49 protein-coding genes (2 of these 49 cut by a window edge) are annotated in these 57,671 nt (G+C 43.3%); 26 read left to right on the top strand and 23 right to left on the bottom strand.

What is annotated here, in order from left to right:
- From secD to uvrA, 4 genes are all read right to left on the bottom strand, one after another.
- Window positions 1-1,024, bottom strand: partial view of a protein translocase subunit SecD gene (gene secD / locus ACT3IB_RS06890; RefSeq protein ID WP_491538269.1) — the 5' portion only. 794 nt of this gene lie to the left of the window's left edge; only the first 1,024 of its 1,818 coding nucleotides appear in the window; it begins with the start codon at window positions 1,022-1,024; its stop codon lies off the left edge, out of view.
- Between the two features lie 80 nt (window positions 1,025-1,104).
- Window positions 1,105-1,653, bottom strand: a complete 549-nt coding sequence (locus tag ACT3IB_RS06885) for a hypothetical protein (protein ID WP_491538268.1) — start codon at window positions 1,651-1,653, stop codon at window positions 1,105-1,107.
- Between the two features lie 104 nt (window positions 1,654-1,757).
- The gene (locus ACT3IB_RS06880) at window positions 1,758-1,961 is read right to left on the bottom strand and encodes a hypothetical protein (protein ID WP_491538267.1); all 204 of its coding nucleotides are present in this window, start codon (window positions 1,959-1,961) and stop codon (window positions 1,758-1,760) included.
- A gap of 106 nt (window positions 1,962-2,067) precedes the next feature.
- A complete protein-coding gene (gene uvrA, locus ACT3IB_RS06875) occupies window positions 2,068-4,926 on the bottom strand; it encodes an excinuclease ABC subunit UvrA (RefSeq protein WP_491538266.1) in 2,859 nt (952 codons plus the stop codon).
- A gap of 138 nt (window positions 4,927-5,064) precedes the next feature.
- On the opposite strand from uvrA, the gene ACT3IB_RS06870 reads away from it, so the two are divergent.
- The 6 genes from ACT3IB_RS06870 to ACT3IB_RS06845 all read left to right on the top strand — a co-directional run bounded on the left by ACT3IB_RS06870 (window position 5,065) and on the right by ACT3IB_RS06845 (window position 11,910).
- Complete coding sequence (locus tag ACT3IB_RS06870) at window positions 5,065-5,718, top strand: hypothetical protein (protein WP_491538265.1); 654 nt, start codon at window positions 5,065-5,067, stop codon at window positions 5,716-5,718.
- 87 nt (window positions 5,719-5,805) lie between these two features.
- Window positions 5,806-6,855, top strand: coding sequence for a WG repeat-containing protein (locus tag ACT3IB_RS06865; protein ID WP_491538264.1), 1,050 nt, complete (start codon window positions 5,806-5,808; stop codon window positions 6,853-6,855).
- A 124-nt stretch (window positions 6,856-6,979) separates the two neighbouring features.
- Window positions 6,980-8,365, top strand: coding sequence for a 3-deoxy-7-phosphoheptulonate synthase class II (locus ACT3IB_RS06860; RefSeq protein ID WP_491538263.1), 1,386 nt, complete (start codon window positions 6,980-6,982; stop codon window positions 8,363-8,365).
- Between the two features lie 290 nt (window positions 8,366-8,655).
- The gene (locus ACT3IB_RS06855; RefSeq protein ID WP_491538262.1) at window positions 8,656-9,045 is read left to right on the top strand and encodes an Hsp20/alpha crystallin family protein; all 390 of its coding nucleotides are present in this window, start codon (window positions 8,656-8,658) and stop codon (window positions 9,043-9,045) included.
- Between the two features lie 158 nt (window positions 9,046-9,203).
- A complete protein-coding gene (locus ACT3IB_RS06850; RefSeq protein WP_491538261.1) occupies window positions 9,204-10,709 on the top strand; it encodes a Do family serine endopeptidase in 1,506 nt (501 codons plus the stop codon).
- Window positions 10,710-10,887: 178 nt separating this feature from the next.
- Window positions 10,888-11,910: a DnaJ C-terminal domain-containing protein gene (locus ACT3IB_RS06845; RefSeq protein ID WP_491538260.1), complete on the top strand. Its 1,023-nt coding sequence runs from the start codon at window positions 10,888-10,890 to the stop codon at window positions 11,908-11,910.
- A 55-nt stretch (window positions 11,911-11,965) separates the two neighbouring features.
- Here ACT3IB_RS06845 and ACT3IB_RS06840 read toward each other — a convergent pair whose 3' ends face one another.
- Window positions 11,966-12,346: a DUF2784 domain-containing protein gene (locus tag ACT3IB_RS06840; RefSeq protein WP_491538259.1), complete on the bottom strand. Its 381-nt coding sequence runs from the start codon at window positions 12,344-12,346 to the stop codon at window positions 11,966-11,968.
- 99 nt (window positions 12,347-12,445) lie between these two features.
- Between ACT3IB_RS06840 and ACT3IB_RS06835 the strand changes: the two genes are divergently transcribed.
- Window positions 12,446-13,225, top strand: a complete 780-nt coding sequence (locus ACT3IB_RS06835; protein WP_491538258.1) for a S1/P1 nuclease — start codon at window positions 12,446-12,448, stop codon at window positions 13,223-13,225.
- A gap of 75 nt (window positions 13,226-13,300) precedes the next feature.
- Here the strand turns inward: ACT3IB_RS06835 and ACT3IB_RS06830 are convergent, their stop codons facing one another.
- Window positions 13,301-13,837: a macro domain-containing protein gene (locus ACT3IB_RS06830; RefSeq protein WP_491538257.1), complete on the bottom strand. Its 537-nt coding sequence runs from the start codon at window positions 13,835-13,837 to the stop codon at window positions 13,301-13,303.
- 289 nt (window positions 13,838-14,126) lie between these two features.
- Here ACT3IB_RS06830 and clpB point away from each other — a divergent pair, with 289 nt between their 5' ends.
- The gene (clpB, locus tag ACT3IB_RS06825) at window positions 14,127-16,760 is read left to right on the top strand and encodes an ATP-dependent chaperone ClpB (RefSeq protein ID WP_491538256.1); all 2,634 of its coding nucleotides are present in this window, start codon (window positions 14,127-14,129) and stop codon (window positions 16,758-16,760) included.
- Between the two features lie 66 nt (window positions 16,761-16,826).
- On the opposite strand, the gene ACT3IB_RS06820 is transcribed toward clpB, so the two are convergent.
- The 3 genes from ACT3IB_RS06820 to ACT3IB_RS06810 form a co-directional block, all read right to left on the bottom strand.
- Window positions 16,827-17,927, bottom strand: coding sequence for an aminopeptidase (locus ACT3IB_RS06820; protein ID WP_491538255.1), 1,101 nt, complete (start codon window positions 17,925-17,927; stop codon window positions 16,827-16,829).
- Between the two features lie 115 nt (window positions 17,928-18,042).
- The gene (locus ACT3IB_RS06815; RefSeq protein WP_491538254.1) at window positions 18,043-22,506 is read right to left on the bottom strand and encodes a translocation/assembly module TamB domain-containing protein; all 4,464 of its coding nucleotides are present in this window, start codon (window positions 22,504-22,506) and stop codon (window positions 18,043-18,045) included.
- Window positions 22,506-24,431, bottom strand: coding sequence for a BamA/OMP85 family outer membrane protein (locus tag ACT3IB_RS06810; protein WP_491538253.1), 1,926 nt, complete (start codon window positions 24,429-24,431; stop codon window positions 22,506-22,508). The genes ACT3IB_RS06815 and ACT3IB_RS06810 overlap by 1 nt, the downstream gene beginning before the upstream one ends.
- Before the next feature lie 120 nt (window positions 24,432-24,551).
- On the opposite strand from ACT3IB_RS06810, the gene ACT3IB_RS06805 reads away from it, so the two are divergent.
- The 5 genes from ACT3IB_RS06805 (at window position 24,552) to crcB (ending at window position 28,662) form a co-directional block, all read left to right on the top strand.
- On the top strand, window positions 24,552-25,886 hold the full coding sequence (locus tag ACT3IB_RS06805) for a M14 family metallopeptidase (RefSeq protein WP_491538252.1): 1,335 nt from the start codon (window positions 24,552-24,554) through the stop codon (window positions 25,884-25,886).
- 403 nt (window positions 25,887-26,289) lie between these two features.
- Entirely contained in the window at window positions 26,290-27,204 is a 915-nt protein-coding gene (locus ACT3IB_RS06800; RefSeq protein ID WP_491538251.1) for a cation diffusion facilitator family transporter, read from the top strand.
- 18 nt (window positions 27,205-27,222) lie between these two features.
- A complete protein-coding gene (locus ACT3IB_RS06795) occupies window positions 27,223-27,810 on the top strand; it encodes an SCO family protein (RefSeq protein WP_491538250.1) in 588 nt (195 codons plus the stop codon).
- The gene (locus ACT3IB_RS06790; RefSeq protein WP_491538249.1) at window positions 27,807-28,289 is read left to right on the top strand and encodes a copper chaperone PCu(A)C; all 483 of its coding nucleotides are present in this window, start codon (window positions 27,807-27,809) and stop codon (window positions 28,287-28,289) included. Before ACT3IB_RS06795 ends, ACT3IB_RS06790 begins: the two co-directional genes overlap by 4 nt.
- A gap of 4 nt (window positions 28,290-28,293) precedes the next feature.
- Entirely contained in the window at window positions 28,294-28,662 is a 369-nt protein-coding gene (gene crcB, locus ACT3IB_RS06785; protein WP_491538248.1) for a fluoride efflux transporter CrcB, read from the top strand.
- Between the two features lie 71 nt (window positions 28,663-28,733).
- Here the strand turns inward: crcB and pafA are convergent, their stop codons facing one another.
- Window positions 28,734-30,383, bottom strand: coding sequence for an alkaline phosphatase PafA (pafA, locus tag ACT3IB_RS06780; protein ID WP_491538247.1), 1,650 nt, complete (start codon window positions 30,381-30,383; stop codon window positions 28,734-28,736).
- A 204-nt stretch (window positions 30,384-30,587) separates the two neighbouring features.
- On the opposite strand from pafA, the gene ACT3IB_RS06775 reads away from it, so the two are divergent.
- The 4 genes from ACT3IB_RS06775 (at window position 30,588) to ACT3IB_RS06760 (ending at window position 32,543) form a co-directional block, all read left to right on the top strand.
- Complete coding sequence (locus ACT3IB_RS06775; protein WP_491538246.1) at window positions 30,588-30,974, top strand: hypothetical protein; 387 nt, start codon at window positions 30,588-30,590, stop codon at window positions 30,972-30,974.
- Between the two features lie 95 nt (window positions 30,975-31,069).
- Window positions 31,070-31,312 carry a hypothetical protein gene (locus tag ACT3IB_RS06770; protein WP_491538245.1) on the top strand — a complete coding sequence of 81 codons (243 nt, stop codon included), beginning with the start codon at window positions 31,070-31,072 and terminating at the stop codon, window positions 31,310-31,312.
- 13 nt (window positions 31,313-31,325) lie between these two features.
- A complete protein-coding gene (locus tag ACT3IB_RS06765; protein ID WP_491538244.1) occupies window positions 31,326-31,898 on the top strand; it encodes a TlpA disulfide reductase family protein in 573 nt (190 codons plus the stop codon).
- A gap of 24 nt (window positions 31,899-31,922) precedes the next feature.
- Window positions 31,923-32,543: a TlpA family protein disulfide reductase gene (locus ACT3IB_RS06760; protein WP_491538243.1), complete on the top strand. Its 621-nt coding sequence runs from the start codon at window positions 31,923-31,925 to the stop codon at window positions 32,541-32,543.
- 10 nt (window positions 32,544-32,553) lie between these two features.
- Here ACT3IB_RS06760 and ACT3IB_RS06755 read toward each other — a convergent pair whose 3' ends face one another.
- Window positions 32,554-33,012, bottom strand: coding sequence for a methyltransferase family protein (locus ACT3IB_RS06755; protein WP_491538242.1), 459 nt, complete (start codon window positions 33,010-33,012; stop codon window positions 32,554-32,556).
- Between the two features lie 117 nt (window positions 33,013-33,129).
- On the opposite strand from ACT3IB_RS06755, the gene ACT3IB_RS06750 reads away from it, so the two are divergent.
- Complete coding sequence (locus tag ACT3IB_RS06750) at window positions 33,130-33,741, top strand: class I SAM-dependent methyltransferase (RefSeq protein ID WP_491538241.1); 612 nt, start codon at window positions 33,130-33,132, stop codon at window positions 33,739-33,741.
- Window positions 33,742-33,790: 49 nt separating this feature from the next.
- On the opposite strand, the gene ACT3IB_RS06745 is transcribed toward ACT3IB_RS06750, so the two are convergent.
- The 9 genes from ACT3IB_RS06745 to ACT3IB_RS06705 form a co-directional block, all read right to left on the bottom strand.
- The gene (locus tag ACT3IB_RS06745; RefSeq protein ID WP_491538240.1) at window positions 33,791-34,189 is read right to left on the bottom strand and encodes a rhodanese-like domain-containing protein; all 399 of its coding nucleotides are present in this window, start codon (window positions 34,187-34,189) and stop codon (window positions 33,791-33,793) included.
- 23 nt (window positions 34,190-34,212) lie between these two features.
- Window positions 34,213-34,599, bottom strand: a complete 387-nt coding sequence (locus ACT3IB_RS06740) for a rhodanese-like domain-containing protein (RefSeq protein WP_491538239.1) — start codon at window positions 34,597-34,599, stop codon at window positions 34,213-34,215.
- Window positions 34,600-34,615: 16 nt separating this feature from the next.
- Entirely contained in the window at window positions 34,616-35,374 is a 759-nt protein-coding gene (locus tag ACT3IB_RS06735) for a sulfite exporter TauE/SafE family protein (protein ID WP_491538238.1), read from the bottom strand.
- 176 nt (window positions 35,375-35,550) lie between these two features.
- Complete coding sequence (locus ACT3IB_RS06730; protein WP_491538237.1) at window positions 35,551-35,808, bottom strand: YgaP family membrane protein; 258 nt, start codon at window positions 35,806-35,808, stop codon at window positions 35,551-35,553.
- Between the two features lie 37 nt (window positions 35,809-35,845).
- The gene (locus ACT3IB_RS06725; protein ID WP_491538236.1) at window positions 35,846-36,157 is read right to left on the bottom strand and encodes a hypothetical protein; all 312 of its coding nucleotides are present in this window, start codon (window positions 36,155-36,157) and stop codon (window positions 35,846-35,848) included.
- 77 nt (window positions 36,158-36,234) lie between these two features.
- Window positions 36,235-39,459, bottom strand: a complete 3,225-nt coding sequence (locus tag ACT3IB_RS06720; RefSeq protein WP_491538235.1) for an efflux RND transporter permease subunit — start codon at window positions 39,457-39,459, stop codon at window positions 36,235-36,237.
- 25 nt (window positions 39,460-39,484) lie between these two features.
- A complete protein-coding gene (locus ACT3IB_RS06715; protein WP_491538234.1) occupies window positions 39,485-40,579 on the bottom strand; it encodes an efflux RND transporter periplasmic adaptor subunit in 1,095 nt (364 codons plus the stop codon).
- A 38-nt stretch (window positions 40,580-40,617) separates the two neighbouring features.
- Entirely contained in the window at window positions 40,618-41,988 is a 1,371-nt protein-coding gene (locus ACT3IB_RS06710; protein ID WP_491538233.1) for a TolC family protein, read from the bottom strand.
- Window positions 41,989-42,044: 56 nt separating this feature from the next.
- Entirely contained in the window at window positions 42,045-42,443 is a 399-nt protein-coding gene (locus ACT3IB_RS06705; protein WP_491538232.1) for a DUF302 domain-containing protein, read from the bottom strand.
- 252 nt (window positions 42,444-42,695) lie between these two features.
- On the opposite strand from ACT3IB_RS06705, the gene ACT3IB_RS06700 reads away from it, so the two are divergent.
- The 8 genes from ACT3IB_RS06700 to ACT3IB_RS06665 all read left to right on the top strand — a co-directional run bounded on the left by ACT3IB_RS06700 (window position 42,696) and on the right by ACT3IB_RS06665 (window position 55,390).
- Complete coding sequence (locus ACT3IB_RS06700; RefSeq protein WP_491538231.1) at window positions 42,696-43,496, top strand: GntR family transcriptional regulator; 801 nt, start codon at window positions 42,696-42,698, stop codon at window positions 43,494-43,496.
- 40 nt (window positions 43,497-43,536) lie between these two features.
- A complete protein-coding gene (locus ACT3IB_RS06695; RefSeq protein WP_491538230.1) occupies window positions 43,537-43,740 on the top strand; it encodes a YgaP family membrane protein in 204 nt (67 codons plus the stop codon).
- 170 nt (window positions 43,741-43,910) lie between these two features.
- On the top strand, window positions 43,911-47,117 hold the full coding sequence (locus ACT3IB_RS06690) for a PAS domain S-box protein (protein WP_491538229.1): 3,207 nt from the start codon (window positions 43,911-43,913) through the stop codon (window positions 47,115-47,117).
- Complete coding sequence (locus ACT3IB_RS06685) at window positions 47,110-47,763, top strand: response regulator (protein WP_491538228.1); 654 nt, start codon at window positions 47,110-47,112, stop codon at window positions 47,761-47,763. Before ACT3IB_RS06690 ends, ACT3IB_RS06685 begins: the two co-directional genes overlap by 8 nt.
- A gap of 180 nt (window positions 47,764-47,943) precedes the next feature.
- Window positions 47,944-48,333: a response regulator gene (locus ACT3IB_RS06680; protein ID WP_491538227.1), complete on the top strand. Its 390-nt coding sequence runs from the start codon at window positions 47,944-47,946 to the stop codon at window positions 48,331-48,333.
- 107 nt (window positions 48,334-48,440) lie between these two features.
- Entirely contained in the window at window positions 48,441-50,624 is a 2,184-nt protein-coding gene (locus ACT3IB_RS06675) for a PAS domain S-box protein (RefSeq protein WP_491538226.1), read from the top strand.
- 227 nt (window positions 50,625-50,851) lie between these two features.
- Window positions 50,852-54,037 carry a S41 family peptidase gene (locus ACT3IB_RS06670; protein ID WP_491538225.1) on the top strand — a complete coding sequence of 1,062 codons (3,186 nt, stop codon included), beginning with the start codon at window positions 50,852-50,854 and terminating at the stop codon, window positions 54,035-54,037.
- A 312-nt stretch (window positions 54,038-54,349) separates the two neighbouring features.
- Window positions 54,350-55,390: a zinc-dependent alcohol dehydrogenase family protein gene (locus tag ACT3IB_RS06665; RefSeq protein ID WP_491538224.1), complete on the top strand. Its 1,041-nt coding sequence runs from the start codon at window positions 54,350-54,352 to the stop codon at window positions 55,388-55,390.
- A gap of 188 nt (window positions 55,391-55,578) precedes the next feature.
- Here ACT3IB_RS06665 and ACT3IB_RS06660 read toward each other — a convergent pair whose 3' ends face one another.
- The 3 genes from ACT3IB_RS06660 to ACT3IB_RS06650 all read right to left on the bottom strand — a co-directional run.
- Window positions 55,579-56,235 (bottom strand): metal-dependent transcriptional regulator, encoded by a 657-nt coding sequence (locus ACT3IB_RS06660; protein ID WP_491538223.1) that lies wholly within the window; start codon window positions 56,233-56,235, stop codon window positions 55,579-55,581.
- 71 nt (window positions 56,236-56,306) lie between these two features.
- Window positions 56,307-56,822, bottom strand: a complete 516-nt coding sequence (locus ACT3IB_RS06655; RefSeq protein WP_491538222.1) for a thioredoxin family protein — start codon at window positions 56,820-56,822, stop codon at window positions 56,307-56,309.
- A gap of 9 nt (window positions 56,823-56,831) precedes the next feature.
- Window positions 56,832-57,671, bottom strand: the 3' portion of a protein-coding gene (locus tag ACT3IB_RS06650; RefSeq protein ID WP_491538221.1) for a PP2C family protein-serine/threonine phosphatase. It continues 1,773 nt past the right edge of the window; the window shows 840 of its 2,613 coding nt (coding positions 1,774-2,613); the start codon falls outside the window, past its right edge; the stop codon is at window positions 56,832-56,834.

Genomic DNA, 57,671 nt, shown 5'->3' with positions numbered 1-57,671 from the left:
CAAAATTTACGCTGGCTTCAGAAATAACATCTCCGGTCAGCTCTACTTCTGATCGCACGCCAATAAGTTCAAATAATTCCTGACCTTGCTCGGTTTCAGTAAACGGTGATGCTCCCCACATTAGCTCAATATTTCGTGGCATAAGCTCCTGAACTTCAGGTCGTTGCAGTAACTCGTTTACGCTAGCCGTATCTCTGCCGGTAGAATAACCAAAAGAATACGGATTGCGTCCACGTGGATTTAACACTTCAAGTAATGGATTTTGAGCAGATCCCTGTTGAACGGTATCAGTAGTGTCTGACGAAACCTGATCGTAATAACTTACAATGCGATCCTTGGCATTACTTATTTGGTCCGGCTGACCTACTAATCGGAATTCGAGTCGGGCTGTCCCTTTTAACAGATCACGTATTCGCTGCTTATTGGATACACCCGGAAGCTCAACAACCACTCGGTTGTTGCCCTGCTTAAAGATAGCGGGCTCAGTTACACCATAACGATCAACGCGCGATCGTATAATTTCCATCGCCCTGTCTACCGCAGAAGTTCGCTGTTTCTGCAAATAGGCTAGGATTTCTTCATTTGTTGACCGGCGGGTAATATTTTCGGTATCCGAACGATAATAACGACTTAACCGACCATCCGGATATCGCTGCTCAAACAACTGCACCATTTCATTGATAAAGTCGGTATCATTTTCAATGGCCTGTTGTTTAGCATCATCAATAACGTTTGTTAGCGTTGAATCAATGTTATCGCCTGCCAGTTCTTTTAAGAATTGCGCGGTTCCAACCTCTAAAGTAACATGCATACCGCCCTGCAGGTCAAGCCCTAGCGACAACGAATTCTGTCGCAACTCTTGCAGACGTTGCGCATTTTCTTCTACATATTCAGCGCGCTCGGCTTCCGGCAAATCCTCAATATAATTTTGCTCCAACGTATACTGCACTGTTGGCCATAAATACCCAATCGTAAGCGCCAAGAAGACGACGATTGAACCTATTTTAAATCCATTACCTTTCATAACAAATCGTTTTAAAAAATTAAGAATAGAAATTCGTTTTATAGATGTTTAACAAAGAATAGCGTGCCTTGCTGATACATCTATGGCGCCCCAATAGCAATGCCCTCTGTCATCGGCTGCATTGCCGTAGCAAAAAACTCATCAGATTCTGCTGTATAATTTTTAATAAGCAACAGATGTTTAGATATGAGCGATACAGCAGAAGCTGATCCTATTGCTCCCTTTTGATCCAAAACAACAGAACCTAACCCTTTGGTAATTGATGGAATAGGAATACCAGCCATGGCATTACCCGTTTGAAATTGACTCCATTCAATAAGCAACAGCTGGTAGAAGTGCATTGAAACCGTTGATCCTGCAAAAGAAAAATCAAGGGTCTCGTCGTTACTTTCCAAAATCTGGGAAGCCTCTTTTATAAACTCATCCAACTGAGTAGTTGACTTCCGAAGATCATCTAACTCCTTTTGTAAAGTAACACTGTCAGAAGCCTTCACCTTGGTCGTTAACCAGCTTGCAAAAGCCTCCGATGACCGATTTACCTGGGTTTGCTGTATCATATACAGCCCAAAGCCTGTACAGATTACAGCAATTACCGTAATGCGAATTATATGTGTACGAAGTCGATTCATCAGTGGCAGAAAATAGGGAGAATGTAAGAACGGGACAAACCTTTTTCTGCTTTCGTAATATATCTTATCAATAAGGTCATATGGTGGTTATAGCCCACACCGCGTTACTCTTCCAACCCCGGCTGATGATTCCGAAAAAACATGTCATCAAACCAGCCATAAAATATCGTAAGCATCAACGAAGCAAAAGAAGCAAACAAAACATTGCTCGAAAGAGGCATCTGCGAATAGAGTACACTTTCAAACAGTACCGTTATTAGTATGGTGAGCACCACGCATACTAATAGACACTTTGCAAAAAAGCTCATATAAACCTCCAGTTTTTGTTAGAAGGATATATGCAATAATGTCGAAAGAAATGCAATCCGACAAATCTTAGTCAACAAAAACCTCAAATCTTCCTTCGATATATCTTTAAGAAGCTGTAACCGTCCGTTGCTCCTCACGGTCAAACTCCTCTTTCAGGTATTGTCCCGTATAGCTGTCATCCATTTGAGCAACTTCCTCAGGGGTCCCCTCGGCAATAATTTCTCCACCGCCAACCCCACCTTCGGGCCCCAAGTCAATAATCCAGTCTGCTGCTTTAATAAGATCAAGATTATGCTCTATGACAATTACGGTATTGCCCTTGTCTACTAGCTGCTGTATCACGTCTACAAGCATGCGTACATCCTGGAAATGCAATCCTGTGGTGGGCTCATCCAAAATATATAACGTATCGCCGGTTCCCACTTTGGCAAGTTCGCGAGCAAGTTTAATACGCTGTGCTTCACCGCCCGAAAGCGTCGTACTGGGCTGACCCAATCGCAGATAGCCGAGACCAACATCAACAAGCGTACCTAAAATTCGATTGATGGCGGGCACTGAATCAAAGAACTCGTGCGCTTCATTGACCGACATATTTAATACATCGGAGATATTTTTACCCTTGTAATAAATTTCGAGCGTTTCCCGGTTATAACGCTTGCCGTTACATGTTTCACAATCCACATATACATCCGGCAGAAAGTTCATTTCAATTTTTCGAACCCCGTCACCATTACAAGCTTCGCAACGACCGCCTTTTACATTAAATGAAAAACGTCCCTGATCGTAACCGCGAATTTTAGATTCCGGCAATTCCGCAAAAAGCTTGCGGATATGATCAAACACCTTGGTATAAGTCCCGGGATTTGAGCGCGGCGTGCGTCCGATTGGACTTTGATCCACCGAAATAATTTTATCCAGATTATCGATACCATGCACGTTATCAAACGGGAGCGGCACCGATTTCGAGTTGTAAAACTCCGTCGAAAGAATAGGCTCCAGCGTTTGGTTGATCAGCGAACTCTTTCCACTTCCACTAACGCCTGTTACACAGATAAATTTACTCAGGGGAATATCAACATCCAGTTCTTTAAGATTATGGCCTCGTGCACCTTCCAGCCGGACCGACTTCCCGTTACCCTTGCGCCGTTCATCGGGGTAAGGAACAACTTCCTCGTCCTTCAAAAACTTGGCCGTCATTGAATCAGGGTCGAGATCTTCGGGCCGCCCTTCCGTCACAATTTCCCCGCCGTATTCACCGGCTCCCGGCCCCATGTCAATCACATAGTCAGCCGACTCAATGGTTTCCCGATCATGCTCTACCACAATTACGCTATTCCCCAGATCGCGAAGTGTTTCAAGAGATTTGATCAGCTTGATATTATCCCGCTGATGCAACCCAATACTGGGTTCGTCTAAAATGTAAAGTACACCAACCAGCTGAGTACCAATCTGTGTAGCCAAACGGATGCGCTGCGCTTCGCCCCCACTAAGCGATTGTGCTTCACGATCCAAAGTCAGGTAATTAAGACCAACATTAAGCAAAAAGTCTACGCGATCGCGCACTTCCTTGAGTACCTGGCTTCCGATCTTCTGCTGTCGCTCGGTGAGATCAAGATTGTTAATCGTATCCCGGAGTGTTGTAATATCCATTTGCACCAACTCATCAATCGTATAACCGTCAATACGATACGAAAGGGCCTCTTTATTGAGTCGACCGCCGCCGCATTCAGGACAATCGATTTTGCTCATAAATGCCTTGGCCTTATCGCGCTGCTTGTTGGAATTGCTCTCCTCGTACTTTTCATAAATCATGTCCCGCAATCCCTTGAAGGAGTGTTTATAGGTAACGTTGTCATCACGGAAATCATAACTGACGTCATACTTGGTATCACCTCCTCCCTCAAAAAGCAGATCCAGTTGCTCCTCGGTAAACTCTTTGATCGGCGTATCAAAATCGAGCCCCACCGAATCGAGCACCGCTCTTATCTGCTTGAAAGCAAAAATATCGCGCGGCTCTCCCAAATACCGAATGGCTCCCTCCTCGATCGTCTGTTCTTTATTGGGAATCACCAAATCGCGGTTTACATCATACGTATAGCCCAATCCATCACAATGTTGACAAGCACCATAAGGTGAGTTAAAGGAAAACATATTGGGCGCGGGATCTTCATATGCCAGTCCGCTTTCGGGATCAAAGAGATTTTGTGAATACAGATGATCCTTAAATTCAACTTCCCCGTCTTCTTCTTGGGGAACAGCTAAAATCACATTTCCTTCGGCCATTTCAAGTGCCAGCCGTACACTTTCAGCGATGCGCTTTTCACTTTTTTCGTTGATCACAAACCGGTCGACCACCACTTCAATATCGTGTTTCTCATAGCGTTCCACCTTCATATCCTCTTCAAGATCCATAAATTCCCCATCTACGCGGACCTGCACAAAACCCTGTTTCATCGTCTGCTCAAATAGCTCCCGGTAATGCCCCTTTCGTCCACGTACCACCGGTGCCAGGCAGTAAGCTTTGGTTCCTTCAGGCATATCCATAATCGTAGCTACCACCTGATCGGCGGTCTGCTTTTCCATCTTGTTTCCTGACTTCCACGAATAGGGTACGCCAACGCGGGCATACAGCAACCGCAAGAAATCATAAATCTCAGTAACCGTACCTACGGTCGAACGAGGATTTCGGTTTGTTGTTTTCTGATCGATGGAAATTACCGGGGAAAGTCCGTCAATAAAATCAACTTCAGGGCGCTCCATCATCCCCAAGAACTGTCGGGCATAGGCGGAAAGCGATTCTAAAAACCGACGCTGCCCTTCGGCATAAATAGTATCAAAAGCCAGCGATGATTTCCCTGACCCGGAAATGCCGGTAATAACGACAAGCTCTTCGCGGGGTATATTAACATCTAAATTTTGCAGATTGTGTTCGCGCGCGCCGCGGATAACTATATTTTCTCGCAAAGGTAATACGGATTTGAAGTTCAATAAAACTTTAAAAGATAAGGATAAATCGTATCTTTTGAAGCCTATAATTAAAACTGATTTCACTATTGAAATCAGGAAAGATAACGGAAAATATCGGCGTTTCATTCAATAGTTATGAAGCAACTTTCTATCGACCTGCCATCCCTTTTTAAGTTTAGTTTTCAGCAGTACAAATCGTACGCTTCGTTTATTATTGGTGCGGTACTTACTTTTATTGTATTGGCTGTTGTACCGCAAATCTATTTTATGTTGCGTGCTCCCGAGAATCCCACCTTAGAAACGCAACTGGTTTCATTTTTATTAACCGCAGTACAAATCTTTTTGAGTCTTGGTTTTACCAAATTAATGCTGCTGCTGGTGCAAGATGCTCCTGTCAGCGTTGCCGATATGTTCAATAACTTTCGTATTTTTTTCAGCTACTTTGTTGCCAGCTTCATATATGGATTGGCCGTTTCTGTGGGTTTACTTCTGCTCATTGCTCCCGGCATCTGGATCGCCATCCGATTTCAATTCTTCCCCTACTTCATCATCGAAAACGACGATTCCTCTTTTACGGCTCTACAGAAGAGTTTTAATTTAACACAAGACTTCCTGCTCGAACTCTTTGTATTCGGAGTTGCAGTGGTCTTCTTAAACCTTATCGGTGCTCTATTGTTCGGAGTAGGTGTTATTTTCACTTATCCACTGACAACCATGGCTACCGCAGTAATCTACCGAAGTCTAATCGAAGCATCAGATACCATCCCTGCCGAAGATTACCGAGCCTGATGACTAGCCCTTACACCGGAACATTGCCTCACCATCAGGGTAAAAACAACACAACGTCAATGCCAAGAAGAGCAATACAGTACAACCATGTCAAAGAGGATTTGGAAGGGGCTTATCGTAGCCGGAATCGTCATATTTTTAACCTCATGTAAAGCATCTGAGCCTACAGATTCTGCCGAAAATTATTTGTATCCCTATCTGGAAAATCAGCAGGTAGGGTTTTTAAACAGTACCCTTGAGAAAGAAATCGATCCCCAGTTTAAGTTTGTCGATAACAAAGTCTGGCCCTATACCTTTTCCGAAGGATTAGCAGCCGTCAATTTTCTGGGAACTATAGGCTACATTGACCGCCAAGGGGATATCGCAATTGAACCACAGTTTGATCATGCTCAAAACTTTAAAAATGGTAAAGCCTTAGTCAGGGATCACGGTCAATACGGGTTTATCAACCGGGACGGCAATTTTATTATTGAACCTCAGTTTCATGATGCGGGAAGTTTCAGCAATGGCTTAGCGCCCGTTCAGCAACACAAAAGAGGCAACTGGGGTTATATCAATCAGCAAGGGAAATTCGAAATTCAACCACAATTTGAAATGGCTCACGCTTTAAGCGAGGGGCTGGCTCTTGTTCAAACATCAGAACACAAAGAGTGGGGATATATCAATACCTCGGGTAAAATGATCATACCAGCCAAATATCCTCAGGCGAAATCGTTTTCTGAGGGATTAGCAGCAGTACAGTTGGGATACAAACAATGGGGGTACATCAATAAAAATGGAGCTGTGGTTATAGAGTCGAGATTTTTGGAAGCCCAACCATTTTCCGAAGGAAAAGCTGTTATTGCCATGCCCGTTAATAACGAAAATCTAGATCAGAAAAAGTTTGGGTATATCAACAAACAGGGAAAAATTCTCATAGAACCTATTTATGAGAAAGCTTTTTCATTTCGTGAGGGCAGAGCCAAAATCAAGCAAGACGGAAAATATGGATTTATCAATGAACGGGGACAGTTAATTGCGGATCCCATCTACGATAAAGCCTGGAGTTACCGGGGTGGTTTTGCCATGGTGAAACTGGGAAAGAAATATGGCTATATTAACAGGGACGGCGTTTTTGCCCTGGAACCAATCAGTTAAAACTTTGGTTTTTTTACATCTCGCAGGATTTTAACACTCTATAACTTGTTATAATTGCTCCTATCCGTAATTTTCGGTAATCTTAGGGCTTTTATTAGAAGGACAAACAACCGCTCAAGAATTAATGTATTCCAAAAAATCAGTGGCTTCTGAAGTAGCAAATCCCAAAGACTGGTCTCCCCAATCCTGGAAACAATTTCCGGTCAAACAACTTCCAACGTATCCGGATCAGGCAGCATTGGAGCAGGCTTATAACAAATTGCAAAATAATCCTCCGCTAATTACATCGTGGGAAGTTGAAGCTCTGAAAAAAAAGCTTGCTGATGTAAGTGCGGGAAACAGTTTCTTACTACAGGGAGGCGATTGTGCCGAGAGTTTTGCGGATTGTAAGTCCCCAAAAATTGTGAATCTGCTCAAGGTTCTACTGCAGATGAGCTTCATTCTTATCCACGAGATGGAAACGTCTGTTATTCGAGTAGGACGCATCGCTGGTCAATATGCAAAACCACGATCACGAGACTACGAAATTATTGATGGAGAAAAAATCCACAATTATCGCGGAGATTTAATCAATAGTATCACCCCTACTGAAGAGGCACGCAAACCTGATCCCGAACGATTACTTGAGGGATATAATAAAGCAGCACTTACCCTTAACTTCTTGCGGGCGCTTTCTGATGAAGGGTTTGCCGACCTGCACCATCCCGAATACTGGGAGCTCGATTTCATGAAAGAAAACGAGTATTACAAAGAATACGAGGCGATGGTAAACTCCATCCAGAAGGCAGTTAATTTTATGGAGACCATTACGCCCAATGAATTTAGTACGACCCAAAAAATTAATATTTATACTTCTCACGAGGGCTTGAATTTATATTACGATTCTGCCCAAACGCAGCAGGTCCCCCGTCGGGAGGGTTGGTACAATCTAAGTGCTCACATGGTTTGGCTTGGAAACAGAACACGCGATCTGGGCGGCGCTCATGTGGAGTATCTGCGCGGTATTCGCAATCCAATTGGCATCAAGATCGGACCGAACTATGATCTGGATCATACCCTGAAGTTGATTGAACGATTAAATCCGATTCATGAACAAGGAAAGATTGTCCTTATTACCCGCTTTGGAAAAGACGAGGTTGAAAGTGGGCTTCCAGACCTTATCAAAAATATTAAACATGAGGGTATGCCAGTCGTTTGGAGCTGTGATCCTATGCACGGCAATACGTTCAAAACGGATGAAGACGTCAAAACTCGTAATTTTGATGCCATTGTTTCTGAAATCCGCAAAACCTTTGCAATTCACCGTGATCTGGGCAGCTATCTCGGTGGGGTTCACCTCGAACTTACCGGTGATAATGTAACCGAATGTGTAGGCGGTGCCAATGGTCTGCATGAGGGACAGCTTCACAAAAATTACGAAACCTATTGTGATCCGCGACTCAATTATCAGCAGAGTTTAGAGATGGCATTCCTTATCGCCAAAGAGTGGAACCAAAGCTATGGCGAGTAGGACAAATCGCTGTCTACTGCTCACTGTATTCTGCCCTTTTCTGCCACAAATACAGCGTAGCTGACGGTTTGACGAATCGGGCAGTGACATTTTTTTCTTAGCTGCTGACATCTCTGAAAATTTCGCGCCCTTCCTATGGCTGAATGGCAGACTTTTGCTTCCTAATAGCTGTTGGTACAGCACTTGCTGCTATTAAAGTGAGTTTGATCAACAAATATTTCCAACACAAATTCACTTACGAGGTGTTTATTATGACTTTAATGAGATATTCCAAACCCAACAGAAATACAATGGACAAGAACTTTTCAGACATCATGGATGAGTTTTTCAATGATGTTGTAAATGATCGGCGCGGTAGTTTTGTGCCCAGTATCGATATTTCTGAAACTGAGGACCAGTTTCAAATAACTGCGCAACTTCCAGGTATGAATAAAGAGGATATTGATATCAGCCTGGAAAACGGACGACTTGCCATTAGTGGTGAGCGCAGTTTCGAAAATGAAGAGAAAGGTAAGAAATACCACCGCGTCGAGTCGAAGTACGGTTCTTTCGAACGCTCTTTCCAATTGCCGGATAATGTTGATGCAGAAAGTATTTCAGCAACCTATGAAAATGGATTGTTGAACATCAGCATTGATAAGAGCGAAGACAAAGTGAAGAAACAGATTGAAATCAGCTAACCTCAGCTAATAATTTATTCCCGACCCGCGGGAGTTGCCATGAACAGCAGCTCCCGTTTCTTTTTTCGGTCAATAACACAATAATTTCCTACTCTCGAATGTTTATTGAACTGTCAGAAATTCAAAAATTATTAATCTCGATCTAAATTAAGTTCATTATGGAAAAAATTCGTTCCTCTAATTTGTTATGGGCTTTTGTAGCTGTATTGGTTGTCGGTTTCTATACCGTTGATTTACAGACCAATAATGCATCGGTGCTTTCACTGCCTGATTTCTCCTCTGATAAAAATGTTGAACAATCAGAGAGACCTCCCTCAAAAACTATTGGGGAGCTAAATGATGCTATTGTTGATATCGCTGACAAATCAAAACAGGCGGTTGTAACCGTTAAAGTAACGCAAACGGTTGAAGCACGACCAAATCCTCTAAGTCAATTTTTTGGCAACCCGCGCCAACAACCTCAAGAATACCAACGGCGTGGACAAGGTTCCGGCGTTATTGTCTCTGAGAAAGGACACATTTTGACAAATAACCACGTTGTAGAAAACGCCAGTGAGGTGGAAGTACAACTCTTTAACGATAAAAGGTATGATGCCAAAGTAATTGGTACCGATCCCCTTACTGATATAGCGGTATTAAAAATCGATGCCAAAGAACTAAAAGAACTAAATGTTATAAAACTTGGAAACAGTGAACAATTACGAGTGGGCGAAATGGTATTAGCTATCGGTAGTCCGTTAGAAGCAAGTCTCGCACACTCCGTATCAATGGGTATTGTATCAGCCAAGGGACGTTCAGTTGGCATCATCGAAAAAGGAGCTGGATATGAAAACTTTATTCAAACTGATGCCGCTATTAACCCCGGCAACTCCGGCGGTGCCCTTGTAAACATGGATGGTGATCTGGTTGGCATTAATACGGCCATTGCTTCCCGATCAGGTGGTAGCGATGGTATTGGCTTTGCCGTTCCCATTGACATTGCTAAAAACGTGATGAAATCAATCATCCAAAATGGAAGAGTGGTCCGTGGCTATCTTGGTATTCAAATGGGTGGAGAAGTGGATGCTACTATGGCAAAAGCACTCGGCCTTGATGAGGCTTACGGTATTATAGTCGGCAACGTACCCGAAGACGGGCCTGCAGCAAAAGCTGGTCTTCAGGAAGATGACATTATTCAAACGATCAATGGTGAACCCGTTCGAAGCTGGAGTTCACTGCGCACATCTATCGGCACTTCTCCTCCCGGCACCGATGTAAAACTTGGGATAATCAGGGGCGAAGAAAAACAAACTATTACAGTAACGCTGGGAGAACAGCCCGAAGAAATGATGTCTGCAATGCAGCCGGGTCAGTCATCAGAACCTAATATGGAAAAACAACTCGGCTTTAAAGTCGAAGACCTTACGCCACGCATTGCCAAAGAGCTAGAACTCAGTCAAAACCAAGATGGCGTTGTTATTACCCAAATATCACGACAGAGTGAGGCCTACCAACAAGGACTACGTCGTGGTTTCGTTGTTACAGAAGTAGATCGACAGAATGTGTCCAATGTTCGGGAATTCAACGGGATAATGAGTCAACTTGTTGAAGATGGTAAAGATGTGGTGTTGCTTCGAGTGATTACTCCCGGTGGCAATAGCCAGCTTATTGCTTTTGAACTCTAATAATTTTGATCACTTACTGATAAAAGCCCTTCGGTTCGCCGGAGGGCTTTTTTTTATGACAAGCTGACGAATTTTAACTCAATTTTTGACAAAACGTTAGCTTTTGGATTGTGGCACCTTATTTGCTCTATTATTAATCAAATTGAAGACAAAAGCTCTATAATGGCACAATTTCATTATGGAATATAAAAACTATTACGACATACTTGGTGTCAGCAAAAATGCCTCTCAGGATGAAATAAAGAAGGCATACCGTAAGAAAGCGGCAAAGTACCATCCTGATAAAAATCCTGACGACCCCTCAGCGGAAGAGAAGTTTAAAGAGGTCGGAGAAGCGTATGAAGTGCTGAAAGATCCGGAAAAACGTAAACTCTATGATGAAGTTGGTAAAGACTGGAAGAAATACCAACGAGCAGGCGGATCTGCTGACGACTTTAACTGGCAAAATTATGCGCGTCAGAGTCAGGGCCGAGGCGGTTTTGGTGGTCAGCAGAGCTACCAAACAAATTTTGATTTAAATGACTTGTTCGGCGGCGGTGCCCGCAGCCGTGGAAGAAGCGGTGGCATGGGAGGCGGATTCTCAAGCTTCTTTGAAACCATATTCGGAGGCGGTGGCAATCCCTTCGAGCAAGCTCAACAGCAACAGTCGCGTGGACGACGATATCAAAGTAATGCCCGACAACAACGAAGCAGTAACGGGAAGCAAAATATTAAGGCCAGCGTATCGATCCCCCTGAAAGAGGCCTACGAAGGAACCTCACGAACTTTGCGTGTCGGCAGTGAAAAAATGAAAGTTAAGATTCCCGCCGGTATTAAAGACGGACAGCGCCTCAAGCTAAAAGGAAAAGGACGAAGCAAACTTTCTAGAGGTTCCAGAGGCGATCTTTATCTGACTGTGAATATTGATATGCCGGATGGATACGAACGCAAAGGCAATAATATTTACTATGACCATCCTATTGATCTTTACACTGCTGTTCTGGGTGGAGAGACGGTGGTGAATACGCTGGCCGGTAAAGCCAAGCTGAATATCCCCGCCGGAACTTCGGGTGGAAAGCTGTTCCGATTGGGTGGTATGGGTATGCCTGAATTTCGAAATTCATCCAACAAAGGAGATCTATTTGTTCGCATCCAAATACAAGTACCAGAAAAACTCTCCGAGGAAGAAGAGAAACTATTTAAGCAAATGGCAAAAAAATAGAATTATTAGAAATTAATGGTTCGGGCCGGGGCTCGGACCATTGTAAGTTTAAACTTCAGGAGACAATTCTTTTCTTCTCAAAATCTTGAAAGTTGACGTAGAAGGATACCACCAGTGCCAAGAAAAACAGTATTACCGTTGCAGTATCTACCAAAGCAGTGCTGAAATTCAATCCTGTCAATAACTCCACCAAAAACTCAATATAGGAACTCGGCATCTCGGTATATCCCAATCCTTGCCGTACCTGCCAGTGCCAATCCGTGCAAGGACAGTATCCGAATCCGTACCAGATCCCCAAAACAAACCACGAAAACGCCGTAAGAAGTAATGTAAAAAGGTTCCAGCGACGAGTCACTTCCCATATCCACCCAAAAAGATTAAACAGTATAAAGGCGGTGTGGAAGACGATAAAACCAATATCAAGCAAAATATACATCTCAAAGATGATGTTAAAAGTCCCAAAAGCATTTACCTTTCTTCTAAAAAGTAGTGATATTCATCTGCCTACAAAACTTTAATACAACTGTTCAACAGTATGGTTTTTATTCTATTGATTTCAACCCTCTTGTTTTTCCCCGCTAACGATATTGCCAACAATAGTTTTTGGGGGCAAAACGGGCATCGTATTGTGGGTGATATTGCTGCAGACTACCTGACGCCCGAAGCCCGGGAAGAGGTTGATCGCGTGCTCGGGGACGAATCGATGGCAATTGCCAGCAATTGGATGGATAAAATAAAGTCAGATCCTGCTTATGATCACACGCATGACTGGCACTGGGTCACTATTCCAGATGGGATGACCTACAAGGAGACAAAAAAGAATCCCAATGGAGATCTTATTAATTCCATTCGAACGTTTATTGAAGAGCTCAAAAGCGGTAACCTGTCATCCGAGGAAGAAAAGAAAAAGCTCAAGATGCTCATTCACTTAGTCGGGGATATTCACCAACCCCTGCATGTAGGCAATGGAGAAGATCGGGGCGGTAATGACACTGAGGTGGAGTGGTTTTATGATGATTCAAACCTGCACCGCGTGTGGGACAGCGAAATGATCGACGACACGCAATTGAGCTATACCGAATTCTCTGTTGCGATTAACCACCCTTCTGATCAACAGATCGAAAACTGGCAAAACACTAACGTTATCAACTGGGCCAATGAAGCCATGAAACTACGCCAGCAGGTATATGATCTGCCTGAAGACCGTGAAATTGGCTATAAATACCAGTACAAAAATCGCGATCTGCTGGATCGCCAACTGCTGAAAGGCGGCGTGCGATTGGCCGGTGTGCTAAATGAAATTTATCGACAGTAATTTTTTCCAATCCGCAAAGTTTTACTCTGTCCTAAAAGATAATCACACTGGAAACCTTGCGGTTTTTTTGATGAATTATCTAAATATTTCTTCCATCACATCTTCGTGAACTGCAATATCTCCTTTACTCCAAAGGACAAAGCGGATGAGCGTAACATATTCCAGGTCATCAGCTTTTCCCTGAACTGTTTGAAAAGCAACACGCGCAGCATCTTTCATCGGATATCCAAATGCCCCGGTTGAAATAGCCGGAAATGCAATCCGCTCTATCTGGTGATCTTCAGCTAGATCCAGTGCATTTTTATAGCAGTCAGCCAACAATTCATCAGAGGGTTCATCTCTTCCATAGACCGGCCCTAAACAATGAATAATATATTCGTTCGGCAAATTATGTCCGCCCGAAATAACCGCTTCACCCGGCTTTATGGGCGCCATCGATCGCGTTTCTTCGGCAAGTTCAGGTCCGGCTGCCCGATGAATCGCTCCGGCTACTCCGCCCCCAATACGCAGCTCCGCATTGGCAGCATTCACAACTGCTTCCACATCCGATTGGTTAGCAATATCACCCCGCTTTAGCTCTATGGTGATTCCCGATTGTTTTGTTTCCCTCATAGTCCTTTTTGTCAGTTCACAATTACTTTTCAAAACACGAAATACATAATTCAAATTCAACTCCAGATCACTATGCCTTGGGAAACATGATGCCAGCTAACTGACAAACAGACTCCATCCGAAATTTAAATAGCAGTTTCACTACCATAATTACAGGTACAAGCCCAAAGCGTCATATTGAAGAGCAACAACACTGAAATTTAGGCATATTTAAGGATTCGGTACGATATTGGCTTTTATAAAAGTGAAATAATCAAAAAGGAAATTTTCAACTAAGTATTGACTTATTATGAACTTAGACAAACTTACACTTAAAGCGCAGGAGGCCGTGCAGGCAGCCGTTGAGCTGGCCTCCAGCAATAATCATCAGGCTGTGAGTCCTATACACCTGCTCATGGCTTTTCTGTCGGATTCCGAGAACGTTATCAACACGATTTTAAATAAACTCGGTGTGCGGATTCCACAATTGAAATCCGAGCTTGAACGGCGAATCGACAAGCTTCCCGTTGTAAAAGGCGCCTCCGTATCGGGGCAGTATTTGTCCAACGATTCCAAGGAAGTTTTTGATAATGCTCAGAAATCAGCCGACAATCTTGGCGACGAATATATCAGCTCCGAGCACGTGCTTATCGGGATGCTGGAATCCAAAAGCGAAGTCGGCAGCCTGTTAAAAGAAAACGGGGTTAAAAAGGACGATATCCTCAAGGTGCTTGAAGATGTGCGCGGATCACAAAAAGTAGATGATCCCAATGCAGAAAGCCGATACAATGCCCTTAAAAAATATGGGCGCGACCTTAACGAGCAGGCCGAGAAAAATAAACTTGATCCGGTGATTGGTCGCGATCAGGAAATCCGGCGCATTATGCAAATTCTATCACGTCGTACCAAGAACAATCCCGTTCTGATTGGAGAAGCCGGCGTTGGTAAAACAGCTATTGCCGAGGGGCTCGCTCTGCGTATCAACAAAGGCGACGTACCCGAAAGTCTTAAAACAAAACGTATTGTGGCTCTCGATATGGGCGCCCTAATGGCCGGAACCAAGTTCCGCGGCGAGTTTGAAGAACGACTCAAAGCCATCGTCAATGAGGTTCAGGAATCTGAAGGAGAAATTATCCTCTTTATTGATGAGATTCACACCCTCGTAGGGGCCGGCGCCACCGAAGGAGCCATGGATGCGGCAAATATTCTGAAGCCTTCGCTGGCCCGCGGTGAACTGCATGCCATAGGAGCTACCACGTTGGATGAATACCGCAAGCATATCGAGAAAGACCGTGCACTGGAACGACGAATGCAGAAGGTTTTGATCAATGAGCCATCCGTTGAAGATACGGTATCCATCCTTCGAGGACTGCAAGAACGATATGAACTTCATCACGGCGTAAAAATTCGCGATGAGGCATTGGTTGCCGCGGCTGAACTCTCACATCGTTATATCAGTGAGCGATTCCTGCCGGACAAAGCTATTGACCTAATTGACGAAGCTGCTTCTCGCTTGCGACTGGAGATTGACTCTATGCCCGAAGAACTCGACCAGGTTGAGCGACAAATCCGCCAGCTCGAGATTGAACGCGAGGGACTGAAACGTGATCAGAATGAGGAAAAGATTGAAAATATTGAAAAAGAACTCGCTGATCTCGAGGAAAAACGCAGCACCATGCGCAACCAATGGGATACCGAACGCGATCTCATCAAAAAAACGCGTGATCTTAAGCAGGCTATCGAAATGGCCCGCAATGAAGCTGAAAAGGCCGAACGCGAAGGTAGATATGAAAAGGTCGCCGAGCTGCGATACGGCACCATCAATCAGCTGGAAAATGACTTGGAAGAAACCCAAGAAAAGCTCGAAGAAGTGCAGGAAGGTCGTGCCATGCTGAAAGAAGAAGTTGAATATGAGGATATTGCCGATATCGTTTCTCGCTGGACCGGCATTCCGGTACGGAAAATGCTACAAAGCGAGCGCGAAAAGCTGGTCCATTTGGAAGAAGAACTGCACAAACGGGTTGTCGGACAAGATCCCGCAGTGGAAACAGTATCAAATGCCGTACGTCGCTCACGTGCGGGTCTGCAGGATGCCCAGCGTCCGATCGGCTCGTTCTTTTTCCTTGGATCAACGGGTGTCGGTAAAACAGAACTTGCCCGATCACTCGCTGACTTCCTCTTTAATGATGAAGACGCCATGGTCCGTATCGACATGAGCGAGTACATGGAGCGTCACAGCGTCAGCCGATTAGTCGGTGCTCCTCCGGGATACGTGGGGTACGACGAAGGCGGTCAGCTTACCGAAGCGGTTCGACGTAAGCCGTACTCGGTAATTTTGCTGGATGAAATTGAAAAGGCGCACGCGGATGTCTTCAACATGCTTCTGCAAGTGCTCGACGAAGGCCGCCTCACCGATAACAAAGGCGTTACAGTCGACTTTACGAACACCATTATTATAATGACCAGCAATATCGGCTCGCATCTTATTTCAGATAAGATCGAAGAAACCGGCGGAGAATTTACTGATGAAGTTTATAATAAGCTTCAGGATCAGCTGATGGAACAGCTTAAAAAACAAATCCGTCCCGAGTTCCTAAACCGTGTAGACGATGTGATTGTATTCCATCCGCTGGAGAAAGAGCACATCCGCGAAATCGTGGATATCCAGTTAGAACGTGTACACAAGATGCTCGAGAAGAAAGACATCAAACTTTCGGTTTCTGACAATGTGAAAGACTGGCTGGCCGAACGCGGATACGATCCTGTCTATGGAGCACGTCCGCTCAAACGGTTAATACAGACGAAAATTATCGACAAGTTGGCTACCGAACTGCTCAAGCGCGAAGAAGAAGGCGAAACGCATTTTGAAGCTACCATCAGCAAAGATGGAGAAAGCATCGAATTCGCGGAAGTTTATAAAGATGCCGAAGCCTGGGCTGGATAACTCGGCAGTTAGTTATCACTGAGAATTAATCAATAGCGCGGGAATTAATTCCCCCGCTATTATTATTTACACCAAGTTTTCCGGATTTAATCCCTTCAGATCATCGGTAATAAACTTTCGTCCCTCGCGGATTTTCTCACCATCCAAAAATACATCCGCACCGATACATACGAGATCCCAGTGGATATTACTTTCATTACCATTTGGTGCAATCTCATAATCATTGCCCAACGTCAGGTGGTTTGATCCGTAAATTTTTTCATCAAACAAGATATCATACATCGGCTCGTCGATGATGGGATTCAATCCAAAGCTAAACTCACCAAACTGACGTGCACCGGCATCCGTATCCAGGATTTCTTCTAGTGCTTCATTATTTGAAGAATCCGAATCGATGACAACACCGTCGCGTACTTCCAACTTTACATATTCAAACGGCTTGCCTTGATATACACTGGGGGCATAAGTAATATGTCCGTTTACGGATGACAGAATCGGAGATGAAAACAACTCCCCATCCGGAATGTTGCGTTTTCCGAAACAAGGAATCCAAGTCTGACCCTTAACTGAAAATTCTATGTCCGTGCCTTCTCCTTCGAGGCGTATCATATCCGTCTCCTCAAGTCGTGCCTGAAGCGGTTTCATCGCTTCGGCAAGTTCGGTATAATCCAGCAGACAAGCTTTATAATAAAAATCCCGAAAACGCTGGGTGGGCATCTTAGCGTTCATGGCAAACGCCTCAGACGGATATCGCAACACCACCCAGTTGGTGTTATTGACACGCTCTTTGTAGTGTACCGGGTCCACGAAGTAATCAGCATAAGCTTTGTTGGCCTTCTTGCTAACATCGGCCTGCTCGTAAATATTGAGTGCAGCACGAATCCCAACAAAAGCATCCATCTTTTTCATTAAAGGCAACTGATCATTTTTGGCCTGCCCTTTCCAAAATTTTTTGTCACCGCTTTCTACGAGCATTCGGCGAACTTCAGTGTCTTCAATCTGGACAAAGGGATTGGCTTCCATCTCCCGGGCGTGCTCTACCAGCGCCCGAAGTAGTCCAATACCATTCAGCCCCACCAGTTGCAGCATCACATTCTGTCCTTTTTCCAGTTCACAGCTGAATTCTAAAATCTTCTTTGCTAATTGACGATCTTCGTTTGTATACATATTTCTTTCATAAATTAATTGAAATCATTCTATCGAAATGTAGCGAGATACTGAAACAAGTTCAGGATCACACGATTTTTTTAATATGCCCCATCTTACTACTTACCATTAAAACCTAATAATCATAATTCCATCGTATATCCACACCTTGGCGAATATTATTTCCCTGCCGTAGAATCAATTTCAGATCCTCACGCAACATGTATTCCAACAAGAAACCCGTATCCGGTGTTGAACCCGTAATAACGTTCTGGATGGCAAAGAATACTTTGGGATTCAAATACCAGCCCGTGGTAATTGATGTTCCTGTTTCTCCACCAGACCGAGTGTTATCAATTTTTACCACATCGATGCCCAACCGTTGTGTGGCCAATGCTTCCACTCTATCTAAAAGAACATCCAGGGCCACATCCGCGGCCGTTGTATTGCTTCCGGAGCTGGCTACCACCTGCTTCCAGGAATCCAGGGCATAAAAAGGCTGTCCAAAGAGCGTGTAGCTTATAATATTCTCGAGCTCCATGGGTGGCTGACTCTCATATCTGAATTTGGGATCCTCAACGGTACCCTCAATAATATACCAGATCACTATATTTTCCTGAGTCTGAGGAGGTTCATATTTAGTTCGAATACTGAGCTGGGGATTTTCCGGATTTCCGCTAAACGTTACGACCCCTTCTTCGAGATTAAAACGCTTTCCGAAGGGACGTGCATATCCGTTGGGGGCGCTCATATCCCCAAAAAGCTCAAGGTCACTTCCGCTTTTTTTAAGCAAATCCAGCACTCCTTCCAATTCAAGCTCCATTTCGAGGTAGCGTTCATTCCGGATAAAAAATCGCCTATTAAATCCGACATCCATATCAAGAGCTAAAGAATCATAAACACTGACCGATGATGGTTCCTGATTTTCAGAGTCCAGCTGAACGCTTTCAACTGACTTTTCGCCGAAGTTATCCAGCTTAATAAAGCCACTTAAAAAATCAAGACTTCCGGAAATTTCCGGACTTGTAACCGTTCCCTGCGCCCTTGCATTAAGATTAATTACAGCATTATACTCAGAGGTATTGGCTGCCCGAAAGTTCTGAGCATTTACCTTAATATCCATGTTCCCTGGTATCAGCTCCTTCAGCTCAATTGTCCCATCCGCCCGGACATTACCGCTTCCACTTTCAGCTGAAAATTTTGAAATCCTGATTTGGTTGGGAGAAAAATTGATAGTTGAGGTAATATTGTTCACCGTAATTCCAGCCGGCACCAACCGGAACTTTCCTCGCTTCAACTCCAGATACCCGTCTGTTTTTAAGCTCTCCAATGCACCTTTGACTTTCACAGCTCCATCAAGGCTGCCTCTCACCTCCTTCAACAGCAAGGGATCAATAAAATCATTAAGTGCCCTTAAATTAAACTCATCTGTCTCGATATCCACAGCAATGTGATCGGTCTGCTGCGGAAAATTCACCTGAAAAGTTTTCATATCGATAAACAAAGGAAAACGAGCAGATACTTGTGCAGCCCGCTGTTTCAGTGACATAACAGATGCATCGAGTGTGAGATCTTCGTCCGCGTGCCGGTAATTTGCGCCCACCATTACCGAATCAATTGCAACTCCCGAGAGCACAGCATTTTTCAGCGTTACATCGGCATCGAACTCAGGCTCTCCGGCCGTCCCACCGAGTGTTCCCCAAAACGCAAGGTTGCCACTTGTTTCGCTATATTCCATTTCTTCAAAAAATGACTGGAACCGTTCGATAGAAATGCCCCAGACTCTCAGATCTCCCGATACCGGTTCTTTAAAGAATGCTTCGTCAAATGTTTTGGGATCACCCAGCTTAAAGGGCAGATTAGTATGTCCGCTGATTAGATCATCTCCTTCATCTTTTAAGGACAATGTGCCTTCCATTCGCTCCTCGGCGATATCAGCCGAAATTGTTAATGAATCAAAATCGGCCCCCTCAAAGTATATCTCCGATAATACAATATCGCCCGTTGCCTTCAAGTCTGTTCCCCGGCGATCGATCTCGAATTGACCGGACAACATTCCCTCAAAGAAGGTTTCCCCCATTAAACTGCTTTGTATTACAGCCGTATTCAGATCGTTGCCCTTTACAAACCCGCGTTGTTCGTTCGGGCTGATTATCGGTAACCCAACCTCCAAAAATGATCCGTCCCCGGATGAAATGCGCAGTGTATCCACCCGTAGGCTGTCATTCTGATACCACAATCCGAAAGATTCCTCAAGCGTCAACGTTCGATAATCGCTAATCAGGGTTAGCTCATTTGTTCTTATCCCGATGGAATCTGGTGCAACTTGATACGTTCCCGACTGTTCGATACGTCCCTCTGTAGAACTTGAGAATTGAAAATCATACTGTCCTTGGGCAACTCCATCTCGATAATCACCTCTCGTTTTAAGAGTCAAATTCTGGAGTTGAATTCCTGAAAATACCGGCTCTTGCAAGTTCAAATCAGTGAGATAAAACAGTGTATCTCCAACATTGATATCCACCGATCCCCGAGCAATATCGGCCGCAAATAGTGAATCATAAGCTATATCATTAACATTCAGTTTCCCCAAAAACCGTAGACCGTCATTTTTAAACGGACTTAATGTTCCCGTCACATCGCCCGAGGCCTGTAACTCTTCAGCATTTGCCAAGGGGGCCAGCGATGACAAATCCTTAAGACGAAGATCCAAAAATAATTCGTTTTCCTTATTATATCGATCCAGCATATTCAATCGAATATTAAAGACTCCATCGGCGATACCACTTTGCAGCCGGGCACTATCCACGGTCACAACGCTATCCCGTATTGAAAAATCAGCAAAAAATGTGTCCATCTGCTCCCCATTGATTATAGAAGAATCAACCTCCACCCTTGACTGAAGTTGCATACTTGTGGGATCAAATCCAGTTCCCTTTCCGGTAATAAGTCCATTTAAGGAGGTGCTGAAAGTCTTTTCAGCCAACAACCTACCCAAGTCTAAGTTTTCAGTTTTCATCCGGTATTCATAGGAGGGTGTTGTGGTCATTGCCCGCAATGATGTTGCCCATTCAATACGCCCGTCATGGAAATTCATCCTCCCATTTGCTGTAATATCATTACTGCTGATAACACCATTTACTTTCGTATTTGTGATGTTGTGACCCATTACCGTTCCCATAGGCATGCTCAAAGTGTACTTCCATGGATCCTTCTGGGGATACCAATTCTTTCCTTCGAATGACAAATCAAAAGTTAAAGTCCCATCATAGGTTGTATCCTGTACCCAATATCCAGGATTTATCCTTTCTCCCGACACATTACCATTTAGTAAAGGTTGTTCCGACCAGATATCCCGAGCCGATAAATCAGCCGTCATCTTTTGCCGTTTTTCCAAAGCTTCCATTGATAAAGAAAGAGATTTTTTATCGATTGTTGCCGCACCCGATAATTTCTGCAATCTATAGGGGTCGCTTTCAATATCTGTTGCCGAAAACGACAGTTCCCCGGTGGTCTTTGTCAAATCGGCAATATTTGCCAGACCATTAAATCCAAGAGTCAACTTCTGTAAACGCGGATAAGTTGTATCAGCGAATAATTTTGCCAGATCTATTGATTGGGCTGTGGTTCTAACTTGCTCTACCAACAATTCTGACTGCCAAGCAATACGGCTCTTCATTTCAAATGATCGTATTCCCTCACCCTCCATGGAAAGACCGAGATCGAACTGCTCCGGATTCCCCCTTGCCGAGAGCATTACGTCTATATTTTCCCGAACGGGATAGTTTCCCATAATACCTACTATATCCGACCAGTAAACGGGCGTCGAGGAAACTCCCAACTGCAGGCTTGTATCAGCTATATTGGCATGTCCATTCGCTTCAATTACTGATCGTCCCGTCGCCAGTACTAACTTTTCGAGCGTTAGCCTTTGATCATTTGCCGAAGCCGAAGCCTCAACATCCAGAGATTGATTCAGACCTTCTTCAGTAATATTTAAAGCAAAGTCGCGCAGATCGACATCGAAAATGTTACCATCATATCCAATGCTGCTGGCAATTTTCACCTGGCTAATCTCATAGTTCGATCCCAACGGTAAACTATCTGATTTAACAGAAACAGCCCCACCATCTAACACGAGATTATCAATGTTGAAAGGTATCATAGCTGATTCCGTTGTATCGGAGGACTCGGTAACCAATTGCTCAATATTCCAACCTTCGGTATTCTGTCGGACATTCAACGTAGGCTGATAAATATCCAGATCAGTGACATCAATTGTTTCTTCCATTAATGCCCAAATATTATACGTAGTCTGCACAGAATCGATTTGTGCAGTGGTATCATCGTCTTGAGTCAAGATAATTTGGGATAAGGTTACCTCTTTCCATAGGTCACCTGACAACTTTTTAATTGAAAGGTGGGCGTTAAGCTGTTCATTAGCTGTTGATACCAAAAAACTACGCACTCGATCTTGCACAAACGCCGTCTTGAGTGATAGACGCAGAATCAGACCCAGTATAAAAACTGACAAACACAGCCAAAGCAAACGCTTTCCCCAGTGTTTTATAGTGCCATATTTATTGTTCTGCTGATCCATTAAAATGCCTGTCCTATACTAAAATGAATGCCTATGCGATTCCACCCACTGCCGTGATTTGTCCCCTGATAAATATCTAAATCCTGGTTTGTGGGATTTAGTTTATACCCAATATCGACCCTGACGGGCCCCAATGGTGATTGATAGCGAAGTCCGCCGCCCACTCCAAATTGCAGGGGTCGACGAGAAACACGGGCAAAAGTTTCCCAGACTTGCCCACCATCCAAAAATGCAGCCATTCCAAGTCCATTAATCAAGAATTCCAATTCCTGACGTATTTCTACATTAAACCCAAACATGGCTCTGCCTCCCAGTGGAACGTATTCATTGAAACCGGTACTGTCGACCTGTGCCCTTTTTGGCCCCAACTCATGGCGATACCAACCTCGCACGGAATTAGTACCGCCCAAGTAAAATCGAATATTACTAGGCAAAGAATCTGAAGAAGTTTGAAACAGCCCGCCTCCCTGCACCCGGGAAGCCAACATAGTAGAACTCGAAAGTCTTATGAACCTACGAATATCCGCCGAAAGTTTTTGAAAGCGAAATGAAGCAAATCCAAAAAATCCCGAAGATTCAAGATAAGGTTGTATCACCCACCCTTCCTGCTGTCGGCCATAACCCTGGCTGTAGTAGCCGGTTAGTTGTAAGGATGAAAGATCGTATTCCAGGGTTGTATCAGGCAAACTAATATCCCTTTTTCTTGAGAGTTCCTGGTTCTTGGTAAACTCGTAGGAAGCTGAGGCTGTTAAATTCTGACTGTATTGATAAATAAAACTGTTGGTTATACCTGCTCGCAACAATTCATAATTACTCTCCAGCAAATGCTGTCCAAACGGAGATATGATAAAACTGCTTTTAGTATTGTAAACGTAGGGAAACTGATATCCCATATTTACGTATTGCTCAATAAATGAACCTCGCGCCGTTACACTGAAACGGTGTCCGCGATGAGCTACATTCCGATGCGTCCAGCTTGCTTGTCCACGCAGCTTATCCTCTGTTCCAAAGCCCGCCAATAACTCAACCGAACGCTGTTCATTTTCTCGAATACGCATTAGCAAGTTCAGGGTTGAATCTTGCGGCTGTTCCGGAATACTAATTGTAGCAAATCGAAATAAGTGATTATTAAAAAGTTCTTTTTGTGCGGTCTGCAAATTTTTAAGACTATATTGTTCGCCCCGTTCCAACGATGCCTCGCGTAGCACATAATCCTCATCAATTGTTTCATTACCCTCTACATCAATCGAGTCAATATATGTTCTCGGACCCAAGTCTGCCTGTATGACCACATCAGCAGAAAGTGCCGAGGTGTCTATAGCTGCATCAATATTGACGTTAACATACGCGTACCCAAGGTTTTTTATCACATCCGAAAACTGTCCCACTACTTCAGGCTCTTTGATCATCTCATACCGATTCCCCTGTTGGTACGGATGGCGGCTTTGGGCCCGCGTAAAAGCACGACTTTCCCAAACCTGTCTTACATTTTTATCGTCTCCTTTTATTTCATACTCAACATCATCTATTCGGATGGGATTGTTTTCCTTTATTGTAAAAAGTACCTCTTTTTTCCACTCCTTATTTGTTTTTTTAATTTGATATCCCACCTCAACATTCACAAACCCTCGTCGTTGATAATAATTACGAATGCGAATTACATCTCGCTTCAGTTCCTTTTCATTTAATTCAAAACCTGTTTTATTCCAGAATTTTAGCTTCTCTCCAAATCCCGGAGCTTCTGTTGCAATTTGATTTTTCAGTACCACCCCTGTATAAGTGATATTACCTTCAAAGGAAATGCCCCATACTTGCGGTAATCTTTCAGCATCCTCCGACGTATCTTGGGCTGCAGCCGATGGGGTATATGAAAATACCACCAGCACGATCAAACACATATATATCAGCAGGCCATGTAGCCGCACAAAATTCAGTTTTAAGGGTTGTAGATTTAATTCTGAAGATATGATCAAAAAAAGCTAAACAATAATAAAATTCATCTGACGATTAGCAAGAACTTTCATAGACTTCTTAAATATCCAATAATGATTTTAAGTGTCTGGAATAGTACTTTTGACCTCGATACAAAGGACAACAATAATTCGCTGATCATCGTAAATCCCATGAATAGAATTTATTCAATTTCTGTTTTCTTACTTTTGTTGCTTCTTTGGGGTTGCTCAACATCCAAAGAATTTTCAGGCTATTCATATGATCCCGAAGACGTCACCGAAACTTCTGATAAAGAAACCTATCCCCATTATATACGCGCTATTGGAGTCAATGACGGAAGGATTTGGGTAAGCAATGATTTTCCCGGGGCACGAATGAATGACTTCTATCAAGTCAACGACTCTCTTTACCGTGTCACTATCAAGCCCGAACGTGACGCTATCAATAACAGTCCCTGGTATGCATTTCAGATTTGGAGTGTTGAACCGGATACCATCAAGTTGCAACTCGATTATGAGCACGGAAACCACCGATATATTCCAAAATTGAGTAAAAACAGCCGGCATTGGCAACGTATCGACAGCACAAACTATTCTGCCGATACTACCCGGGGTACCGCTACCCTGACCCTCAATCTCGAACAAAAACCCCTATGGGTTTCGGCACAAGAGCTTTTTACCTGGGATGAATATAATTCCTGGACCGACTCGCTGACAGAAAAATCATTTGTTTCCCGTGACACTGTCGGATTTTCGCACAACAATCGTCCGATATTAAAGTTGCGTATTTCCGAAGTAAATCCTGATCAACCGCGTGGTGTCATGATTATTACCGGACGGTTGCATCCCCCTGAAGTTACCGGCGCATTAGGGACGAAAGTCTTTATCGATGAACTTATCTCTGATAGTAAGCTTGCTACTCAATTTAGAAATAACTTCGAAATATGGGCCTATCCCTTTGCTAATCCCGACGGCGTACAGCAAGGACATTGGCGGTATAATGCTCGCGGGGTAGATCTTAATCGCGACTGGGAGCATTTCAAACAGCCAGAGCCGCGAGCAATTCGAAACGATTTACTCCCCCTGCAGGATGACAGCCTGCGCAAAGTGTACTATGGCATCGACTTTCATTCTACCGATGAAAATCTCTTTTACCCCATTAATCGAGAAGTAGAAACTTTTCCCGACGATTTTACTTACCAGTGGATCGACTCCTTAAAACAGGAGTTTCCCGCCTATCCCATCGAAGTAGAGCCTTTTCCACCGGACTCACCAATCACTAAAAACTGGATTTACCATACCTTCGGAGCCGATGCCGTGACCTATGAAATTAGCGATACAGCTCCCCGTGATAGTATGCGAACCGTAACTCGTGAAAGTGCTCGTATTATTATGAAGCAATTACTTGAAGAGAAGAAAGAGCATTAACTTTCGAAACTGCTGAAGCTTTTGAAGCGCGGTAAGCTTATTCAAATACAGCGACATGTCATGCTGAACTTGTTTCAGCATCTACCAGACCCTGAAACGAGCTCAGGGTGACACGGGCTGTGCCTTATCATTTCTTTACATTCACTTACTACATAGTGATGAGACGGGCTCACCGTGACATTACAAGTTTTCTAAATTCTCCTATGTATGAACCTTACAAGAAAATACCGAGCACTCCAGAGTTGCCCAATATTTAATAACTCTTAACTAAATTAGAATTGCTCATTCACATCAACATATAATATAATTGTTCATGATTTCTTTATCTTCAATTGCTATAATCGGCATCAATACATCTTAGGAGTTTAATCCCTTTAAACCAATCGAGTTTTCATAATAACTGATGGCACATTCACACGACCACGGACATCACCATCACGGCAAAGACCAAACCGAGGGACGTCTGTGGATCTCGATTATCCTCAACTTTATTATCACCGCTGCGGAATTCATTGGCGGCATTATCTCCGGGAGTCTTGCGCTTCTTTCCGATGCGCTTCACAATCTAAATGATACCACATCGCTCGGAATCAGCCTGGTAGCCCGAAAAATTTCTAAGAAAGAAGCCAATCGCGACAAAACGTTTGGCTACAAGCGCGCAGAAATCATAGGCGCCTTCATCAACCTGATCACCCTTGTTATTATCGCACTGTTTTTGATCAAAGAAGGTGTTGAGCGGTTTTACAATCCCCAACCCATCGACGGTATGGTCATGTTCATAGTAGCCATTATTGGTCTGCTGGGTAATGTAATAACCGCCATTCTGCTGTACCAAGATTCCTCCGAAAATCTAAATATACGCAGTGCCTATATCCATATTCTTTCGGATGCCTTTTCATCGGTAGGAGTCATTATCGCGGGTATTTTAATACTCTGGTATCAACTGTATATTATCGATACCATTTTGACTCTCATCATTGCCGGGTACATTCTCTGGCACAGCTATTATATGCTGCGTCAGACGATCAATATTTTGATGGAAAGCACCCCGGCTGATATTCAAATTCCGAATGTGCAGCAAGCAATGGCAGAAGTCAAGGGCGTACTTGATATCCATCACCTGCATGTCTGGCGACTCGATGAACAAAACATCCTGTTAGAAAGCCATGTTGTTATCGACGAAGACAATATGGGACAAATGGAATCCATAAAATCATCGCTCAAAGATCTGCTAAGCAGCAGTTTTGACATCCACCACTCCACCCTCGAATTTGAATTTGAACCCTGTGAAGAACACCACGAAAGTCCCTGCAACTAACTCTAGATTCATCCAGCAATGAGCTCTACTCTCAAATCACTATTTGTTTCTATCTTCATCATCGCAGCCTTTACCGCATGCGGACCGGATGCCCTCTATGATCTCAGCAGCGAAAACTATCAACTACGAAACTCCGACAGCACTCAGGTCAACTTTCCGAGTGACTTCAAAGGGGACATCTCGCTCATAACTTTCATTTACACCAATTGCCCTGATGTGTGTCCCGCTATCACCGCCAACATGACCAACATTCAGCGCGAGCTCGATGATACCAGCGGCGTTAACTTCATCGAAATCAGCTTTGATCCCCAGCGCGATACCCCTTCCGTTCTTAAAGAATACCGGAACCTATACGGACTTAACAAACAATTTACCATGCTAACCGGCGACACCGCAACGGTACATCCTCTGCTCAGCAAGCTCGATATCGTCGCTGTTAAAACCACTATCGATTCACTTGGTTACGACAGCACAAACTACGCTATGCGCCACTCCAACACCTTGTACCTGATGGACCGCCAAGGATACATTCGCGCTGAATATCCCGCGCATCGCGTTACCTCCGAACACGTCAAAGATGACATCAATTATCTCCGATCAAAATGAAATCAATACAACAGCTACTGCCAGTTTTACTAACCGTCTGCGTTCTATTTTCAGGATGTGGTTCGGAGTCGAATTCTCCGAATGAATCCGACTCCGAAAAAGAAGTCGTTCTCGGAAAAATAGCCCTCGACAACGCTTGGGCACGTCCCGGCTCACAACAAGGAAAAAGCGCTGCATACCTCCGCATTTCCAACGGTACCGCCACCACCGATACGTTACTGTCATTCCACAGCAATGCCACAGAAACGGTAGAACTACACAAGTCCATTGAAAACGATGACGGTACCACCAGCATGCGTCCGGCCGAGCAGCAAATAATCCCAGCCGGAGAAAAACTACAACTCCAACCCGGCGGTCTACACCTCATGCTCATTAACCTGAAAAGGAATATCGCCGTTGGTGACACACTGCAAATATCCCTGGAATTTGCTCACGCCGGTACTGTTACAACCTCTGTACCGGTACAAATACAGAATTGATCTCATGCTACAATCCATAATAGCAGTCGGTATTGGCGGATTTTTCGGCAGCATCTTCCGATATCTCATCAGCCATTACATAAATGTCAGCACGCACTCCACATTTCCTTTTGGTACCCTCACAGTAAATGTTATCGGTTCATTTCTAATCGGGATCATCATTGCAGCCGCGCTCGAAGGCGATCTCAGCAAATCTATGCGCCTGCTTTTAGCCACCGGTTTTTGCGGTGGATTCACGACCTTCTCATCTTTCTCGTATGAATTCTTTTCCCTGCTGCAGCATGAACAAACCGGCTATGCTTTTTTGTATGCTATTGCCAGTTTTATACTTGGATTAGCATTCGTATGGCTAGGTTTTTACCTCATCAAATAAAAAAGGACGAGATACTATCCCGTCCTCCAACTAACTTTATCCTTTCAAAAACATGCTTGTGTAATCAGGCATCACTCTTCAAACTGTAAAATATTTGCTTCTGAACCGCTTGGCAGGGGAATATTCAGCATATTGGAAATGGTTGGTGCAATTTGTGGAATTGTCGTCTTTCTGCTGGTTTCGCCTTGTGGCACATTCCATCCGTAAAAAATGAGCGGCACATGTGTATCGTAATTATAAGGCGAACCATGAGAGGTCCCGGTGGGATAATCGGTATCCAACCACCCTGATTTCAGTTGTATATAAATATCACCGGATCGATCATACATAAATCCACGCTGATACATTGCTTCCTGTCCTGTGGCATAGCTTTCGTACTGATAATTATGCGCCGTATTTGTAGACTTGACCCCCTCAAACTGCAGCAGAAAATCAGCAGCCTTTTGCTGAATTATTTGCCTCGAAAGCCCATTTTGATCAATCAGGTCGCGATCAAGATACACCTGCTGGTTGGTATAATTCTCAATCCAATCTTCATCGCCAAACTCAGTCTTCAAAAATTCTGCAAGCTCATCCACAGCTTTATCACTGTCAAAATATCCGCCGGGTAGATTTTTATTGATCAGCTCTTGCGGTACATCCACTACTCCATGATCAGATGTCAGTGCAACCAAATAATTACCCTCTCCTACTTTCTGATCAAGATAGTTGAGTAGATCTGCAATAGTACGATCGAGTCGCAAATATGTATCCTGAAGTTCTACTGAGTGCGGGCCGTACATATGCCCTACATAATCGGTAGAGGAAAAGCTTACACCCAGAAAATCAGTAACATCTCCAGCACCCAGATCTTCACCGTCTACGGCGGATTTTGCCAATTCTGCAATCAACGTATTGCCAAAAGGAGTTGAACTAATAATCCCATATTCATCGCCACGGTTAGCCTCTAAATTATGGGGGAAAACTGGAGCATCTTCATTCTCAAACGTTCCTTCATAAGGCCTGTTATCGGCACTGCTCTCGGTATATTGATCCATGGGCAAAAGCGTATCCCAAGTGCGACTTGCAAAATCCTTGGGTAACCCCCTGTCGTTAAAATCTTGCAACCAATCCGGAAGCTCAGAAACATACCAGGAACTGCTCACAAAATTACCGGTCTCTCCTTCATACCAATAAGCAGCATCGCCAAGATGACCCGCCGGCAGCACTGCTCCACGGTCTTTGATTGAAACAGTGATCACTTTACTTTCCGGACTTGCAGATTTTAGCTCATCGGTAACCGTCGTACTCAACAAATTGCGGGGTGACATTTTCCCCGCGTCACTGTCAGTACCAATTGGTGAAACCGTGGAATCAGAAACCACATACATGCTCCGGTCGATACTGCGATCGTACCAAGCATTTCCAACAATACCGTTTACAGATGGAGTCGCACCCGTATAAACCGAAGCATGTCCCGGCCCTGTATAGGTTGGGAAATAATTAAAGTGGTTGTTGTTAAAACTAAATCCCTGCTCGACCAATCGCTTAAAACCATCCTCTTCAAATTTATCCCAATACAGTGGAATATAATCGTAGCGCAGCTGATCAATCACAATGCCAACCACCAGCTTGGGATTGTCAGCTGTAGATTTAGGATTAGAAGTTTCTTGGGCCCATCCTGTTGAAATAAACATCAACAACATGAGAAAAATACTACAAATGGTTTTAATCAATTTCATAAGTCGCCTGTTTTTAAATTTCATTATCTGAGGTCAAAAAGTAACTTCTTTTTTGTAATTATCGAACTATGATTCTGTAAAATAATTTAGGTCTGCTGGTGTTATTATATGCTATGACAATAGCATCGACCAATAGATAATGAATAGTTTTTTTAATACTTTAATAACCGTCACTTTTTCAGAAACCAAATAACAAACTGCCAAGTGATTAACGCCATAAAGCATATTTTCTTTTTTGCGCTTGTTTTTGCGTTAGGTAGTGCTATATCCCAGCAAAATGTTGCGCAACTGGGTAATATTGGCAGTTCTGAGTCAAGCTCAAAAACGTTTTGTCAACAGCTTACCAACGGAAATTTTTCTCAACCTTCCGCAGAAGTTGATCCCCTTTATCAACATGCGTCTAAATCGAATGCCGATGACGCACAACCCAAAACCATTACGAGCTGTAACTTTTTAATGAATCTCCTTCCGGCAGAAAGCGACTTTTCTTTTACCCCGGGAGAGCAGCAACTAAACATCGGCTTTAATAACGCCTTACTCTCCTCTCAAATATTTGTATTTCAAGAGCCCGACCCTCCTCGCCTTAGTTAAAATTTCCGGGTTTTCCAGCTACTCCTACTATAAACTTTATAAGTTTACACCCAGGTAGATTAATATCGCCTGTATGTTAAAGATCAACGGCACCTATGTCATATTTAAAACCTCCTAAAGAATCTGTTTTAATTATCCTTGTGTTATTACTGCTTGGTATAGCCGGCTATGATTTATTCAGCGAACAACAGGATAACAATGCAATCGTTAATTCCAGAAAAATAATTGATCCCTCAACGATAAGTGGCCGAGCAGCCTGTGAGGTTCCCATCCCTGATATATCAAATCGGAAACAATCTGAACAACCTGCCTTCGAGGCAAAAGAAATTTCCAACTAAGAATTTTTTTATCATGAATTTCTCTCGATTTTCGATATTTATATTTTTCATTATTCTAATACCCCTGTCAATCATTGCGTGTGGTACCCCAAATGAACGGGCCTCTGCTGATGACGCACAAACAGCTACAAAACAAACTGCCAAACCCCAAAACTCATCCCAACAAGAATTTAAAGAAGCTCCTGATTTTACCCTTGAAACGATGGAAGGCAATGACTTTACTTTGTCTGATCAACGAGGGAAAGTTGTCGTACTCAATTTTTGGGCAACGTGGTGTGGGCCTTGCAGAAAAGAGATCCCTGATTTTATGGAGCTTTATGAAGAAATGAAGGACGACGGTGTACTATTTGCAGGTGTTTCTCTTGATGAGGAGGGCTGGGAAAAAGTTCGTCCCTATGCCAATGATATGGGTATCAATTATCCCATCATGGTAGATGACGGAAATGTATCTCGTCAATATGGACCTATTCGAGCGATCCCGACAACGTTAATCATCAACAAAAAGGGACAAGTAGAGTATGTAGCACCCGGCATGCTGACAAAAGAGAAACTGAAGCCTATACTGACTAAATTAGCCAACCGATAGAACATGAATTTCGATATTAGATTTATGAATTCAACAAAAGAAAGCAAAACATCAGGCTGGAAACGAAGCGTTATAGAGTGGGGCGTTATCTTTGCTGTCGGCGCTATTCTTTATGCCACCGGATGGCATACTGATGTACTGGGCACCCTGCAGCGGGGCATGCTATGGACCGGCCTCTTTGATGCCGATACCTCCCGGATCGAAAATATTGACGGGCCCATGCTCTCCGATTCAGATTATCATTTTACCATGGAAACAGCTGATGGTCAAACGGTATCGCTGAATGACTTTCGCGGTGATGTCGTCTTTGTGAATGTATGGGCGTCTTGGTGTCCGCCCTGCGTGGCCGAGATGCCGACCATCGAAACCCTATATGAAAATGTCGGTAGTCAGAAAAATATCCGATTTATTCTTCTTTCCATGGATGAAAAACATCAAAAGGCAGTTAATTTTATGGAGAGGAAAGAATTTACTATGCCCTATTATTTTCCGGCTTCGTCCCTGCCCACCCAGTTCCGCAGCCAGTATTTGCCTACAACCTACATCATATCAAAAGAGGGACAAATCGTATACAAGAAAGAAGGAATTGCTGATTACAGCTCAACCAACTTTGCACAATGGATGATTGAACTGGCCCAAAAATAATTTGCTGTACTTATAACCAGCGGCGAACTTCAGACTTATATTTCTGATAGTCTTCTCCAAACTTTTCTTCCATTACGTTCTCTTCGGGAATAATCTGATAACGATTCATATAGCCTATAAAAAGTGGAAGCATCACAAACACCTGTACGTTGCCAAGATAAAAGCCGTACCCCACTAAAATAAGCAGCAACCCCAGGTACATTGGATTTCGCGAAATGCTAAAAACACCATTTATAACTACATTACTTGCTTTATGGGGATCATGAGGATCAATTGAAGTAGACGATTTATAGAACTCAACCAGCCCAAGCACACCAAGTAGTCCTCCTATACCCAAAAATAGGAAGCTAATCCACCACATTGGTCCAAATGTTGCCCAATTAAAAACAAGATACTGATCAATCCACCACATGGCGGTAGCTATAATCAGTGTAATAGCTACAGGTGGAATCTTTAGCTCTAATTTCATGAGTTATTCATCTAATTTTTCTTAACTACCTATGATATTAACTTAACAAAAAGACTGATTCAAAGAGCACCAACATTTAGAGCAAAACAGATTCAAAACTAATAACCATCAATAATCATGCGTACTGCACAAGAGGCCAAGCAATTTTGGGACGATCGTTATTCAAGTGGAAACTATATTTACGGCACGCAACCTAATCGCTTTTTCAAAGAACAAATCGACCAATTAGAACCGGGTCGATTACTCTTACCGGCTGAGGGCGAAGGTCGAAATGCTATTTACGCCGCTCGCGAAGGCTGGCGGGTTGATGCTTTTGACATCAGCGAAAAGGGTCGTAAAAAAGCGCTGGAGCTGGCAAAACGTAATCATGTTACCATTAATTACTCCATCAGTAAATATAAAGACTACGAAATTAAAAAAGATTTCTATGATGGAATAGCCCTTATTTACGCACATCTGCATAACTCCAAAAGACGAAACATCCATCAAAAGCTTGTTGAAGGATTAAAGCCCGGAGGACATCTTATTCTCGAAGCTTTTTCAAAACAGCAGCTTGAAAATACGTCCGGCGGACCAAAAGATCTTGAAATGCTTTATGACTTAGATGATCTGCTTGAGGATTTTGATGTACTGAAAATAAAACACGCCGACGAAATTGAACTAGAATTACAGGAAGGTAAACATCACAAAGGTACGGCTAACATAATCAGACTCTTGGCTCAAAAATAAAAAAGCCCGGAATACACCGGGCTTTTTACAAACTGCTGGGATATGCAATCTACTTTTTGCTCGCTACACCTGCATCAACTAATTCCTGAAACCCACCAATATTGTAGACTTTATCGAAGCCATTTTTCTTCATTAGCTCCGTGGCCTGTCCACTTCTGTTGCCAGTACGGCAGTACAGATAATATGTTTTTTCTTTGTCAAGGGAATCCAAGGCAGCCTCAAAATCTCCATTCAACAAATTAAGCTGGTGATCAACGTTGGCCAAATGCCCCTCGTCGTATTCCTTTTGGGTACGCACATCAATAATCACACCCGGTGTTTCCTCTATTTTTTCCTGGAATTGCTCAGCATTAATTCGGCTGCTATCCCCGTTGCTTTGGGCACACGCCTGGGCTACAAAAAGTGTCATCACGGCTATCAATCCGATGGTAAATAATCGTCTTATCATACTATTTATCATAATTATATTTGTTATTCTTTTTCAAAACCTGCATTCACAAGGCTCTGTAGTCCACCTATATTATACACATTTTCGAAGCCGTTTCGTTTCATAATCTGTGTAGCGCGTCCACTGCGTGCTCCCGATCTACAGTATAGAAAATAGTTTTTACCTTTGTCGAGCTTTTGGAGATTCTGCTCAAAATTAGCAGAGGACAAATCGTAATTATAGTCTGTCTTTTTAAGATGACCATTTTGGTATTCTCCCTTCGTTCGCACATCAATAATAACGCCAGACTCTTCGTTTAGCAATTCTTTAAATTTCTGTGGTGGTATCATATTTTTTGAGTTTTTCAGTTTATTGAGATAAAAAAGTGCCACTGCAACACCTATTAATATGATTATTGTTAATGTGTCCATAGTTCAATTCTTTGCTTTAAATATTCATCCAGATGATGTACCCGCCCATCAAAACGAGGAAACCTGCAAATCCTTTCTTAAGTCGTTCGTTGGATATTTTTCCTGCCACTTTGTTGCCTATCAGACTGCCTACGGCGCCAATCAAACTAAAAACCAACACCAAGTGCCAATTTATACTAAGGTCCAGTCCATTAAGAACATCAAGATATTTATAAAATCCGCTAAAGCTTTTCAGAGTAATAATAAGAAGGCTCGTGCCTACGGCTAACCCCATGGGTAATCCACCTAATAATACGAGCGCAGGAACAATCAAAAAGCCACCACCTACCCCAACCAGCCCCGTCAAAATTCCTACGGCAAGCCCTTCGAGCACAATTTTCCACCAGGCATGTGTTGGCTCAATTTCTCCAACCGACTTTAGATGATTTTTGTCCCGAAACATCATAATAGCAGCAATAAGCATCACCGCAGCAAATAATAACAACTGGAATGTACCGGACACAAATTCAGCAATCATGGCTCCACCGTACGTTCCCGCCATCCCAGGTAACCCAAATAAAACAACACTGCGCCAATGTACTTTTTGTTTTAGGGCATACGGGATAAAGCCGGCGAAACTGATAGCACCCACGATACCGAGTGATTCAGCAATGGCTACCTTTTCTGATTCTCCTGCCAAGTATATAAGCACCGGAACCGTCAATATGGATCCGCCCGATCCCAGTAATCCTAATGATAATCCTACTAATAATGCCCCAATCCATGGTAATATCATAATAAACCTAATATACAATTAATTCGGATGGCCGGCTATCAACCGACCATCCGCAGGTTAGGGGATCTATCAAAAACAGAAGTATCACCATTGTGGTTAACTTTCTGCTTGCATATGTGAAATTCTTGCTCTTATAACACAGAAACTACCCCAAAACCCATTACCTGAATAGTAGATTACCCTTTTGCCTTTGCACCGGTTTGGGAATTTTCCTCTACTCCTATTCCCAGTTTAGCAAAGATCTGTTCGGCCAGGCACCAGCTTGTAAGTGACGACTGAAATAAATTTAATCCTACAAACAGGGTTAACAAAAACCAGTAAGGACTTACAAAGTATCCCAATGCTACACTTACTGTTACCATCGTACCGGCCAACATTCGTATTGCTCGTTCCATGGGCCGCATTGTTGAACAACTTGGATTTTGATTACTCATAATATTGCTTTGTTAATTATTAAAATTTAAATCGTAATTAAGCTGATTCTTCGACACTCAGCGAATAAGCGTGTATTGGGTTTTGTTTCTCAACGCCCGTTTCTTTGTTATAGGCTTTTACTTCATCGATAACCCGTTTGACACACTCTCCATTTTGTATGGAAAAGAAGAGCGTGGAATACACACCGTGTTCATCCTTTGCAAACCAGTTAGAAATATCCGGCTGATATTCTTCAGTTTTAAAACCGTGTACATTCGTTTCGCTGTAAATCGGTACCTTTTGTCGTGCTAAAATTTTACGTACGTCATCGGTATATTCGTCGATACTAAGTATGATTAATAACTTCATAATGTGATGTTTTTTGATTATTGATAATCACGACCGGGCTCACAATCCCAAGACCCGGCCGTGATACCTGCTTAACCTTACGTTTGCTCTCCTTTGAGCTCCTTCACTTTGTTCTCTACCATAAAGTAGATCAAGGGTATCATAATCAGTGTTAATGCTGTGGATGCTACCGCACCGCCCATCAGTGAAATAGCCAGACCCTGAAATATCGGATCGAACAATATCACTACTGCACCAATTACCACGGTACCGGCCGTCAACAGAATGGGCATGCTACGTACGGCCCCGGCTTCGATCACCGCCTGCTTGAGCGACTCACCATCATCAAGCCGTATGTTGATAAAGTCGATCAGCAAGACAGAGTTCCGCACCATAATACCGGCCAGGGCAATCATCCCAATCATTGAGGTCGCCGTAAAGAATGCACCCAATAGCCAGTGTCCTACAATGATACCAACCAGCGAAAGCGGTATAGCGATCATCATAATGATGGGCACTTTGAAATCCTGGAACCATCCAATAATTAACATGTAGATGATCACCAGCACAACGGCAAAGGCAATTCCAAGATCACGGAATACCTCGTAGGTAATCTGCCATTCCCCGTCCCATTTAAGGGTATAATCGTCCGTCATGAACGGCTGTCCTGCAAAAATCTGGGAGAGATTGTAGCCCTCGGGCATTTCAATATTGTCGATCTCTTCCCCGGTGTCGAGCAGAGCATAAACCGGGCTTTCAATTTCGCCGGCTACCTCAGCCAGCACATAGGTTACGCGCCGCTGGTTTTTGCGGTGAATACTGGTTTCAAGAGTGTCCTCAGTTACCGTCACCAAATCAGCCACGGGTATCATGGCCCCTGATGCCGACTTCATGTGCACCTGCTGTAGCTTTTCGATATCAGAACGACCGGCCTTGGGTAGCTTCACCGTAATGGGCACATCGTTCAATTCTTTCTCGCTGTAAAGACGTGACACATCTTTCCCGCGGAGTGCCATCGTTACAGTTTGCACCACTTGCTTCGATGAGATACCCGACATCATCGCCTTTTCGGTATTAACATCCAGCCTGTATTTGGTCTGCGGTGCTTCGATCATCCAATCTACATCGACAATACCTTCCGTTTTTTCAAAGATGTCTTTCACCTCTCCACCGACCCGCTTACGCTCATCGGTATCGGGACCGTAAACCTCAGCTACAATCGTGGACTGTACCGGAGGTCCGGGCGGCACCTCAACCACTTTAACATTGGCATTATACTTTTCGCCTACCTTTTGTACCGTAGGACGAATGCGCTTGGCAATAGCGTGACTTTGATCACTACGTTCGCCTTTGTCAATCAGATTCAGCTGGATATCTGCCACATTCGGACCTTTTCGCAAGTCGTAATGTCGCACAAGCCCATTAAAATTAATGGGTGCATTGTTACCGGCATAAATCTGGTAATCTTTAATTTCAGGCACATCCTTCAAACTCAGGCCTACCTCACGAGCAACCGCATTGGTCCGCTCCAACGTTGTACCTTCGGGCATATCGATAATAAGCTGCACCTCATTTTTGTTATCGAACGGAAGCATTTTCACCTCGACCATTCGGAACACAAACATCAATGTTGAAGCCAAAAGCAATATTGTTACCCCAATAATGAACGCCCACCGCTTAAACGTACTTTCGAGCAGTGGTTCCATGGTACGTTCGTACCATTTATATATAAAGGTTTCTTTAAGATCATATTTCTTCTCTTCCCCGCTTTCATCTTTCTCAGAATTTCCGTGAGGCAATAGGATATATGCCAACCAGGGAGTGATGACCAGTGCTACAATCAGCGAGAAAATCATGGCCAGTGAAGCACCTATCGGCATAGGACTCATATAAGGTCCCATCAATCCCGATACAAAAGCCATCGGCAGTACCGCCGAAATTACGGTGAACGTAGCCAGAATAGTTGGGTTACCAACCTCACTGATTGAGGCGATAGCAGCCTGCTTAAGTGGTAGCTTCTTCATCTTAAAGTGCCTGTGCATGTTCTCGGCAATAATAATCGAGTCATCAACCACAATACCCGTCACAAAAACCAGTGCAAAGAGCGTAATACGGTTCAGGGTATAACCAAACATGTAGTATAAGAAGAGGGTAAGCGCAAAGGTCACCGGTACCGATAGAAACACCACCAGTCCACCCCGCCAACCCAAAGCAAGAGACACCACAAAAGTTACGGCCAAAATAGCTACCAGCAAGTGCTCAAGGAGTGAAAATACCTTGGCTGAAGCGGTTTCTCCATAATTACGTGTAGTAGTAACATTTACATCGGCTGGGATCAAGCTACCGTCAAGCTTGTCTACTTTTCGTTGAATTTGTTCAGCAATCGCCATCGCATCAGCGCCGGAGCGCTTGGCTACCGAAATCGTTACTGCGGGATACGATTCACCCGCATTTAAGCCGGCTTCCTGTGCTTTTTGATGTCCAACGCCATACGAAACATACTCAGAAGGCTCCTCCGGTCCGTCACGGATCTCAGCAATGCTGTGCAAATATATGGGATCACCATTTTGCACATCTACAACGACGTTCCGCACCTCTTCGGCAGATTTAAAAAAGTCTCCGGTATTCACTAAGTACTCGGTATCGTTATTGCTAAATGATCCGGACGAAAGCTCTTGGTTGGCCGCTTGTATTTGCCCGACCACCTGCATCGGATCGATACCATAGGAGGACATTTTATTCTTGTCCAAATTCACTGAGACCTGCCGGGTACGCCCGCCGTGGATATCGGTCTGCGCCACATCTTCGATCTGTTTGATATCCAGCGCCATTTCATCAGCTATGCGACGTAAATCAAAATCACTGTATTTATCGCTCCATAACGTCAATGTCATAATCGGGACGTCATCAATGGAACGGGTTTTTACCATGGGTTGGGTCGCCCCCTCGGGAAACCGGTCCATATTTTTCATGATTTCATTATAGAGCCGTACCAAACTACGCTCTACATCTTCGCCCACATAAAAGCGGGCAGAGACCATCGCCTGGTCGGGCATAGATGTAGAATACACATATTCAACCCCTTCAATATTGGAGAGCACCTTCTCCAGGGGGATTGCAATATTCTTTTCCACCTCCTCGGGCGTTGCTCCCGGATAGCCGACAAAAATATCGGCCATAGGAACATCAATTTGCGGCTCTTCTTCGCGCGGGGTTAAATACGTCCCGTAAAATCCCAGCGCCAGAAACACAATCATCAGCAAAGGCGTCAACTTTGAGTCGATAAACCCTTGCGCAATTTTTCCTGCAATTCCAGTCTTCATAATGATATATCTAAATAATTTCTATTTACTGCGTATTTACTTTTCGGCCTTCGCGTAGCGGCTGATCAACCGAAGCCACAAACAATTCGCCTTCCGACAAGCCGGATAAAATCTCGACCCCATTCGCACTTTCATCCCCGAGACGAACCCAGCGAAGCACAATTTCAGAGTTATCATTCACTGTGTATAAACCGGTCAGCTGTCCGCGCTCAATAATGGCAGACTTGGGCACAACAATCGAGCGATCACTCTCCGTAATCAAGCCAACCTGGGCGAACATGCCCGATTTTACGCCTGAATTCTTTTCCAGATCGGGCAACATTACCTCGACAGCAAACTGTCGGCTGCCGCGGTTACCGGCCTGATTGATATTCTTAACAACTCCAATTCCATCACTATAGCCGGCGGTCTTGATATCCACCGAAACAGTATCACCATAATTGAACAGTGAAATGTTGCTTTCGGGAACGGTTATATTCACTTTCATGATACTTTCTTGCTCAAGCGCAATAATAGGCTGTCCCGGTGCGGCCATATCTCCTTCGGTAGCCATCTTTGATACCACATATCCGTTAAAAGGAGCTGTCAACCTGGTATAATCGAGCATATCTTCCACTTCCTGCAGCTTACTCTCCAAGGTTTTTACTTTGGCTTTGGCCATCTCATACTGGGTGCTCATATCATCCAGCTCCTTTTTAGTGGCGCTTTCCTGCTCATACAAATTTTTGATGCGGGTATAATTCGTCTCCGCATTTTGCAAAGCAGCCTTGGCCTCTATCAAACTCGATTCAACCTGATTCTTCTGCGCCTGCAAGTTATCATCTTGAATCTGAATCAACACGTCACCCTTGCTAACGTAGTCCCCTTCTTCAAGATCAAGCTGTGTGATACGTCCCATCACCTTCGTACTCATATTGACCGTACGATCACTGCTTACGGTACCGGAAAAACGGTGCGATGCCGTTCCCTGTACGTATTCTGCAGTTTGAGTATTTACCGTTATGGGCTGATCATCTGCGGGCTGCTCATTTTCAGTAGAGCTGCATGAGATCCCCACCAACATTAGCACTGCAAGTGCAGATAATAGTCTTCCTGATATGTTCATGATGCTATATTTCATTGATCTATTTGTTTTGTTGTTAAAATCTTTTAGGAAAATTAGTAGGGCATTTCACGCTCAAGCAGCAACTCCAGTGTTGCCACACTTAAATTATATTGATAGAGCGCATTGAGTCGCTGCAGCTTGCTTTGGAGTAACTTCGTTTCGGCCTGTAGCAGGTCCGTCGTTTTTTCCATGCCTTGTTTAAAACGATTATTGCGGATGCGAAAATCTTCTTCGGCCTGGTCTACGGATGCCTCAGCAAATTGAAGTTGTTCCTCTGCCTGATCAAGTGAGCGCTGTGCCTGCTGAATTTCCATCTTGTTCTTGAAAAGACTGCTTTCGTACGCTAGCTCCGCCTTTTTCAACTGGGCTTTGGATTCCATCACCTTACCCACATTTTGAAATCCTTTAAATAGATCCCACTTGAGCGTTGCTCCTATCATATAACTGTCGCCCTGCGTACCAAAAGGCACTTCATCATTAAATTCATAGCTCCCAAACAGATTGATACTGGGAATAAAGTTGAACTTTGACGAACGCTGCATCTCTTTCGCCGCCGACATCCGGTATTTCATCGCCTCCAATTTAGCATTTGTCGAATTCTCGGCGTCAATCATCTCATCCGAAATGCCGGGGCGCATCTGCAGGCTGTCCGTAGCCTCAATAGCGATCTCCTCATCAATATTTAACAGGTAGCGAAAATTATCCTGCACGGTCTTTCGCTGGTCACGAACTTTTGACTGCCGACTTTTTAGCTCCAACACACGCACTTTCGCCGCCAGATAATCGGCCTTGTTGATCATATCCTGCTCGTAATAGTTCTTGGCCTGACGTTCATTCTCCTGTGCCACCTCCAATGATTTCGTAATAACCTGCTCCTGCTTCTCCATCAGTTGAAGCTGATAATACGTATCTTTCACTTGGTAGCGGACATGCTGTATCGTCCCCTCCATCTGTTTTTTAGCTGCTTCCAACTGATTTTTTACCGCCCGGCGCTGAAAAATCGCATCCGCATTAAATAGTGGCTGCTGCGCTTTGAACGTAGTGGTAAAGTTATCATAGGCATCGGGATCGTTTAGCCGCGTTGGATTAAAGTCGGCCTGTGTCACCGCTTCCTGCTTTAATTTAAAGCCAAAAACATTCAGCGGATCATTTGTTGAAACGCCCGTTTCTTCTATCGAAAGCTGCGGCAAAAAGGTGGCATTGGTCTGCCGGTACTGTGAGCGAACCTTCTCCATATCCGCCTCAGCCATCCGAATTTCAAAACTCGCATCTTCGGTAATGGCAAGCGCCTCTTGAAGACTCATTTCCCGAACATCCGTTGTATCATTAGTATTAGACTGTGCCAGTATCGGCTGGAACGAAAACACCATTACCCCAGCCAACAGCACCAATATTTTGTTTGTCATCTTGTTAATAGTTCGCATTGTATTCCATCTTATTTAATAGTTTCTATCCCTGAGTACTTCAGGGAAGATTTCTTTCAAAATCCAGGTTGCAGCTGATCAATCACTTTTTGCAATCGTGATCGTACCTCATCGGCAATAGGATGCAGCTCATCATTCTCAACCGCCTGCATGGAGGCTACCGGATCTACGGCCGAAACTTCCACCTGCCCATCCTCATGTTCTTCTACAATCACATTACAAGGCAGCATCACACCTATTTTGTCTTCTGCTGTAAGGGCCTTGTGCGCAAATTGAGGGTTGCACGCACCGAGAATCCGGTATTTTTTAAAATTTACATCCAGCTTTTTCTTGAGTGTTTCTTTGACATCAATTTCCGTAAGCACTCCAAAACCTTCTTCTTTAAGCAAATTGGTCACCGTTTCAATAGCTTCGTCAAATGACTGATCGGTTGTTGCAGAGTAAAAGTATTTCATAACACTGTTGGTTTGATTGTTTTTTTGTCATGCATGAATATAGGAACAGAATTTATGGTTGTCAATACAAGTAAATACATATATTCAATTATGCTGATATATTTCCTCTATGAGCGTATCTTACAGCTTTAAACAAGCTAAATTATCAATAATACCCATTAATACAATTGAATAAACTTGTATTAACAGGTATTTGATTTAATCCTAATTTTGATTAATTTCTGATGCGAACAATTTAATAAGCATGCAATTATGGACTTAAAAGACGGAATAGCACTCCACAAGCAGATCAGCGACTGGCTAAAGCAGCAAATTGAAACAGGAGCACTGGCATCAGATGAAAAATTGCCCTCGGAAAATGAGTTAAGCAAAAAATTTGATGTGAGTCGCGTAACGGTTCGGCGAGCTCTACAAACACTTGAAAATGAGCAGCTGATTTACCGCTGCCAGGGGTTGGGATCATTTGTTACTGATCAACGTACACACCAGTCGTTTTCTATTCTTAATGATTTTACCGAAGAACTGGAAGGGACGGGCATGGAAGCGAGTTCAAAACTGTTATCTTTTGAGCAGGTGGATATCAACGACCAAAAGGATTTGCTTTCATATCTTGACATTGAAAACAAAAAAATTGCCGTACAATTAGAACGTATTCGATTGGGTGATGGCGAACCCATTGCTTATGACATCACCTGGATGCCCATATTTTATGGACAGCTTATTGAGGGATATGACCTTGAGGAAACAACCATCTTTAAAATCCTGGAAGATGAATTTGATATCCCCATCGAAAAGGGATGCTATCGCATCGAAGCATCAATGGCTGACGAGAAGTTAGCAAAATACCTGAATATAGATCCGCAAACACCACTACTATTAATGAATCGCATTTCTTACACTATTGGAGAAAAACCGGTGTATTATCAAAAGCGATATTACCGAAACGATAAAATGGTGTTTGAACTTATGGCTGAACGTAGAGCTTCGAATACTAATACTGATGATGAAACTCCTTTTAAAGAAATGATCCCTGTTTTTAAAGAACAATCCTAACCGCTGTACGCATCCTATAATTAACTAAAGACTTATTATTATGAAAAAGAACATGGGAACAATTGACCGCACGATACGAACGCTGCTTGCTATATTAGTAGGTGTTCTCTATTTCATGGACGTTATAACGGGAACAACTGCCATGATACTTGGAATATTTGCAATAATCTTTTTGGGTACCAGCCTCATAAGCACATGTCCGCTGTATATGCCGTTTGGTCTCACAACCCGGAAAGAAAACTGATTTTAAAAATTTTAACTTACCCTTTCGACTTTAAGGCGACCCACTATGGTCGCCTTTTTTTATTTGGCTCCACATGGCCATTCTTAGCTGGCTCAATAAATTGCCCTACAATCTTACCAAAAAATCTCTTACACTATTTATTTATAGAGTGACGCAAACTATCTGGAGCTATGGCAAATAATGACCAACGCATAACGCTTTCCCCTCTTAATATTACAATCATTTACCTTATCGTTGCCGGACTCTGGATTGCCTTTACCGACCGATTGCTTGAATCATTGGTTACTGACGCCCATGCTCTTTCCATTTTGCAAACCTATAAAGGCTGGTTCTACGTTTTACTTACCGGGGCCGGCTTATATTGGCTGATTAAAAAACACGACCAGCAGCTTCAAAAAAAGGAAATTCGACTTGAAAATTTGCTGGGCGAAGTCCAATCCGAAAAAGAGCTTAAAGACGTTTTATTTGAACGGATTCCCATTCTTATTACCATTTATGATCCCGACCTGGAACAGTTTGAAGTAAACAGGGAGTTTGAAAAAGTGATCGGCTGGACTAACCAAGAAATTAAAAATGAGGATGTTGACCTTCTTAAAACATGCTACCCAGATCAACATGAACGAGAAAAAGCGGTCGAATTTATGAATAATCCGAAGGTCGGATGGCAGGAATTTGATATTACAAACAAATCCGGAGAGCAAATTCCCGTCTCATGGACCAATGTGCGTCTTACCGATAACACATCAGTGGGCATCGGTATTGATATGACTGATATTAAAGCTTCGCAGGCAAAAATACGAGAATCTCGAGAGTTGCTTACAAAGATTTTCGAGAGTCTGGAGTCGAGCCTCATTGTTATTGATACTCAAAGTCGTACCATTGTTGATTGCAATAGTGCTTCGGAAAAAATATTCGGCTATAGCCAAGACGAACTAATTGGCAGTTCCACAAGGAAACTTCATATCGACGAGGAAAACTACCAGAGATTTGATGAGATAGGTTCTGAGGCTCTCGAGGAAAAAGGGGTTTTCCAAACCGAGTTCCGAATGCAAAAAAAAGATGGTACCATATTTTATTCCGATCATACCGTAACGCTGGTGTATGACGAAGATGACGAAGTCAACAAGGCCATTAGTGTTGTCCGGGATATTACAGACCAAAAAAACAGAGAACAAGAGCTTCAAAAAGAACGGGAACGCCTGTTACGATCCCAGAGGATTGGTAAAATTGGCGACTGGGAATTCAATATAGAGACCAACGAGATTACTTGGTCTGATACTATGTATGAAATCTATGACCGTGATTTAGAATTGGGTCCTCCCTCCTTCGACGATCTTATGAATCACTATCACGGATCCTCCTCAGATAATTATAAGCAAATTGTACAGCAGGCTATTGAGAATAAAGAATCATACGACACTGACCTAGAACTGAAAACCGGAAAAGGAAATAAAAAATATATCAGGGCAATTGGAATTCCTGTAGAGAACGATAACCAAGAGGTCACAAGATTATTAGGGGTTGCACAAGATATTACCGAGCGTAAAAAGTCCGAAAGGGAACTTAAAAAGCGGAAAGAATTTATAGAAAAAACAATTCAGAATTTACCCATTGGTGTAGCGGTCAATAATATTGATGATGGAAAAGTGACATTGATTAACAAAAAATTTACGGAAATTTACGGCTGGCCTCAGAAAACATTAACAGATTTTGAGTCCTTTTTTAGGAAGGTGTATCCTGACAAGGAATATAGAAAACAGGTATTTGATGTAGTTACAGCCGATATTGCTTCCGAAAATCCAGACCGCATGCAATGGAAGGGTATGCGAGTTACTACTCAAGAAGGGAATGAGCGAATTGTAAACGCTAAAAACATTCCGCTTTACGATCAAAACTTGATGATCTCAACCGTAGTTGATGTTACTGAGCAACATCATTTGGAACAAGAATTAAAGAAAGAAAAACAGCGGTTTCAGCTTGTAGCAGAAACCACCAGCGATGTTATCTGGGATCTTGATTTTAAGAAGGAGGAATTGTGGTGGAGCCAGGGCTTTGAAGAGACCTTTGGCTATGAGCGAAAAGGACTGCACGAGAATTATGAAATATGGGAACAGTACATTCATCCCGATGATCGCAAAAAAGTAGCTGCTAGCTCTAAGCAGGCGCTTGATTCAAATGCTCAACGATGGACCGAGAAATATCGGCTAATTAAAGCGGATGATTCTATTGCCTACCTGATTGATCGTGCTGTTATTATTCGAGATGAGCAAGGTAAGCCGATCCGTATGGTGGGAACAATGGATGATATAACCGATCGCAAAAAAGCCGAGGTGCAACTGCGTAAATCAGAAAAGAAGTACCGCCACCTCTTTGAAAATAATCCCGAACCCATGTGGATTTATGATCCCAAAACCCTGAAATTTATTGAGGTAAATCAAGCAGCCATTGATCATTATGGTTATTCCGAAGAGGAATTCATGAATATGACACTGCTTGATATCCGACCCGAGAAAGACGCCGAGGCATTGAGAGAAAATGTAAAACAAAATAAGGGGACGACTGCATACTCAGAGGAATGGATCCATCTCACAAAAGATGGTACGAGGATCGATGTGGAGCTATCGGCCTCTGATGTTACTTACAAAAAGGACAAAACCTATCGACTGGTTTTAATTAACGATGTAACCGAACAGAAACGGATGCAGGAAAAAATCATTCAATCGGTTATTGAAGGCGAAGATCGGGAACGTAAACGCATTGCTCATGAGCTTCATGACGGACTGGGTCAATACCTGGTAGCGGCCAGTATGAACCTGCAATCGGCAAAAGCAGATATTGAAAAGTTGAGCGAGAAACGACAAAACCAATTTGAAACCGGAATATCACTTTTAAAAAACGCCCTCACCGAAACCCGAAATATTTCCCACAACCTTATGCCGCAAGCTATCTCGGATTATGGGCTTATTGCAGCACTTGAAAATCTTATCAAAGACTTCAGAAAAAGTACAGACATCAAATTTAAGTTTGTTCATAATTGTGATCAGCTGGATCTAAATAACCAGGCTGAAATCAATATTTACCGCATTTTTCAGGAAATTATTACCAATGCCGTTCGCCACTCAGAATGCACAAAAATAGAGATTCAATTGCACATGGCAGATGATACACTTACACTGATGATTGAAGATAATGGGATTGGGGCACAACTTGATGATCAGGATGAAGCGGCCGGGCTGGGATTGCGGAGCATAAAAACCAGAGTAAGCAGCCTTAGTGGAAAGCTCGATATTAAATCCAAGCCCGGCGAAGGCATGAAAACTTCGGTCTCTATCCCTGATGTCAGCAATCTGAAATCTAACCGTACAGACCATGGCTAATATCAATATTTTATTAGCAGACGATCACGATATTGTCCGTGACGGGATTAGGATGCTACTCGAAGACGAAGTAGGATTTAAGATCGCAGCAGAAGCGGAAAACGGTAGAGAGGCCATTGAAGCCTGCAAAGAACATGATATCGATTTGATTGTCATGGATATAAGTATGCCGGAGATGAACGGTATTGAGGCCACCGAAAAGATTAAAGAATCATCCCCTGATATCAAAGTATTGGCACTTACCATGATGGATGAGGACCAGCATATTCGTCAGATGATTGAAGCCGGTGCATCAGGCTATATCCTTAAAAGCTCCGACAAAATTGAGCTTGTCGATGCCATTACCAGTATTTTGGAAGGCAAACACTATTTCAGTAATGATGCCACCCAAAGTGTGATGATGGACCTTGTAAAAGGCAAAACCGAAAAAGATGAAACCGACCCGGGTAATGTTACCGATCGCGAAAAAGAAGTGCTCGAACTGATAGTACAGCAACATACCAATCAAGAAATTGCAGATAAGTTGCATATTAGTACCCGCACCGTAGATGCCCACCGGCGGAACCTGCTACAAAAAACAGGCGCCAAAAATACAGCCGGGCTCGTCACCTACGCCATCAAGCACAACCTGGCAGATATCGAATAAAATGGCTGACTCCTCAATCGTTGGCTCGCACATCTAATTTTTCCCTCCCTTTTGTAAAAAGGGGTAACTCCTTTTGGGCTATAGGCTTTTTCACCTACCACAAAAATAGGCCTTTAAAGCTATATGCAACTTGTGTAAAAAATAGTAGGTTCAAATATATCATCTTAACGAAACAACGGCATGCACATACTACTTTTCGGTAAAACATCTTCTATTACCTCTACTATACACACGATGCTCCGGTCCGTCGATGAATGGTCAACAAAGCTACATTCAGATTTGGATAACTTTAACACAATTAATGAAGAACAGCCTGACTTTGACCTTTTGATTGCCAATTTAGAGGATTTCAGACGAACCTCAACAAAAGCAGTTTTTCAAATCCGAAGCTATTTTCCCGACACTCCGTTGCTTGTCGTTCATTCCTATCTTAACAATCTACTTATAAAGCCACTGATTTCTGCCGGGGCCACCGGTTATATTCAAAACGAAGTGTCAGACAGCAAGCTTATTGAAGCCGTGCAAAAGGTCGCATCGGGAAAGCAATGCATTATAGCAGAATATACCTAATACACAATACGCTTTTTACAGTATAAAAAAGTTAGGCTTTTCTGCTGTTTTCCGGCCTCCTCAAAATGATGATTTTAATCATCTCATAATCATCAACCCGAAGGACCATGACTAGTTCGAATTTCTCCGATATCAATTTAGATGCCACTTTCCTCGACAACCTGCTTGCCCATGTGGCAATCATTGATGCTGAGGGCACCATTGTAGAATGTAATAAAGCGTGGAAAAGTTTCAGTGGAGCATCTACCCTTATCAAACGCGCTGATACCGGCGTAAATTATTTTAATGTCCTGCAACACGCTATTGAAATGGGCGACGACTATGCACTTAAATTTTTATTGGGATTAAAAAAGGTAATCAAGGGTAAAAAAGAATCCTTTTCACTAACCTATCCCCTGCAGTCCAGCAATGATTCCCTCTGGTTCAAAGTAACCATTCGTCCCTCTAGTGATGAACATCCGTACTTTGTAATGATTCATGAAGATGTGAGCTCAACAGTTCAGGCCAAGCAGCATTTAGAGGAGACGCAAAATCGTTATCAAATCCAGTTTGAAGAGAACCTCGATGGTATCCTGATTACCGATGCCAATGACCATATTTTGGATGCCAATCCCTCCGCCAGTGAAATCCTCGGCTGGGATCGCGAAAGTCTTATCGCCCGCAAGTGCAATCAGGTTATGAATGTGCACAATCCCAACTACCAAGCGGCTTTGGATCAACAGAAAAAGATCGGCAGCTACCGTCTTGAAATGGAGCTGATACACAAAGACGGCCGAAAAATACCTGCCGAGGTATCATCCAAAGTGTATCGCAATAAATCTGGCCAGCTTCGAAGTATCATCACATTTAAGGATATCAGCAGGAGAAAAGAAGTTGAAGAGAACCTTATAAAGAACAAGCATTTTACCGAATCGGCACTGGACAGTATTCCCGGTGTCTTTTTAGTGCTCGATCAAGAGGGTAATATCGTAAGATGGAACGAGCATATGACCACAGAACTTGGATATTCGGCCCAGGAACTATCCGGTAAGAATGCCCTGGATTTTATCACCGATGACCACAAGGACACTATTCGTAAAAAAATAGAAGAGTGTTTTAAGAACGGTGAACTATCGGTTGAAACCCGGATACATTCCAAAAAAGGTGGAATAAAGGATTATTATTTATTTGCCAAGCACTTTAAACAGGATGGAAAATCCTTCTTGGTTGGGGCAGGCATTGACATTACAGATCGTAAAAATGTTGAGCGTGAAAACAGGAAGAACCAGATCATGCTGCAGCAACTTTTTGACAATGCCCCGGTAGGTATTACCATTGTCGATAATGAGAGCAAGATCCGAGATGTTAACAACAGTTTTGAAAATATTTTCGGATACAATAAGGAAGAAGCCATTGGAAAAAATATCAATATGCTTATAGCTCCAGAAGAAGAACAGAACGAAGCACAAGCAATTTCTGAGGCTACACGAAACGGTGAAAGCCTACAAACGGAGACCACTCGACTAAATAAAGAAGGTGAAGAAGTCCCGGTGTTGATCGGTAGCGTTCCCGTTGAGCTAGAGGATGATATTATCGCCATCTACGGCATGTATGTAGATGTATCAATGCAGCATAATTATCGTGAAAAAATCAAAGATACATTGCAGGAAAAAGAAGCCCTCCTCTCGGAACTGCATCACCGGGTAAAAAATAACCTCGCACTTATTACCAGCCTTGTCGAACTGCAGCTTTTTGACGCTGACAGTGACACGTTAAAAGAGGAACTGCAAAATATTAAGAGTCGTATTATGACCATTGCCTCTATCCATGAGGTGCTGTATCAAAACGGAAGTTTAACGAGCATTCCCTTTACAGACTTCCTACAAGAACTGCTGAATAGCCGGATGGTTCAAAACCAGCGGGATAACAACAATACACATATCAACCTGCCAACGGGAGCACTCTCCTTGAATATTAACCAATCTATTCCCGGCGGGCTGTTGTTGAATGAAATTCTTTCACTGATATTCAATTTTACCGACAAAGATAAACAGTCATCCATTGACATACAGTTGCGCCAGTACGGTAAGCAAGTACACCTGATTATTGAAGGAGAGCAAATGATGAACTGTCCCACTGAGGCTAAAAACAGCAATTGTTTGCATAACATTTTGATAAAAACTTTGGCCAAGCAGCTGGGGGGAACACTTATTTGGCCAAACCCTGAAAGTGATTATCAAAAATTCGAGTTCTTTTTTTCCAAAGAAAACGGGACCAGTCCGGCAAGTGAATACCTCGAAGTAGCAGAATAATTCGCTGAGCAAAACTTATTAAAATATAAAGGCAACTCTCACAAGGAGTTGCCTTTTTTGTTGCAATATTTTTAAAGCTTACAACAAATTTTTACACCTCTCTCGGATAGATCATTTGCTTATGTTCAAAATCTCTTACATTATTCCATTAGAAAAACTGCTTTACTATTCATTCATCAACATAAAGCAATATTTCAGTTCGTTTCAATGAATCAAAAAACACTCTCATGAAGAAATTATTGTTAAGTCTTGGATTAGTATGTGTGATCTTTATTAGTTCTGTGCAGGCGCAATCAGATGAACCTTTTGCCCGCTTTCCTGCTATCAGTCCCGATGGCTCTACGATCGCATTTTCCTATCAAGGTGATATTTGGACCGTGCCGGCTGAAGGCGGCCGCGCCTGGCGATTGACGCTGCACGAAGCATACGAAGCCTATCCCAAATGGAGCCCGGGAGGAAGTCAGATTGCATTCACCAGCGATCGCCATGGAAACGACGATGTGTTTGTTATGGATAAAAACGGCAGTCAAATTGAACGACTCACCTACCATTCTACAGGCGATGAATTAACAGGCTGGACACCCGGCAACAGCATTATTTTTACAACTAATCGATTATTTAACCAAGTAGAATGGGAACCGGAGATTCATACGGTAGGAGCTGAAGGTGGCACGCCCGACCGCTTATTTGATTCTTTTGGTATGATGGCGGAGATGAGTCCCGACGGACGATTTTTAGTATTTGTCCGTGGCTATAATCGGGAATTTCGCAAGCGATATCGCGGATCGGCCAACAAAAATATTTGGCTTTATGACCTGGAAAACGAAAGCTATCACCAGCTCACCGATTTTAAGGGAAACGATATGTATCCCACCTTTACCGACAGCCGATCTCTTTACTTTTTGAGTGAAAGAAACGGGGCACATAATATCCACAAAGTGAAAATAAATGATGACGGCAGTCCAAATTATACCCCCATTGCTATAACCGATTTCAAGGATGATGGCATTCGCAATTTCGACATAGACGAGCAAGAACAACGCATTGTTTACGAACGTAAAACAGGTCTTTTTACACTTAATCCTCAAGAAGGGGAAAGCCAACGCTTGGATATAGATGTTACGCAGGATCAACGGTTTTATAATATCGAGCAAAAAACCTTTACCGAAGAGGCCCAAGAGTTTGATGTATCTCCCAGCGGCGACTGGCTAGCATTTGTCATTGAAGGCGAAATTTTTGTTAAGCATAACGATCCGTCCAAACAACGTTCTGTAAAGGTAACAGACCATCCGTATCGCGATCGTGATGTAGCGTTTTTAAATGACTCTACACTCATTTTTGCCAGTGATCGAAATGGCCAATATGATCTCTTTTCGATCCGGCCTTCACAAAAAGATACCAACGATCTTTTTGAAAGCCTCCAATTCCAGACGAACCAACTTACGGATACCAAAATGGGAGAACGTAATCCGGTGGTATCACCCGACGGCAAAAAAGTAGCCTTCAATCGAGGGCGGGGACAACTGGTTGTATCAGACATTACCGGACGAGACGATCTCGGGGAAGAAACCCTTTTGGTTGATAACGGATGGGCGGAGGCCAGTGATGTAGCCTGGAGTCCCGATAATGAATGGCTTGCGTACTCGATGCCCGATCTCGATTTCAATCATGAAATTTATATCCATCCCGCAGATAACTCGAAGGAACCGATCAATATCAGCAAGCATCCACGTCCTGATTCCGATCCTGTTTGGAGTCCTGACGGAAGCAAGCTTGCATTTCTCTCCAATCGCAATAACGGAGATGATGATGTCTGGTTTGCCTGGCTCAATAAGCGAGACTGGCAGCGTACGAAACTCGACTGGGATAAAAGTAAAAATCCCGAAGTAGTATCGCCCGAAGATACGGTGGGAGTAAACGTATCCATCGACTTCGATGGCCTTTATAAACGATTATACCAGGTTACGTCAATGCCCGGAGACGAATCGAATATTGCTATATCTCAAGATGGACAAACATTTTACTTTGTGGGCGATGATGCGGATAAAGATATCTATAAAGCCAAGTGGGACGGCAGCCAGATTTCCGCAGTTACTGATCAAGGAGTAGATCCAAATGACCTTCGCCTAAACGCTGATTTAAACAGCCTTTATTTCATGCAGGGCGGTGGAAAAATCGGGCGCTATAGTCTGGATAAAAATAATCTTGAGCAATTGCCTTATCGTGCGAGCATGAAGATTAATCACAATAACCAACGTGAGCAGATTTTTGAGGAGGCATGGCGAAAACTGAATATTAATTTCTATGATCCCAGCTTTCATGGCCAAGACTGGACAGCTCTTAAAAAGCATTACAAGCCCTGGGCGCTGAAGACATCAACCGACCGAGACTTTCAAGATGTTGTGAACATGATGCTTGGTGAACTAAATGCCAGCCACATGGGTTTTTACGGATCAGATCGCGCCGAAACGCAAGAAACCCGAACCGGACTTATTGGCGCTGAGGTTGAGCCTGTTTCTAATGGGGTACGCATCGTTCACGTAGTTCCCAATTCGCCGGCTGATCGTGAGATGAGCACGCTAAATGTTGGCGACGTCATTACCGCTGTTGGCGGGCAGCAAGTTGAAGAAGTAGATAATTTTTACAGCTTGCTATCCGACAGAGTTGATGCTCCGACCCTGCTTCAGGTTCAAAATGCCAATGGGGAAAGTCGTGAGGTTGTTATTGAGCCTACTGATGATCTGGGCGATCAACTTTACAACGAGTGGGTTGAAAAGCGTAAAGAGCTTACCGAAAAATATTCGAACGGTCGCTTGGGCTATATCCATGTTGAGGGCATGAACTGGCCCAGCTTTGAGCGTTTTGAACGCGAGCTCGTTGCCACAGGCGAAGGCAAAGAAGGAATTGTCATCGACGTACGCTATAACGGTGGCGGCTGGACAACCGATTATCTGCTAACTGTGTTAAAATATCGCCAACATGCTTATACCATTCCGCGGGGTGCAACGGAAAATATCTCTAAGAACAAAACCAACTTCCGCGAGCACTATCCCTTTGGGGAGCGACTGCCACTGTCCAGCTGGACAAAACATTCTATTGCTCTGGCTAATCAGAACAGTTACTCAAATGCCGAAATCTTTTCGCATGCCTATAAACAACTGGATCTCGGGACGTTGGTCGGTGAACCGACATTCGGGGCTGTAATTTCGACCGGGGGAGCCGGCCTGATGGGCGGTTCGTATATCAGACTGCCATACCGTGGTTGGTTTGTCAAAAATACCGACAACAATATGGATCGTGTTCCGGCGGTGCCAGATGTGGAAGTCATTAATCCGCCAGACTACCGAACCGGCGAAGACAAACAGCTAAAACGTGCTGTTGATAAACTGCTCAATCAGGTCGACAGCGAATAACATCGAAAGCAACATTTTTCACTTTTTTATGGTAGCACCGGCTTTAGAAAGTCGGTGCTTTTTTTATGCATTCCTGCAAATTGTTTTAGTCACACTGTTGCACCGGTGCAACACTTTTTAGTGCGTCAAAATATAAGTCATAAAAAACCATAAAAATAACCCTCCCTACTATCCTAATGCCTTGATAAAAAGGCATGAAATAACGCTGACAATGGCACACCTATTGCAATTATTAATAGGTAGAAAAGCAATCATGCATCCCGTAAAACCTTTATGAAGATGCTCTCCAACCAAAGATGAGAGGTACCTATTATGAAAGCACTCGTTTATCACGGCCCAGGCAATCGTACATATGAAGAGAAGCCCAAGCCAACTATTCAAAAAACAACCGACGCTATTGTCAAGATCACAAAAACAACCATTTGTGGTACCGACCTTCACATTTTAAAGGGAGATGTTCCTGCTGTTAAAGATGGAACCACCCTGGGCCACGAAGGGGTCGGTATTATCGAAGAAGTGGGTGACGGAGTATCGAATTTCAAAAAAGGTGATCAGGTACTTATAAGCTGTATCACTGCTTGCGGTAAGTGTGACAACTGTAAACGTCAGATGTATTCTCACTGTGAAGACGGGGGCTGGATACTTGGCCACCTCATTGATGGTACGCAGGCCGAATACGTTCGCATTCCTCATGCCGACACGAGCCTGTACCACATCCCCGAAGGAGCCGACGAGGAAGCATTGGTTATGCTGAGTGATATTTTGCCTACAGGTTTTGAAGTGGGTGTACTTAACGGAAAGGTTAAACCGGGTGATGTTGTGGCCATCGTTGGGGCCGGTCCCATTGGCCTGGCTGCACTCCTTACAGCACAATTTTATTCCCCTGCTGAAATTATCATGGTTGATCTTGATGACAATCGCCTCGAAGTATCTAAGGAATTTGGGACTACTGACACGGTGAACAGTGGTAACGAAAATGCTGTAGACAAAATAATAGAACTCACCAATGGTAAAGGAGTAGATGTTTCCATTGAAGCCGTTGGCGTTCCAGCCACTTTTGATATCTGCCAAGATATCGTCAAAGCGGGAGGACAGGTCGCGGTGGTAGGTGTTCATGGTACCAGTGTAGACTTAAAGCTGGAAGAATTGTGGATCAAAAATATAACTATGACCACCGGTTTGGTTGACACCTATACCATTCCCATGCTTATGAAAACCGTGGGATCCGGGGAACTGGAACCTGATCAGCTAATTACCCATCATTTTGATTTAGACAACATAATGGAGGCTTATGATACTTTTGGCAATGCTTCTGAAGAGAAAGCCCTTAAAGTAATCCTCGAAAATAAATAGATAGATAAATAACCTTCAACTTATCTGTTTATAAAGCCCGTACTCCTTGTACGGGCTTTTCTTATTAATATGATTCTCAAATGCACATACCCATTAAGAAACGCTTTATCCCCAGATAGTCATGGGATACTCCATTCTCCAGCACTTTTACGGGCAACTGGAACAAAACATAAATTTTCAGGATAAACTTACAATTCTGCAACAAAGATACTCTTCGCAACATCATTCCCAACAACCTGTTCATCATTCTCAACAAGAATGGTAACCGGCCCATCAAAAGGAGCTTTTTCTTTTATTCTCACCTTTATACCCGGCAACAAGCCAATCTTTTCAAGGTATCGCAACAACTCAGGATTCTGGTCTTTAACGCGGCTCACTATATACTCTCGCTCTATGTCTGCCTCAAGGAGAGGATCGGCATCTATTTCGGGCATCAATCCATCTTTGGTGGGAATGGGATCGCCATGCGGATCGTGGGTGGGATCATCAAGCAGCTGGGCAATTTTATCTTCAAATCGCTCTGATATATGATGTTCCAGCTTCTCAGCCTCATCGTGAACCTCGTCCCACGAATAACCCATAACCTCCAACAAATACAGCTCGAGCAGGCGATGATGGCGTATAATTTCGAGCGCAATCTTCTTGCCTGAATCTGTCAGACGAGCTCCTTTGTATGATTCGTAATCAACTAATCCCATCTTATCCAGCCGTTTCACCATATTGGTAGCCGATGCCGATGAAACATCCAGTGAATTGGCAATCTTTGTTGTTGAAGCCCCTTTGTCTTCTGTCTCCAGCGTATATATCGCTTTCAGATAATCTTCAACAGCCTGACTTAATACCATCTTGAATACATTTTATGCTTTATTTCTACCGCCCTAATATATTAAAATATCAATGGCATTACATTGACACATTATTGCTCAACATCTACTCCATGTTTCTTCAAGTACTGTTTAAACGATTGTTTTCCTGTTAAATCTGATCCTACGAAAGCCACGAGTTTATCAAAAATATCCGTCGGCAAATATCCCGGCTGTAGCCCTATAGTGCCCCCATCCTTATTCAAGAAAATAAATGTGGGTGTAGAACTAATTCTAAACTTACGGGCTAATTGCCGCTGGGTAAGTGAACGACCATTGAACATAATTTCCTGATCTGACTCGATATCCAGCTTAACAGGATAAAAATATTTGTGCAGACTGTCCTGAACTGTTTTCTTTGGAAAGACTTCCGCATACATTTTTTTGCAATATCCGCACCATGTGGCTTCGGCAAACAACATCACTTTTTTACCATTCGCTTTGGCTAGCTCCTGGGCTTCAGAAAGAGATTTCCATTCAACATCCTGCTGAGCCGCTGCCGGTACTGTCCCAAAGAGTACTATCAATAATCCAATGAGAAATCCTCTCACACTCCACGTTAAACTCATTAATAATACCTAATTTTCTTTCTGATGTTTAAATTTCATGACCATTATTGTCATGTCGTCGTGTTGTTTTGCCTTGCCAATAAATGACCTCACATCTTGGGCTACCAGCTCTAAAATTTCATTCGCTGATTTACGAGCGTTTCGCTTTATCAGTGTATTTAGACGTTTTGTACCATAAAAGTGTTCGGACTCACTCATTGCCTCAACGATTCCATCGGTATAAAGGACAAGCACATTCTTATCTTCTATCGATAACTCAACCTCTTCCAAATGCTCATCAAAACGGTCTTTCGATAACCCAATGCCAATTCCTTTGGGTTGCAACTCTTCAACATTGGTATTTTTGCCACCCACTTTTAAAATCGGATTATGACCGGCACGAGCAAAACGAAATGTTCTCTTTTTCAGATCTATTACGCCATAGACTAACGATATAAATGTACCCCGCTGGGCGTTGTCATAAAATAAACGGTTTACCTTCTTCAATATTTCGGCCGGTGAATCTATCTCACGACAAAGGCTATGGAGTATCCCTTTGATAAAGGTCATATAAAATGCGGCCTGAATGCCTTTACCGCTTACGTCTCCAATGGTTACAGCGATACGATAGTCGTCAAGTTGAACAAAATCATAGTAATCACCGCCTGTCTCGTATGCCGGCTTACAGATTGCGGCCAAGTCCAAATCCTTAAAGTGTGGAGTTTCCACAGGTAAGAACGACTGTTGCACATCACGCGCAATGCGAAGCTCCTGTTTGATGCGCTGTTCTTGCGCCAGCTCTTCTACATAATCCGGCACATAGCCCGAAAGAGACTGTTCTTTCTCTCCCTTGACAATGAATAAAACTGC

The organism is Fodinibius sp. GM21, assembly GCF_058386955.1.
This window is presented reverse-complemented; position numbering and strand designations above follow the sequence as displayed.

What these genes read in the sequence shown, in the direction of transcription:
- ACT3IB_RS06670 (WP_491538225.1), top strand. Translation starts at nt 50,852, where the DNA reads ATGAAGAAATTATTGTTAAGTCTTGGATTAGTATGTGTGATCTTTATT.
- ACT3IB_RS06715 (WP_491538234.1), bottom strand. Translation starts at nt 40,579, where the DNA reads ATGAAATATAGCATCATGAACATATCAGGAAGACTATTATCTGCACTT.
- ACT3IB_RS06870 (WP_491538265.1), top strand. Translation starts at nt 5,065, where the DNA reads ATGAAGCAACTTTCTATCGACCTGCCATCCCTTTTTAAGTTTAGTTTT.
- ACT3IB_RS06730 (WP_491538237.1), bottom strand. Translation starts at nt 35,808, where the DNA reads ATGAGTAATCAAAATCCAAGTTGTTCAACAATGCGGCCCATGGAACGA.
- ACT3IB_RS06745 (WP_491538240.1), bottom strand. Translation starts at nt 34,189, where the DNA reads ATGATAAGACGATTATTTACCATCGGATTGATAGCCGTGATGACACTT.
- ACT3IB_RS06845 (WP_491538260.1), top strand. Translation starts at nt 10,888, where the DNA reads ATGGAATATAAAAACTATTACGACATACTTGGTGTCAGCAAAAATGCC.
- ACT3IB_RS06755 (WP_491538242.1), bottom strand. Translation starts at nt 33,012, where the DNA reads ATGAAATTAGAGCTAAAGATTCCACCTGTAGCTATTACACTGATTATA.
- ACT3IB_RS06725 (WP_491538236.1), bottom strand. Translation starts at nt 36,157, where the DNA reads ATGAAGTTATTAATCATACTTAGTATCGACGAATATACCGATGACGTA.
- ACT3IB_RS06860 (WP_491538263.1), top strand. Translation starts at nt 6,980, where the DNA reads ATGTATTCCAAAAAATCAGTGGCTTCTGAAGTAGCAAATCCCAAAGAC.
- ACT3IB_RS06685 (WP_491538228.1), top strand. Translation starts at nt 47,110, where the DNA reads ATGGCTAATATCAATATTTTATTAGCAGACGATCACGATATTGTCCGT.
- ACT3IB_RS06765 (WP_491538244.1), top strand. Translation starts at nt 31,326, where the DNA reads ATGAATTTCTCTCGATTTTCGATATTTATATTTTTCATTATTCTAATA.
- ACT3IB_RS06680 (WP_491538227.1), top strand. Translation starts at nt 47,944, where the DNA reads ATGCACATACTACTTTTCGGTAAAACATCTTCTATTACCTCTACTATA.
- ACT3IB_RS06690 (WP_491538229.1), top strand. Translation starts at nt 43,911, where the DNA reads ATGGCAAATAATGACCAACGCATAACGCTTTCCCCTCTTAATATTACA.
- ACT3IB_RS06750 (WP_491538241.1), top strand. Translation starts at nt 33,130, where the DNA reads ATGCGTACTGCACAAGAGGCCAAGCAATTTTGGGACGATCGTTATTCA.
- ACT3IB_RS06655 (WP_491538222.1), bottom strand. Translation starts at nt 56,822, where the DNA reads ATGAGTTTAACGTGGAGTGTGAGAGGATTTCTCATTGGATTATTGATA.
- ACT3IB_RS06885 (WP_491538268.1), bottom strand. Translation starts at nt 1,653, where the DNA reads ATGAATCGACTTCGTACACATATAATTCGCATTACGGTAATTGCTGTA.
- ACT3IB_RS06705 (WP_491538232.1), bottom strand. Translation starts at nt 42,443, where the DNA reads ATGAAATACTTTTACTCTGCAACAACCGATCAGTCATTTGACGAAGCT.
- ACT3IB_RS06770 (WP_491538245.1), top strand. Translation starts at nt 31,070, where the DNA reads ATGTCATATTTAAAACCTCCTAAAGAATCTGTTTTAATTATCCTTGTG.
- ACT3IB_RS06880 (WP_491538267.1), bottom strand. Translation starts at nt 1,961, where the DNA reads ATGAGCTTTTTTGCAAAGTGTCTATTAGTATGCGTGGTGCTCACCATA.
- ACT3IB_RS06795 (WP_491538250.1), top strand. Translation starts at nt 27,223, where the DNA reads ATGAGCTCTACTCTCAAATCACTATTTGTTTCTATCTTCATCATCGCA.
- ACT3IB_RS06720 (WP_491538235.1), bottom strand. Translation starts at nt 39,459, where the DNA reads ATGAAGACTGGAATTGCAGGAAAAATTGCGCAAGGGTTTATCGACTCA.
- ACT3IB_RS06700 (WP_491538231.1), top strand. Translation starts at nt 42,696, where the DNA reads ATGGACTTAAAAGACGGAATAGCACTCCACAAGCAGATCAGCGACTGG.
- ACT3IB_RS06865 (WP_491538264.1), top strand. Translation starts at nt 5,806, where the DNA reads ATGTCAAAGAGGATTTGGAAGGGGCTTATCGTAGCCGGAATCGTCATA.
- ACT3IB_RS06660 (WP_491538223.1), bottom strand. Translation starts at nt 56,235, where the DNA reads ATGGTATTAAGTCAGGCTGTTGAAGATTATCTGAAAGCGATATATACG.
- ACT3IB_RS06840 (WP_491538259.1), bottom strand. Translation starts at nt 12,346, where the DNA reads ATGTATATTTTGCTTGATATTGGTTTTATCGTCTTCCACACCGCCTTT.
- ACT3IB_RS06815 (WP_491538254.1), bottom strand. Translation starts at nt 22,506, where the DNA reads ATGGATCAGCAGAACAATAAATATGGCACTATAAAACACTGGGGAAAG.
- ACT3IB_RS06830 (WP_491538257.1), bottom strand. Translation starts at nt 13,837, where the DNA reads ATGAGGGAAACAAAACAATCGGGAATCACCATAGAGCTAAAGCGGGGT.
- ACT3IB_RS06855 (WP_491538262.1), top strand. Translation starts at nt 8,656, where the DNA reads ATGGACAAGAACTTTTCAGACATCATGGATGAGTTTTTCAATGATGTT.
- crcB (WP_491538248.1), top strand. Translation starts at nt 28,294, where the DNA reads ATGCTACAATCCATAATAGCAGTCGGTATTGGCGGATTTTTCGGCAGC.
- ACT3IB_RS06800 (WP_491538251.1), top strand. Translation starts at nt 26,290, where the DNA reads ATGGCACATTCACACGACCACGGACATCACCATCACGGCAAAGACCAA.
- ACT3IB_RS06675 (WP_491538226.1), top strand. Translation starts at nt 48,441, where the DNA reads ATGACTAGTTCGAATTTCTCCGATATCAATTTAGATGCCACTTTCCTC.
- clpB (WP_491538256.1), top strand. Translation starts at nt 14,127, where the DNA reads ATGAACTTAGACAAACTTACACTTAAAGCGCAGGAGGCCGTGCAGGCA.
- ACT3IB_RS06835 (WP_491538258.1), top strand. Translation starts at nt 12,446, where the DNA reads ATGGTTTTTATTCTATTGATTTCAACCCTCTTGTTTTTCCCCGCTAAC.
- ACT3IB_RS06710 (WP_491538233.1), bottom strand. Translation starts at nt 41,988, where the DNA reads ATGCGAACTATTAACAAGATGACAAACAAAATATTGGTGCTGTTGGCT.
- ACT3IB_RS06760 (WP_491538243.1), top strand. Translation starts at nt 31,923, where the DNA reads ATGAATTCAACAAAAGAAAGCAAAACATCAGGCTGGAAACGAAGCGTT.
- ACT3IB_RS06790 (WP_491538249.1), top strand. Translation starts at nt 27,807, where the DNA reads ATGAAATCAATACAACAGCTACTGCCAGTTTTACTAACCGTCTGCGTT.
- ACT3IB_RS06820 (WP_491538255.1), bottom strand. Translation starts at nt 17,927, where the DNA reads ATGTATACAAACGAAGATCGTCAATTAGCAAAGAAGATTTTAGAATTC.
- ACT3IB_RS06850 (WP_491538261.1), top strand. Translation starts at nt 9,204, where the DNA reads ATGGAAAAAATTCGTTCCTCTAATTTGTTATGGGCTTTTGTAGCTGTA.
- ACT3IB_RS06695 (WP_491538230.1), top strand. Translation starts at nt 43,537, where the DNA reads ATGAAAAAGAACATGGGAACAATTGACCGCACGATACGAACGCTGCTT.
- ACT3IB_RS06740 (WP_491538239.1), bottom strand. Translation starts at nt 34,599, where the DNA reads ATGGACACATTAACAATAATCATATTAATAGGTGTTGCAGTGGCACTT.
- ACT3IB_RS06805 (WP_491538252.1), top strand. Translation starts at nt 24,552, where the DNA reads ATGATTTTAAGTGTCTGGAATAGTACTTTTGACCTCGATACAAAGGAC.
- pafA (WP_491538247.1), bottom strand. Translation starts at nt 30,383, where the DNA reads ATGAAATTGATTAAAACCATTTGTAGTATTTTTCTCATGTTGTTGATG.
- ACT3IB_RS06735 (WP_491538238.1), bottom strand. Translation starts at nt 35,374, where the DNA reads ATGATATTACCATGGATTGGGGCATTATTAGTAGGATTATCATTAGGA.
- ACT3IB_RS06665 (WP_491538224.1), top strand. Translation starts at nt 54,350, where the DNA reads ATGAAAGCACTCGTTTATCACGGCCCAGGCAATCGTACATATGAAGAG.